31 protein-coding genes and 1 pseudogene (1 of these 32 only partly in view) are annotated in these 48,027 nt (G+C 53.6%); 6 read left to right on the top strand and 26 right to left on the bottom strand.

All coding sequences use genetic code 11. The features are described from left to right. Nucleotides 1-379 precede the first annotated feature (379 nt). The 14 genes and pseudogenes from EGT74_RS26775 to EGT74_RS26715 all read right to left on the bottom strand — a co-directional run bounded on the left by EGT74_RS26775 (nucleotide 380) and on the right by EGT74_RS26715 (nucleotide 19,721). The gene (locus EGT74_RS26775; protein WP_123849676.1) at nucleotides 380-751 is read right to left on the bottom strand and encodes a hypothetical protein; all 372 of its coding nucleotides are present in this window, start codon (nucleotides 749-751) and stop codon (nucleotides 380-382) included. A 10-nt stretch (nucleotides 752-761) separates the two neighbouring features. Beyond that, nucleotides 762-4,646, bottom strand: a complete 3,885-nt coding sequence (locus EGT74_RS26770) for an RHS repeat protein (protein WP_158618316.1) — start codon at nucleotides 4,644-4,646, stop codon at nucleotides 762-764. Between the two features lie 12 nt (nucleotides 4,647-4,658). Next, nucleotides 4,659-5,192, bottom strand: a pseudogene (locus EGT74_RS27425) (DUF6443 domain-containing protein); the annotation flags it as partial. 66 nt (nucleotides 5,193-5,258) lie between these two features. Beyond that, the gene (locus tag EGT74_RS26765) at nucleotides 5,259-5,591 is read right to left on the bottom strand and encodes a hypothetical protein (RefSeq protein ID WP_123849674.1); all 333 of its coding nucleotides are present in this window, start codon (nucleotides 5,589-5,591) and stop codon (nucleotides 5,259-5,261) included. A gap of 24 nt (nucleotides 5,592-5,615) precedes the next feature. Beyond that, nucleotides 5,616-9,404 carry a hypothetical protein gene (locus EGT74_RS26760; protein ID WP_123849673.1) on the bottom strand — a complete coding sequence of 1,263 codons (3,789 nt, stop codon included), beginning with the start codon at nucleotides 9,402-9,404 and terminating at the stop codon, nucleotides 5,616-5,618. Between the two features lie 45 nt (nucleotides 9,405-9,449). Further along, the gene (locus tag EGT74_RS26755) at nucleotides 9,450-10,460 is read right to left on the bottom strand and encodes a hypothetical protein (protein WP_123849672.1); all 1,011 of its coding nucleotides are present in this window, start codon (nucleotides 10,458-10,460) and stop codon (nucleotides 9,450-9,452) included. Further along, nucleotides 10,457-11,587, bottom strand: a complete 1,131-nt coding sequence (locus tag EGT74_RS26750) for a hypothetical protein (RefSeq protein WP_123849671.1) — start codon at nucleotides 11,585-11,587, stop codon at nucleotides 10,457-10,459. Before EGT74_RS26750 ends, EGT74_RS26755 begins: the two co-directional genes overlap by 4 nt. A 14-nt stretch (nucleotides 11,588-11,601) precedes the next feature. Then, the gene (locus tag EGT74_RS26745) at nucleotides 11,602-12,534 is read right to left on the bottom strand and encodes a hypothetical protein (protein WP_123849670.1); all 933 of its coding nucleotides are present in this window, start codon (nucleotides 12,532-12,534) and stop codon (nucleotides 11,602-11,604) included. Between the two features lie 58 nt (nucleotides 12,535-12,592). Next, nucleotides 12,593-14,032 (bottom strand): coiled-coil domain-containing protein, encoded by a 1,440-nt coding sequence (locus EGT74_RS26740; protein WP_123849669.1) that lies wholly within the window; start codon nucleotides 14,030-14,032, stop codon nucleotides 12,593-12,595. Nucleotides 14,033-14,067: 35 nt separating this feature from the next. Next, nucleotides 14,068-14,544: a hypothetical protein gene (locus EGT74_RS26735; RefSeq protein ID WP_123849668.1), complete on the bottom strand. Its 477-nt coding sequence runs from the start codon at nucleotides 14,542-14,544 to the stop codon at nucleotides 14,068-14,070. Between the two features lie 274 nt (nucleotides 14,545-14,818). After that, entirely contained in the window at nucleotides 14,819-15,865 is a 1,047-nt protein-coding gene (locus tag EGT74_RS26730; protein ID WP_123849667.1) for a fatty acid desaturase family protein, read from the bottom strand. Nucleotides 15,866-15,922: 57 nt separating this feature from the next. Continuing rightward, nucleotides 15,923-18,370, bottom strand: a complete 2,448-nt coding sequence (locus tag EGT74_RS26725) for an outer membrane beta-barrel family protein (protein WP_123849666.1) — start codon at nucleotides 18,368-18,370, stop codon at nucleotides 15,923-15,925. Between the two features lie 84 nt (nucleotides 18,371-18,454). After that, nucleotides 18,455-19,120, bottom strand: a complete 666-nt coding sequence (locus tag EGT74_RS26720; protein ID WP_123849665.1) for a DUF1349 domain-containing protein — start codon at nucleotides 19,118-19,120, stop codon at nucleotides 18,455-18,457. A gap of 46 nt (nucleotides 19,121-19,166) precedes the next feature. Then, a complete protein-coding gene (locus EGT74_RS26715) occupies nucleotides 19,167-19,721 on the bottom strand; it encodes a GNAT family N-acetyltransferase (protein ID WP_123849664.1) in 555 nt (184 codons plus the stop codon). A 107-nt stretch (nucleotides 19,722-19,828) separates the two neighbouring features. Between EGT74_RS26715 and EGT74_RS26710 the strand changes: the two genes are divergently transcribed. The 4 genes from EGT74_RS26710 to EGT74_RS26695 all read left to right on the top strand — a co-directional run bounded on the left by EGT74_RS26710 (nucleotide 19,829) and on the right by EGT74_RS26695 (nucleotide 25,995). Continuing rightward, nucleotides 19,829-20,443, top strand: coding sequence for a TetR/AcrR family transcriptional regulator (locus EGT74_RS26710; protein WP_123849663.1), 615 nt, complete (start codon nucleotides 19,829-19,831; stop codon nucleotides 20,441-20,443). Nucleotides 20,444-20,522: 79 nt separating this feature from the next. Further along, nucleotides 20,523-21,875, top strand: a complete 1,353-nt coding sequence (locus EGT74_RS26705; RefSeq protein ID WP_123849662.1) for a TolC family protein — start codon at nucleotides 20,523-20,525, stop codon at nucleotides 21,873-21,875. Between the two features lie 10 nt (nucleotides 21,876-21,885). Then, entirely contained in the window at nucleotides 21,886-22,941 is a 1,056-nt protein-coding gene (locus EGT74_RS26700) for an efflux RND transporter periplasmic adaptor subunit (RefSeq protein WP_123849661.1), read from the top strand. An 18-nt stretch (nucleotides 22,942-22,959) separates the two neighbouring features. Further along, nucleotides 22,960-25,995 carry an efflux RND transporter permease subunit gene (locus EGT74_RS26695; RefSeq protein WP_123849660.1) on the top strand — a complete coding sequence of 1,012 codons (3,036 nt, stop codon included), beginning with the start codon at nucleotides 22,960-22,962 and terminating at the stop codon, nucleotides 25,993-25,995. A gap of 180 nt (nucleotides 25,996-26,175) precedes the next feature. Here EGT74_RS26695 and EGT74_RS26690 read toward each other — a convergent pair whose 3' ends face one another. Beyond that, a complete protein-coding gene (locus tag EGT74_RS26690; protein WP_123849659.1) occupies nucleotides 26,176-27,972 on the bottom strand; it encodes an AMP-dependent synthetase/ligase in 1,797 nt (598 codons plus the stop codon). A gap of 190 nt (nucleotides 27,973-28,162) precedes the next feature. Here EGT74_RS26690 and ggpS point away from each other — a divergent pair, with 190 nt between their 5' ends. Continuing rightward, on the top strand, nucleotides 28,163-30,391 hold the full coding sequence (gene ggpS / locus EGT74_RS26685) for a glucosylglycerol-phosphate synthase (RefSeq protein ID WP_123849658.1): 2,229 nt from the start codon (nucleotides 28,163-28,165) through the stop codon (nucleotides 30,389-30,391). Between the two features lie 15 nt (nucleotides 30,392-30,406). On the opposite strand, the gene EGT74_RS26680 is transcribed toward ggpS, so the two are convergent. From EGT74_RS26680 to EGT74_RS26665, 4 genes are all read right to left on the bottom strand, one after another. Next, nucleotides 30,407-32,698, bottom strand: coding sequence for an outer membrane protein assembly factor BamB family protein (locus tag EGT74_RS26680; protein WP_123849657.1), 2,292 nt, complete (start codon nucleotides 32,696-32,698; stop codon nucleotides 30,407-30,409). Between the two features lie 64 nt (nucleotides 32,699-32,762). Beyond that, on the bottom strand, nucleotides 32,763-34,568 hold the full coding sequence (locus EGT74_RS26675; RefSeq protein WP_123849656.1) for a RagB/SusD family nutrient uptake outer membrane protein: 1,806 nt from the start codon (nucleotides 34,566-34,568) through the stop codon (nucleotides 32,763-32,765). A 21-nt stretch (nucleotides 34,569-34,589) separates the two neighbouring features. Further along, entirely contained in the window at nucleotides 34,590-37,970 is a 3,381-nt protein-coding gene (locus EGT74_RS26670; RefSeq protein ID WP_220392976.1) for a SusC/RagA family TonB-linked outer membrane protein, read from the bottom strand. A gap of 233 nt (nucleotides 37,971-38,203) precedes the next feature. Next, complete coding sequence (locus EGT74_RS26665) at nucleotides 38,204-39,262, bottom strand: FecR family protein (protein ID WP_123849655.1); 1,059 nt, start codon at nucleotides 39,260-39,262, stop codon at nucleotides 38,204-38,206. 129 nt (nucleotides 39,263-39,391) lie between these two features. Here EGT74_RS26665 and EGT74_RS26660 point away from each other — a divergent pair, with 129 nt between their 5' ends. Further along, nucleotides 39,392-39,958, top strand: a complete 567-nt coding sequence (locus EGT74_RS26660) for an RNA polymerase sigma factor (RefSeq protein WP_123849654.1) — start codon at nucleotides 39,392-39,394, stop codon at nucleotides 39,956-39,958. A 154-nt stretch (nucleotides 39,959-40,112) separates the two neighbouring features. On the opposite strand, the gene EGT74_RS26655 is transcribed toward EGT74_RS26660, so the two are convergent. The 7 genes from EGT74_RS26655 to EGT74_RS26625 all read right to left on the bottom strand — a co-directional run. Then, nucleotides 40,113-40,571, bottom strand: coding sequence for a DUF5362 family protein (locus EGT74_RS26655; protein ID WP_123849653.1), 459 nt, complete (start codon nucleotides 40,569-40,571; stop codon nucleotides 40,113-40,115). Nucleotides 40,572-40,699: 128 nt separating this feature from the next. Then, a complete protein-coding gene (locus EGT74_RS26650; RefSeq protein ID WP_123849652.1) occupies nucleotides 40,700-41,329 on the bottom strand; it encodes a response regulator transcription factor in 630 nt (209 codons plus the stop codon). 52 nt (nucleotides 41,330-41,381) lie between these two features. Further along, nucleotides 41,382-44,312, bottom strand: coding sequence for a sensor histidine kinase (locus EGT74_RS26645; protein WP_123849651.1), 2,931 nt, complete (start codon nucleotides 44,310-44,312; stop codon nucleotides 41,382-41,384). A 49-nt stretch (nucleotides 44,313-44,361) separates the two neighbouring features. Continuing rightward, entirely contained in the window at nucleotides 44,362-44,979 is a 618-nt protein-coding gene (locus EGT74_RS26640; RefSeq protein WP_123849650.1) for a hypothetical protein, read from the bottom strand. Between the two features lie 473 nt (nucleotides 44,980-45,452). Next, the gene (locus EGT74_RS26635; protein WP_123849649.1) at nucleotides 45,453-46,832 is read right to left on the bottom strand and encodes a polysaccharide lyase 6 family protein; all 1,380 of its coding nucleotides are present in this window, start codon (nucleotides 46,830-46,832) and stop codon (nucleotides 45,453-45,455) included. Between the two features lie 204 nt (nucleotides 46,833-47,036). Further along, a complete protein-coding gene (locus EGT74_RS26630) occupies nucleotides 47,037-47,234 on the bottom strand; it encodes a hypothetical protein (protein ID WP_123849648.1) in 198 nt (65 codons plus the stop codon). 71 nt (nucleotides 47,235-47,305) lie between these two features. Further along, nucleotides 47,306-48,027 carry the 3' portion of a cellulase family glycosylhydrolase gene (locus EGT74_RS26625; protein ID WP_123849647.1) on the bottom strand. The gene runs 952 nt beyond the window's last position, so the window shows 722 of its 1,674 coding nt (coding positions 953-1,674); its start codon lies off the right edge, out of view; its stop codon occupies nucleotides 47,306-47,308.

The raw sequence follows: 48,027 nt of genomic DNA, 5'->3' as shown, positions 1-48,027 counted from the left end.
CGTGTCACCCTTCTTCAGCCGGCTGGCTGCCTGCTTCTTAAATGCTTCAAAATCGAATTGTTGTTTGTCCATATGGTCAGTTTAAAGTTAAGCAACTTTAAACTGACACACTTTTTGTAATAGTCTCTAGTCTCACGAAGACACCAAAGAGAAAGTATATTTTCTAATCGACAACATTATCCAAAATACCAAGGCTAAAAAAGCTTTTAACTCATAATAACAGCAAAGCCTGCGCAGGCTTTGCTGTTGGTAAAAAATTACTTCTTTTTAAATTTGGACCTATTTGTGTAATATGAAAGCGCGTAAGGCATATGCGTAAAACGACACAGCCCGCGCGATCTGCACGGGCTGTGTCGTTTACTAAATTAGATAAAGTCAGCTAATCTATAGCTTTGACTTCTCTTATGAGAGGTGTTATCCTGAATACGTTTGCTGTCTCAGTACCAACTGACCAATAGTTAATCAAATTAGTAAAAATTTCTTTTTCGGATTTCAATATTACTTTAATCTCATTCCACTTGTTATCTTTGTCTAAATCCTTCTCATTCAAAAAATCATCATAAGAAGCAAGTATAAGAGACATTATTGCATATTTCACTTCTTTAGATAAATCATTTTCTTTATAATACGCAACAAACTCATCAACTCTTCTCTGGTCTGCCATTTCAATATCCCAATCTTGCTCTGTACCTGTAAAAGGCAATGACAGTTCCTTACTAACGTGCTCTACTATTTCTTTTCTTAAAATCATAACACAGTATTCAAGGAATTAATGGATAAGCTGTTTTAACACCGCCACCGCTGGGCACTAGTCGTATGTGCGTAGCAGCCTTAAATGTCCCATCAGGCATAATAACCCTTGCAGGAAAGCCATTTGGCATAGGTAAATTTAAAGCTCCATTAGCAGTTTCACTTACATTATCTAAAATAAATTGGGCAGCTTTTTGATTGTCTAAGAATTGGCCTTGTGCCATACCTGAGCCTTTTGCCCTATTAATTAAAAAGTTGGTCATATCTTCACCGTGAGTTGTGAACGTATGCCCAAAAGTCTTTTTGGTTAATTGTATTCCATTCGAAGCGGCGCTAGCCTCTCCTATTCCAGCTTCCGCCCCTGTCGCAACTCCCGCCTCTGCTCCCGCCGCTCTCGATACTTGACCCTCTGCTATAAGGGGCGACCGACCTGCTTTAAATGGAGAAGCGGTATTTCTCATGTTTCGAACACCTGTAGTAAAAAGACTTCCGGAACCGACTCCCTCCGTCATTACTGCCACTAAAGAAAGTACGGTAGCTTGTCCTACCATTTCAACAGCACCAATATAGGGCTCAGGTCTTTTGGCAGCTTCTCCTAAATCTTGTGCAAACTCTTTCCCACTGTAACTCTTAGAAATTCCCAATGAATTCCAAATCTGGTTCACTATCCCCTGTATACTTACGCTTTCTAGTCCTTCCAACTCAACATGCGCTGTTACTTTGTTCTCGGAAAAGGCGTATGTAGAATTATATACATATTTATCCGACAGTGGGTCAATCTGTATAAATCGCCCTATTTGCGGGTCATGGTTCCTGTATTTGAATCCATACCACTGTAGCTCTAGCTCGTCATCGAACGGTTGTCCCTGGAACTTTTGCTGCTTATTTTCGAGTTGCCCTACGGCTTTGGCGCTAATCCCGGCCATGGTCAACCCAAACGGATAATAATGCGTCTCCTCCAGCACCGGCCCCGGGCTGTTCAAGACAGTCAAATTATCAAAGAACACATCCTGCGGGGTTTCGTTGCTGGTGTAGACATACAGGTAACCGCTGCTCTTCATCACCATCCTGTCCTGCGCCAGTGTCTGCAACTGGTCCGGCTCCGCCTTCACCTGCTTCACCCCGCTGTTATCTTCCACTAAGTTAAACCGATCATCAAACAATGCAAAATTCAGGTAGGCTTTCGGGCGGTTGGCCTGTGCCGGGTCGGCGGGCTCCTTCTCCTTCATCCGCTGGTAACCATCGTTGATGAACTGGTCATTGAACGGGGTACGGCCGGCGCCTTCCGTGGCTACTTCCTTCTGGCTGCTGCCCGGCTGGCCACTGCCGAACGCGCGGATAAGGGAGGCTGCCATGTCGGCTACCGGTACCAGTGATTTATCCTGTTTGGTGCCGATGGATTTATAAAACGCTTTGGCTCCGATGGAGATCGTATCGCCCGCCATCACCCTTAGCACCAGCGATGGCCCTACCCGTTTGTCCGGGTGCTGGCCATTGAGTTTGGCCACCTGCTTGTTCTCTGAACCGGCGGTAGCATCCTGCGGATACCCGGCAGGTTTGACGCTCCGGCTCGATTCGATGTTGCTGAACAGGGCGTTTTCAGTGGCGGAACGTTCCGTTTCCATGCTGGCCAGGTACAACTGCTGCTGGCTGCCCTCCGTCAGCACCATACGGATGTTGCCCAGGTGGTCTTTTACAAAATAGTCGTAAGTATATGTTACCGGCTGATTTGTTGGGTAGTTCAGCCGGATGCGGCCTTCTTCATGGCTGATCAGCCGCAGGCTGTCGCGTTCATACACCAATCCGCCATTGTAGGCCGTGGTGGTGATCTGCGTTTGGCCACCAGTATTGTCCGTGACCGTTTTGCGGTGTTTGATACCAGCGGCATCGTACACATAACGGATAGTGCCTTTGCCGGTGATGGTGATCAGTTCCGGCAGGTTCAGGTGATTATAGGTAATCTGGCTGATGCCTTTGTTGGCATCGGTGATCATGTTGCCGTTGAGGTCGTAGGTGTAATCAATGCCCTGCCCGGGGGTGAGTTCCTTAAAATCTCCCAGCGAGGGGTTGGGATTGGAACCGCTTTCCGTGACAGACTGCAGTTTGTTGCTGAACTTGCCATTCAGCTGGTTCACATAGGCCAGGTCATCGATCTTGCTGCTCGTGTTAGGAGCCGTCTCGCCCCACTGCCGCATCCGCAGGATGTTGCCATTGGCATCGTAGGCGTTCGTCTGCGTTAGACCGTCATCGCCCATCTTGACGTCATAGTTGACCTGGGCACTGGGATTGTAGTTCTGCTCCCAGGCGTTACTGACGGTGAAGTCTCCCTTCAGCAGCCGGTTGGCGGCGTCGTAATCATAGCCATAGGCGTATTTGACATCAGGGGCTTTGGAGCCTCGCCATTTGATGCCGGCGATGTTGCCGTTGAAACGATTGGTGGAAAAGCCATAGTCATAGCTCAACTCCTGGCCGAAGTAATTACCCGTACCACCGTCCACATAGGCTTTGTTGATCGCTTTGAGCCAGCCACGGATGTTATAATCGTAGGTAAGCGTTTCAATATCCGCGCCAGCGCTGCTTTTAAACGTTTTGGTCTTCAACTGACCCAGGGCGTCGTACTGGTTAGTGGCGATTTTGACGATAGCACCATTATCCCCTACCTTTTTGCTCACCGTCAGCAGCCGCCCGCCATGGTCGTATTCCATCATCGTCAACAGCTTGATCTCCGGCGTCTGGGCGGCCGAAGGGTTGCGGTAGATGGCCGAACTGGTCAGCAACTGACCGGTGAAGTTGTAAAGATTGGATACAATGTCTTCCCCACCCGTTGCATTATCGGCCAGCACCTGCCGCACCCGGCCTTTGGCATCGTAGTAGGTCGTAGTGGTCAGCCAGCGGTCATTCGCCCCGTTGCCTTCCAGTAGCCGCACCTTAGTTCCCGTCACCAGCCCATGCGTCTGGCTGCTGATAGGCTGGGCATCGGTGTGGGCGGTGCCACTGTACGGGATACCGCTCAACAAACCGGCCTGTTCGGTCTTTTTGCCGGGATAGCCGTATGTATCGTAATAAGTATACGTTAACGGGAATAGCTGGTTCTGATCAAGGCTCGGCAGCGGATTGGTAGCGTAGATGGTTTCCGTAGTCAAAGTACTGCTGACGTTGAGCTCCGTATCGAACTCCCCGGTATTGCTGTCAAAACCATTAGTAAACTCAATGGATTGGCCCGCCTGGTATAGCGGGCGCCCATCGTGGCTGTTCACTACCAGGTTACCAGGCACCTTAATCTCATGGGTGATCGTTTGCGAGGTAACGGCTCCATTCATGGCCGTTTGCAGCTGATCGCGGGTTTGAGTTGTTGTGTACAGCGCCGTCATTACCGGCCGGTTCAGTTCATCATAGAAAGTGGTCAGCCACTTGCTGTCCGCCCGCAACTTGCCATCCTGGCTGAACACCAGCCGGTCGCGCACATCGTACACCATCTCCACCGGCTCCGCACCCGGCACCTGTTTAACGATCATCCGTTTGCGGCCATCGTACAAATAACGGAAGCAGAGCTCCTTGCGGATATCAGCGTCGGCCAGGCTCCAGCTATTGGCCTCAAGGTATTCCACCGCTTTGGGAGGAATGACAAACCGCAGGTTACCCAGATCGTCATATACGTAGTAAGTAGAAAGCCAACCGGTATGCCCGCCGCTGCCCGCAGTGGCAGTGAGCTGCACTTTCTTCAGTATCACCTGGCCTTCCTTATCCTTAAACTCTACTACCTCATGGTCGTCCTCGTCTTTGGAGATATTTTTATATAACTGTCCTCCCACATAATCTGCCGCATCCGCAACGGGATAATCAGCAGCACCAAACCCTATCCGCCAGATTTTCACTGCATCTCCGGGAGTATTCACAAGGTATTGGGAAGAAACACCCTTCCCACTTCCTGCCCAGCTGTTACCCGGTGAAAGGTCTTTTACAACGCGATTAAGTGGCGAGTTCTCAAACTCGGTGACACCATAGTACACAGACTCACCAGGGAGCTGACCACTTTGGAACCCGGCCTGTTCAACAAATGGCGACAGCTTAAACTGTCCGTCAGAGGAGGTAGAGACATACGGTAGATATTTAAACGCCTCCCGGCCGAAGTCGTCATACACAATCGGCGCGACCTGGTCTTTTTTACCTGCAGGATCCTGAGCCGTAACCGGGGACCCCCCCCGGGTGACAGATTGAAGCGGTCTGCCCAGTCCATCAAGGAACTGAGTTGCTTGTCGGACGTCACCGGCATCAGTGTAACCAGGTACCGCATTCGGGTCGGAAATCGGGCGAGCCGGCTCCCAAGTGCGAATGTAGTTGACCTTGATACCTGAAGGATAGGCTGCCGGCTGGGGCCGGGCAGATGCCGTCGGTAAACCGGGGCCACCTGGCTTGATTTGCCCGATACCCGCCAGGGGCATGCAGCACAAAAAAAACAGTACTGGGTACTTAAAAATGCGGAAATAAGTTCTCATCTATTATTCCGTTTAATTATTGTTAATCAGGCTACGTTTTCTGGAAAGATACAACCGGTACTGCGCATCAGTCAGCACAGCTTTGTATAGCGAATCGCGGCCATTTTCAATCCGCTGAATCTTTACCCTGACAGAATCAGGAGATTTTGACTCGCTACGGGCCTGCGCCTTCTGATGATAAAGTTGCATGTTCAGCCCATAAATCATGTTCCTTTGCTCCGTCCGAAGGTCAAGGGTATCTCTCATTTTATCTGCGATTTTATGAGACAGCTGCTCCGCTGCATTTTGAGCCATTGCTGAAGTACCCAAAAACAGCATCGCAACAAGTATTAAAACATTTTTCATACCTATAGTATTAACTATTTCTTATTAGAAGATAGGGCACTCGCCACCCGATTGCTCCATATAATCAGCAGACCATGACCCATCGCTGAACTCATAATGATATGTACAGTCGTACATTCCGGTCGACGGATTGAATACGGAAGCCGTATAAATTTTAACCCCTGTTTCACAATTACCATTTACGCACTTCATTCCCTGTCCAGAGCAGTTCACGGTATTACAGCCGGGTGGCGGACATGCGGCATGATCCTGCACGGCCACATTTCTCGTTTGGTTATAAGTAACACTGCAAGGATTCAGGTCACGTTGTACCGATATTACATTTCCGGTGTTCACACCGCCAACCTGTTCGCAAAAAACGGATTGTGTCTGCCATTCAGCCGGAGCGGAACATTCGCGGCTCCTGCCGGTTTCCGTCCACCTCATTGTATTGTAAGTTCCACTCAGCGGATTCATGTCTTTTTCTTCCCGCTCCTGCCTGTCGGAGGCATATGCATTGTTAGCCGTGCAAGGTTTACACCTGGTATTACCCGTTGGCTGCCAATCGGGCAAACTGGCATCAGTGGAACATGGATCTTTAGCATTAGCGTAGTTGTAACATATCTGTTTCACGATATTACCCTGCTGATCTTTCACCACACGCAATCTGAAAAACTCGTCGTATTCATAGTAAACCAGCAGATCTTTGGCATCAACCTGGGTATTTACTCCAGTGAGAGGATTGTAGGCAACCGAAGTCATTTCCGCCTTCCGTGGACAGAGACGCAATTCATCCAGCGTCCCGCTTCCTGATACCGTTATGTTAGCCAGGCCTGAAACAACGTGCTGATAGCACCTCCAGGTCTGCCCATTAACAACGACGGCATTCATTTCCCTGGGCCACCCTGACTGCGTTCCTGAAACTGTATATGCTCCGTTTCTGCTCCAGTAAGACACCTTGTATTCTTTTGATGCATCCAGCCCTGAACGGGAAATGGTAAAACCGCTTCCCTCGTAAAAGCGGATGCCGGACACTCCCGCTCCAGAAACAATACCGGCAGGTTGAATATTCTCCCAATAGCCGCTTCCGTCAGTTTCGAACGATGTGTAAGCAACATCGGAAAGTTTGGCATTTTTGACTGTCGCCACCGGATAGTTATTGCCGATTCCCCAGACAAAGGCGTAATTCAACTGACCAGGATATTCCATTCCGGCATATCGCCCCCTGCCATCATACCCCGTCACGAGCAGATTGTCCTTAAAGGCAGGATGCCTTTTCAAAAGCGAAGGATTAAAGGAACCGACTGTAGCTTCACTTAAAAGCTCATCTGTTTCCAATAGAATTGTTTTCCCTTCTTTCAGCAGGTTACCGTTAAATATCCCATAATCCGTCACCAATGACTTTTTCAGAAAAAAAGAAGTTCCTTTTTGTATCCAAAGCTCCGTTGAGATGATATCTTCCTGCCGGTTGGCATTCATCATTGCAGTCCGGTTCGGGAATCCGGTTGTATTATAACTGAATGGATAATACATTCTGGTTTCCAGAGGTTCGCTTTTCCCATTCTGGGTACGCGTTTTGACTGGAACAAAATATTGTGGGTCATATGTATGCTCCGTAATATTTTCAACATAATCAGCCATCCCCGCTGAATATGACCGCGTAATTGTCCGCTTGAGCTCCGAACGTCCGAAGCAAATAACATACGTTCTTACAGCAAACAAATTCATTGTAGAAGTCCCAAGCTCATCGAAATGAATCAGGCCCGCAATCAGGTTACGGGAATTCTGATCGATATCCAGCGGGCATTCAATATGAATATCGTACTCGTTTTCCGTAGTATTAATCAGTGAATTATTGCTATCAAACACCGAATCTTTCTTCTGTAGACCCTGCGCCCACTCAATATCCTGACGCTGTAAAAACGGAAAAGATTGTTCACTTATCATATTAGGCGGCGTAGCAATAAACTCATGAACGGAATATCCGTTATTCAGACCGTTCTGGTTTTTATCGACGGTCACACGAGTATAGACAACAGGGCTACCATTAAAATAAGAAAGGGTCTGACTGGGAGCTGCCGTCTCACTCATCTGGTACTCATAAAATGGAACATCGCCCTCATCTTCACGGTAATTCATATACCGGCTCGCCCAATACCAGGTATGCATCGGCTTTTTATGAAGAACACCGGAAGACGTTCCATCGTGCTTTCTGTAGGTATAATTAGCGATATTCAACTTACCGGTTACCGGCTCAAAGTCCTCCGTCCGTTTTACTCTTAAACCACCTACCATTCTATAAGAACCTTCATTAAACCCATCGTTTAATTCGTACACGAACCTGGTATTTCCTCCTGTAGGGTAAAAAATCTTATCCAATATCCACGCCTGTGCATGTTGCTCCGAAGGCACCGCATCTCCACCGTAAAAAATCGGTGTGGTATAGTCGCTTCCAGGTACATGTGGGGGATACATAGGAACACTTTGTCCATTATTGTAATATCCCCACCAATCTGTCTTTTTAGAGTTCCTTACCGGTAAGGCAAAAGAATTATATTCGAAAGTGTAGGGCGCCAGTGATTTACCGGCACTTTTTTCAGTTACGGACCGTAGTCTCAGCCGTTTGTACCCATCATTCGGAGAAGGGGTAATCGATGGAACGCATCCCGTGTAATTACACACAGGCGTTTCAAAATGATCGTAGTTCAATGCGAAGCTCTTTTCAAGCAATTGATTCTTGATCCTGATTTCCGTGAGCGCATAGTCTCCCGCATAATCCAGCCTTGCAAACCCATAATTAAACAGAATTCTGGTACTATCAGGGAAACTGATTGATTTTATCTTTTTACTATCGTACATATAAATTTCCCTTCGAGCTTCCACAAAATTGGTTCCGCTCAATATATCATGGCTTTGTGTCCGCGTAATATCCGACCGGTAAGAATCGGAAAATGCCCCTTCATACATCAGGCCAGTCGATGTGGTATAATAGTCCAGGGAAATTTCATCGAGCCCGTCGGCTGAAATAATTTTCGAAACATACCAGGAACTTACATAAGCAGGATCAGCGAACCCGCCCGCAATGGAATTCACCGCATGAGAAACTTCCTTTTGATCGAAGATATATTTAATCCCTTTTTCATCTATTATGATAAACCGGTCTATTTTTGTGAAATTTATGCCCGGCACTGGTTCAAAGGAAACTTTGATGTTGCTCTGGGTGAGTAGTTGGATGGAGCTATTTTTCCGGAAAAAGAACTTTCCAGTCGTACCACCAACATTAAACGTGAAAATATCGCATTCACCATCCCTTTCATTTTCCGCAACCTCTTTTACAACTCCGTAATCGCTGGAATTTCCCAGGCAAATGCCCTCTGAAATAGGCGTTCCACTCCCGGGATATGAATTCAGTCTCGCATTTGCGCCTGTATTAAGATATGGCAAAACGGACGTGTTAATATACCCATACGGATCATCGTCCGGGCGCCCCCTCATTGTACGCGAAACCACTCCACCAGCGTTGAGCGCCCACCCCAGGCCAACATTCGAGGCCATATCTTCAACTTTATGCCCTCCCGCATGGTACGACAACGAAATTCCCATCGCAAGCCTCTTTTGCTGATCCTGGTAATTAAAAAATGGTATTGATATCGAAGGGATTCCTGTGCTTAACGATACAGGCACGTCTCCGAACTTACCTAACGCAGACGCATTCGGCGAAGGAGCAACAGGTATCTTCCTTAATTCCTGCGCAAGCCCCTGCTCCGTAACCTGCGAATAAGCAGGTTGGGAAAAAAGTATTACAAAAATGCTCAGATATAATATTCTTCTCATGGTGCAACAGTTCTAATGTTTTTTATCAGGACAATCAGAAAACAGTTATTTTCTCCCGTTCGTGCGCTCCAATGAAAGGAGCCGCTCCTTCACCACTCGCATCTCCTTCTCCTGCTGAATAATATACAGCGTCAGCTCCTCCACCTTCTGCAACAGCCTCCTGTTCATCTCCCCAAGGTCCACCCCGTTTTCCGCCACCTCCTTCTCCGAAGGAATCTCCGGTAAATGACGGTGCTCCGTGATGAACCGCTCCACCTCCATCAGCGACGGAAGTTTGTAGCTGTCAGCAAATACAAAGTCCGCCCAGCCTTCCTGAAGCACTTTCACACGCATCGCTTTTATGGTCCCCTTTACCGACAGTTTCTCATCCGGGTTGGCGGTGCCGATGCCCACGTTCCCGTTGAACCGGATACGCATATGCTCCTTCAGCTCCGAAGCCTGCATCCCGTTGGATGTGCTGAAAGCCAGATCCATCGCCTGCACCAGGGCATTGTTGGGCAAATGGGTATTGATACGCTCCGCCCGAATCCGTGAGCCGATCTGGTCACCGGCAACATCGCGCCAGGTATAAAAATCAATATTGTAACCACCGGGGCTGCCCCACAGCGGCACCACCGTATTGCCCGCATCGTGCGGCACGCCCAAACGGATGGAGGTGTTATCCGCAGCCCATCCTGCCACATGTAGCTTGGCGGCCGGGTACCGCACCCCCAGGCCCATGAACCCGGTGGTACGGAGAATGCTCAGGTATTCGCCGAGATAATTACCCGCTCCCCCATAGCCGAAAATCGAAAAGTTGCTGCCTTCGTTACCGTTCCCGGATTCCACGGTATTCATACCTATCCCCCACCTGGCGTTACCGTCCGACTGGTGCATCATGTAATGCGCATTCCCGCTGGAGCCGGTGGCCTGGATGGTGACGAACGAATTAGCCTTCCCCTGCCCGGCGATGTTGAAGTTGCCTGGAGATTGAACCGTCGTCTGATTATTGATGTATTGCGCGTTGGTGGCCCCACACACCATCAGTGCGGCTGTCAGTATTGAAAATGTTTTCATTTGGCGTCCAGTTTATTGACCCTTTGTTCCAGGGCCGCCAGTTTTTTATTCAGTTCGATGATATACAGCGCCTGTTCTTCCACTTTCTTCAGCAGCTTAGCATTCATCTCCTCCACATCCAGCCCGGTCTTCTTCATTTCCGCTTCAGAAGGAATATCCGGCAGATGCCGGTGCGTCATCACAAAACGCTCGAGCTCTTCGAGGGAGCGCAGCGCATATCCCGGCTGGAAAACATAATCGGGCCAGGCGGATTGCAGTTTTACTTTTACCCTTTCGGCGAGAATGCTTCCGCCCACCGCGAGCCGGTGCCCATGCGATTGTGTGGTGCCGATGGCCACATTGCCCCCGTATGGGTTCAATTGCAGGTTGACGGGGTTTCCGATCACGTTGTTATACGACTGGATCACCGGCTGGTCCTGCAGATTATATCCAATGCCGAGCGTAATCGCCGGGTTGGCGACGTCTATTCTCGCCGCGCTGTTCTGGTTCATGGCAGCGATATCGTTCGTATAACCACCTCCTGCGATGTGGAACTTGGCAGCGGGTTTCGTGCCCACGCCCACGCTTCCCTGGAAAAAGTTCGGCCCTCCGCTCCTGAAGTAAGCGGTGCCCTGATTGGAAATGCCTTCCCTGTTTACGTACGGCAATATTTCCGTAAGATAATTATGAACAGTGCCGGCCGGTTCCGTGTAGGGAAGCGGATTGGCGACGTTGTCGTATACCAGCGGCGCTACAGGGCCGTTGGCATAATATGTATAAGTCGTAGCGCCACGCAGCCAGATGATAATACCGATGCCGCCGGCCACTGTTGCGTCATGCCAACCGGCGACGAACTGATTGGATGGTCCGTAGCTGTAGGAATAAATCTCCGCATTGACGAAGTTCGAGCCGTTTCCCCAGCCAGTCATATGAAACCGGAAACGGGCGATCATGGAGCCCCACCATTCACCGTTTACATGCACGTCCGCCCGCCCGATCTCGAGCTCGGTGGCGCGGCTCTGCAAGAACAGATTATCGGCAAATAATACGGGATAGAACTTATCCCCGTCTCCCGCTACATTTAAAGTAGTTTGTGATTTCGCTGCCAATGTGCAGGCCATCAGTGCGATCAGTATTAATATTCTCATGTCGGGTACGATTGTTACTTTTTATCAGACATCTTCTCTGCCAATTGTCCCACCAACGCTTTCATTTCCTTCATCTCCTTTTCCTGCCGGATAATATACAGCGTGAGCTCCTCCACCTTCCGCAGCAGCCTCGCATTCATATCCGCCATATCGATCCCGGCAGACAGTACCTCCTTCTCCGAAGGCACGTCCGGCAAATGCTGGTGTTTCATAATGAAACTTTCGAGGTCGTCCAGCGAACGCAATACGTACCCGGGGCGGAATACATAATCCGGCCAGCCGGTTGCGGTGACCTTTACCTTCTGCGCGGTGATCTCGCCGGCCACAGCCAGTTTCGACTGCGGGTTGGCGGTACCGATGCCTACAAATCCGTTCTCGGCCACTTTCAGTCCCAGCACAGCGCCGTTGGCGAGGTAAGGGTTCCCCACGTACAGGCTCCAGTCAGTGGTCATGGGCATGAACTTGTTCACCGTCTGGTCGTTGCCGGTATTGTTCATCTCCGTCCAGGCATAGTTGTAGTTGATGGATCTGATTTTGACGTTCACAATAATGGGTGCAGAAATACCCAGCACTGCCACGGCACGTACCCTGAAGCGCACATTGCCGTACTCGGAATTACAGTCTATGGTAAATGCGTGACTATTTGCATTCCAGGTATAAGGGCTGCTGCTGATGCGGCCCGCTTCGCGCCAGACATTCGGATTGGCATGGGAAACGATCACCAAGTGCGTGGCCGCGGTCGCAAGATTGCCGCGTGTATACGACACCGATATCTCGTAATTCCCGCTGGCGCCGGCATCCATGGGTGTCGCGCCTACGAATTCCACATAGTCGCCTACCGCATAGTTGGCGGGGAATGTGATGCTTTTCAGGTAAATGCCGGTATCGAAGGCATAAAGAGTGGTATGGGCCAGTACGGCGACAAACAAAAGAACGATTCTATACATAGGTAGATTTAAAACTGCATTACATACGGTCACAAACACACTTCACAGGTATCCCGAACTAGAAATTATACCCCACCCTGAACTTGATGGGATCGGTTTTGGGTATCTGCTGATTGGCAAGGAAATCGTACAAGAGTATCATATTCCCTTTCAGCTTGTTATTGATCTTGTATTTTTTGCTAATCCCCAGCAACGCGCTGCGCGTCCAGCCGGTATCGTGCAGCAGGGGGATGCTGGTATTGAAGGCGGAGTTGTAATTGTACTCGAAGCCGCCGTTCACGAAAAACGTTCCCTTCAGCTTGTAGTCGCCGAAAGAACGGAAACCCACGCCCTGGTGTGAAAACCGGATGTTATCGAAGCCGGTGCCCATGCCCAGTTTGTAAGAGGCGCCTACACCCACGATACCGTTTTTGCTGAACTTATAGCCTACCTGGCCGGCGAAGTCGCCGGTAGTGGGGAAGTATTGGTTGGAGCGCTGGAACTGCACATTGGTGCCGTACTCCAGCCGTTGCAGGAAACTTTTGGTCTTTAATTCCTTCGGCTTGAAATCCGGCATGTCCGCCGCATTGTCGAGGTCGGGGAAGTTTTTCTTCAGTTCGTCGAACTGCGAGCGCGCCGCTTCCATTTGCTGGCTGATGGCCTGCCGGGCGTTGGGGCCGCCGCTGCCGATGCGCTGCTGGATCAACTGCTCCACCTGCGCACGGGTTTGCAGGCCTTCGAGGCTCTGCTCGAGGTTCTCCCCGGAACCGCCGGCCCGCAGGTTAAACAGGCTGGCCAGCTGGGAATTGCGGGCGATGAAGTCCTTGTATGCGGGCACCTTCTGCAGCAGCTCCATGGCCTTGGCTTCGGCCTTCTTCGTGTCCCTGAACGCCTCCTTGTATTCATTGAGCTGCTGGGCGTAGTAATAGGCTTCCTTGTTGATCTTTTTCAGGTCTTTGGTAAGGCCCTCATAATTGGCCAGCTGCGATTTGAGCAGCTGACGGCGCTCGCGGATATAATTTTTGATCTGCTCGGCCTGCTGCAATTTTGCCTGCAGCTCCTTCACGCTTTTCATGGAATTGCCCAGCTTGTCCTGCACCCCTTTGGCCTTACCCAACAGTTCCTTCGACTCCTTCAGGAATCCCAGCGAATTCTGCAGCGTATCCAGATAACCGAAATACTGACCGCCGGCCAGTTTCTCGAGTCTGGCGGTTTTGCTTTTGAGTTTGGCCTTGAGGCTGCCGAGGGAATCGATCGATCTGGTGAAGATGTTCTTTGCGGCTAGACTGTCGATTTTAGCGAGTTTTTGCTGCATGGCCTGCTCCTGCTTCATCAGCCGGCTCAACGCCTTTTGGGTGCGCTTGTCGATCTGCTTTTCGAACTGCCTGCTCTTGGCGGATACCTGGCTCAGGTACTTCTGCGGTACTTCCTGTACCCGGTTGACACGCGCCAATACGCTGTCCTGCGCGGCAAGGGGCACGGAAAATAATAAAAGGATGGTCAGGAGGCGGGTTACCATAACTAATAGATATAGGTGAAAACAATGTTAATGGCTTATGCTTCTTTCTTCTTCTTGTCTTTGGATTTCAGCTTTTTGATCACTTTCTCTTCATTCATGATATCAAGATACATTAATCCGTTGATATGATGCAAGGTACATGATAAATAATAAGTGTACCGGTCGCCGATGATATAGTCCATCGTCACCGTGTCCTTGGCCAGCCGGAGCTTTTTATGCGGCTCGCCGAACAGCTCCACGAGATCGGATTCGGTGCAGGCATTTTTGATGGGCAGGTGCAGTGCTTCCAGTACCTTGCCGGTTATCCCCTGCTCGTCTTTGGTAAAATCGAGGGAAATGGATTTGGTGTCTTCCGGCTCGCTGATGAGGCGGAGAAAGGTGTTGAAGCCCGACAGTTCGCCGATCCACTGCTCCCCCATAAAATCATAATTCTCCACCTCGCGGTAGTCAGGACCGGCATAGAAATCACTGAGCCGGATGTTATGGAAGTCCTGGTACGCTATAATATCCATACAAAAACAGGTTTAAAGATATGTGGTTGAAACCGGATCACGGTAATCCATGTCGCTTTCGAAAAGCCTTTGCATAGCAGGGGAAAAATGAGGGATTCGAGTTGCATAGGTTGAACCGGAAGACGTTTTCCGCGGCATAAATATATAGCTATTTACGACATTTAAAAAAAAGAGGGCGCGATAACATATATTGATTTTTATTATATCTTTTACTGTACCATGGGTTTGCGAGTGCGCTTTCAGGATATTACGAACAAAGTAGTCACCCGCTGACCTACGCCGCAATCTTCCGCGTTCTCCCTTTCAGGAACGCCACTACTTCTTCGTCGGACGAATATTTATCGCCGATGTTCACGAAATGCCGCGCCAGCAGGTCGTAGCGTTTGCCCATGAGGTAAGCCCACACGTGCAGGAAGTGAATGCCGTCGAATACGATGGCGTCGTTGTGGATGTATTCGTCGATGGTGCTGCGGAAATAATGGGGATGCTCGGTCCAGTGCATATTGGGTTTTACGTGATGGCTGATGTGATAGCCGTCGTTCCAGCACTTGTGGTTGTATTTGGTATTGATGCAGGTAATGCTGTTCTTATAAGGGTTGCCGGGGTCTTCGGCGGACACGAAGGCATGCTGCGCCCAGTTGCCCACCATCATGATGATGCGGGAAATCACGAAAGGAATAATGAACACCACCAGCGTGGCCGGCCAGTTGACGAAACTCATCCCCACGCAGAACGCCACGAACAACAACTCCCCTCGCACAGACCGCACCAGCAGTTTCTTCCGCTTTTTCCGCACGAAATAACCGGCCAGGTGATAGATACCGGCAAACAGGAAACTGCCCAGGTATGCGCCGAAACCGCGCAGCGAATCGCGCTGGAAACCCATGGTGCTGCTTTCGTCTTCGGGCAGGTTATTTTCCGGGTGGTGCATGCCGATATGATGGCTGTAGTACGTTTCCGGCGTTTGCCCGAACAGCGGCCCGATCACCCAGGGCAGGTAGTGGTTCATGAAATCGTACTCCTTCCGGAAAAAAGCGCGGTGGCTGGTGCAATGCAGCATCAGTCCGAAAGGACCCTTGAAGATGAAGTTGTTGAAAATGAGATAAGCGGCGGCCACGATTCCCCATAACCAGCCGGTAATGAAAGGCATGTACAGCAGCACGGCGAGCGTGCAAAGGATCAACGTGATCCGGATGGTCAGGTATACAAAAGGAAGATCTCTTTTATCGCGGATAAAAGATCCGAAGAACCGGTCGCTGGCAGAGATGGTTTCCGGTTGCTGATAAACCGGGTCCGAGATGGTACTGCTTAATGGAATCATAAAAAACAGGATACTTGGCTCTCTTCAAGATAACCCAAATATCCTGTTCTTCCAAAATCAGAATCCGTCGCCGCCCATGTCGCCGCCTTCGCCGCCCTCTCCTTTCTTGCGTTTGAAGAGATTGGTGTCCATCTTGCCGAAACGCCAGCTCAGGTTCACGCGGAACTCACGGGATACGCGCTTGCGGTAACGCTCGGACTGGGAGAAGGTGGTATTGGTCCAGCTAAGATCGCGGTCGGTATTAAAAATATCGTTGAGACCTGCGGACACGGAGAAGTTCTTCTTTTTGAAGAAGTCTTTCTTCAGCGCCACGTCTACCTGGTATTCGGGTGCTTCTTCGCCCTGCGGGTTGATCACGCGCGATTCGTATTCACCGGTTACCTGCAAGGTGGTACTCCACGGCAGTTTCGTATTGCTGTTGATTTTCCCGAACCATACAAATCCTTTGTTGCTGAGGCCTTCCGCCTCGATGCTGGTTTGCGCCATGTTCAGGTTGGTGGTGATGTCCCAGCCCTTGGTGAGCTGGTTGCGGATGGTCAGCTCCGCGCCATAGGAGTTCCGCTGGCGGGCGTTGATGGGATAGCTCAGCACCACCTGCCTTTCCTGCCCGTCGAGCACCAGCGTGGTGTCTACGTTGAAATTGGTGATGGCGTTATTGGTGTTGCGGAAATAAACGGACGCGAGGATGTTGTGTTTCCGGTCGAAGTCTTTCAGGTAAGACAGTTCGAAAGAGTTGGTAAACTCCGGTTTCAGGGCGGGATTACCCCTCCTCGCCGAGTTCGCATTGTATTCGATATTGGGCAGCAGGTCGCGGAACCAGGGGCGCTGGATGCGGCGGCTGTAGTTCAGCTGTACCTCATGGTCGCCTTTGAACTTCCGGGTCAGGAACAGACTCGGAAACAGGCTGATGGGATAGTCGATGCTGTACGACGCGCCTTTGACATTCCGCATCTCCCCGCTGTAAAACGACTGCTCGGCCCGCAGCCCGGCCTGGAAGCCATACTGGCCGAAAGCGCCGGTATAGCTGGCGTATGCCGCGTTGATCTGCTCGGTGTAATGATAGTCGTTCGACAAAGCGGAGTCGTACACGAACTGCCCGGAGGGAAAGTCTTTCCCGAACGTGTTCAGCACATTGTTGAACGTCCGTGCAGTGGTGCGGAGGCCGATTTCCAGTTTCGATTTCTCGTTGAAGGGGTTCACAAAATCCACCTGCCCGGTGTAATACGTGGTGTTGCCTTTCCCGTTGCCGTAGCGCAGCTCAGGCTGGTTGGGCGAATTGCTGATATTGCCCTGCATATCGTAATACTGCAGGTTATAGTCGTTGTTGTTTTTGTTGTTGGCCCTGTTGTAGGTGAAATCCGCCGTCAGTTCGCGGCCTTCTCTGGCGAAGGTGCGTTTGTAACCGACCTGCGTGGTGTAGTTGCGGAAACCGTGTTTGCTGTCGTTCCGCCCCTTCCCGTAGCGCACGCGGCTCTGGTGAATGTCGAGGTCGTAGGTGGTCTGGCTGTTCAGGTTGTTGAAGTCGCCGCCCACCAGGCCCTGTGAAATGGTGACGGTGTTGCGGTTGTCGATGAACCAGTCGAAGCCGATGCGGCCGCTCTGGAACTTCCGTCCGAACTCCCCTTCCTGGTACTGGTCGAGGTAAGTGGTGGTATCGTTGCCAAGGTTCTTGCGGAACAGGTGCTGGTCCATCGGGGAACGCCGGTCGCGCAGGTTGTAGTTGGCGAAGAAGTTGATTTTACCCTGGCGGATGTTCAGATCCAGCCCGGCGTTGGTGCTGCCCGTAGTGGAAATGCCCGCGCTCACCAGCCCGTTGATACCGGCGCGGCGGTTCTTTTTCAGCACGATGTTCAGGATGCCGCTCATGCCTTCCGCATCGTATTTGGCGGAGGGATTGGTCACCACTTCGATGTTGGCGATGGCGTCTGCCGGGATCTGATCGAGCGTCAGCGTGCTGGGGCGGCCGTCGATGAAGATGGTGGGACTGCCGTTGCGCACGCTCACGTTGCCGTCGATGTCTACGTTCACGGAAGGCACCTGCCGCAGCACATCGGTAGCGGTGCCGCCGATGCTGGCCAGGTTCTTATCCACGTTAAACACCCGCTTATCTATTTCCATGGTGAAGGCGGGTTTCTCACCCACCACTTCCACCGTTTTCAGGTCGCGCGCCGTGGTTTTGAGTTTGATATTCCCCACGTCCAGCGAACGTTTCACGCTCACCGGCCGGTACTGGGTTTCATAGCCGATAAAAAATATTTTGAGAATGTAGTTCCCGGGTTTGATGCCCCGGAGGTCGAAGTCGCCGTTGCCTTTCGACAACATGCCCGTGATCACGGATGAATCTGCTGCATTGAGCAGCGCTACAGAAGCATATTCTACCGGTTTTCCGCTTTGTTCGTCCAATAACTTTCCAAGAATCTCGGCCTGGCTTTCCCCCTGCTGCGCCCAAACGGAAGCGCCCGTACACAGCATGGCCCCTAACATTAAAATGACAAATTTCCTCATGTTGACTTGTACACAATATTTACTATGCGGCCAAAATAAGGAAATTGATCATGACAGTTTTATTTATTGGATGGGTGGTAAATGTTATTCGCCTGTGAAAAAATCTTTAAATGCAACACCGCGGTAACGGACGTCGGACACCTGCAATGAAAGCCGGTCTCCTTTGGGCGATTGGGCATAAAAACCGATGCGCATCTGCTGTGGCTGTTTGAAAGAAAACGTACGCAGCAGCTTCCAGGTGCGGCCGTCGGTGGAATAATAAAAACAGTAGACTTTACCGGAACGGGCGAGTTTCAAATGCACGTCGGCCGTGGGGATGGCCTGGTGATAGCTGTCGTCGGTAATGCGGTTGTCCACCACGGATGAGCCGATGAAAATGCTGCCGTTGTCGAGTTTTTCCACGATCACTTTCGCCCAGTTCGATGAATCGCTGTAAATCAGGATGGCGCCCGCATCGTAGACGTTTTTAAATTCGGGCCGCAGGCGGGCGGAGAAAATGAAATCCCTGTCAGGCGTAAACAGCAGCTTGGGCACGTTGTTCACGTAAAAACTCCCGTCGATGGAAGCATACAGGTCGGTGCCCTTCCCTGCCGTCATGGTAAAGGCATTATCCGATTGCACGGTGAAAGTGGCCGGTCGGGTCTGCCATTGCAGCGTGTGCGGGATGGCTTTGAGCCGCAGGGAATCGCCGGCCGACACGCTGAGCGCGGCCAGGCAAAGGGTCATCAGGGAGAGGAAATGTTTTTTCATACTGAGAAGACGGTTGTGCAGAAAAAAAGTACTATAGCCGTAGCCGTTATAATGTCTTGACGAGGTGCAGGTAATGGCCGCCGCTGAAAGTCACCACTGCTTCCACTACATACCCGAGGCGCTCGTACAGCCGCTGCGCATCGGGGTTTTCATCGCTCACCAGCAGCCCCGTGCGGGTATGCCCTTCGGTCCGCGCCCGGTCTTCCGCCGCATAAATCAGTTGCCGCCCGATGCCTTTGCCCTGGCTGGCGGGCGACACGGCGATACTGTCGAGGTAAAACTCCCCCGGCCCCGTTTCATCACCCGGCTGATAGCTGTGTCCCAGCTGCGCCTCGATGTGTGCGAACACCGGCGCACGCAGTTCGGCCAGCCGGCCGCCGTCGTACCCTACAATGATGCCGCCGATGCCTTTGTCGTCTTCATACACCAGCGTGTTCTCGTAACTGTACTGGTTGCCCGGCGTCCGGAAAAAGTGCCCGAACAAGGGCCCCAGCACCGCCTCCTCGCTGGTGCCGGCCAGTCTGCAGGCTACTTCATGCATGGCCTGGAATAAAATCGGGACCACCGCCGCTTCGTCGGCGGGCTTCGCTTCTCTGATCATAACCCGAAGATAAAGAATACTTTACGCAGGCAGCAGACCTGCCTCTTGAAATAAATTTGGAATTACTGAACGCCGTTCATTATATTTGCATCGTAAACTTTCTAATAATGGGCATTACCGACAGGAAAGAACGGGAGAAACTGGAAATGCGGCGACTCATCATTGAAGCAGCGATGCGCATGTTCGTGGACGAAGGGTATGAAAAAACCTCCATCCGGGCCATCGCCGATAAGATCGAGTATAGTCCGGGTACGATCTATCTCTACTATAAAGACAAAGACGAACTGCTCTACGAAGTGCAGCGCGAGGCTTTCGGCCAATTGCGCGACGCACTGGCGGAAAGGGCCGTGAGCAAGGATCCCTGGAAGCGGCTCACACAGGTGATGCACACCTACGTGGAATTCGGGCTGGCGCATCCTGACCTGTACGACCTGATGTTCATCATCCGCGCGCCCATGAAAACGGCGGAAGAAAAAGGCGACTGGAAAAACGGCGATGCCTGCTTCGCGTTCCTGCTCCAGGCGATGACGGAATGCATCGAAAAGAAGCTCATCCGGTACACCGATCCGCGCGTGGGCTCACTGTCCCTCTGGTCGCTCGGCCACGGCCTCGTTTCACTGGAAGTGCGGTGCAGGCTCAAGGTGCTGGAAGCAACGGAAAGCGACATGGCGCGCATCATCAAATCCTCCATCGACGAGCATATGCGGCTGATGAAGGCATAACGGCAAACACAATTACACATAAAAAAGAGAAGCTCAACACTTCTCTATTTTTCAGCCCTTACACTAAACAGTGTTCATTATGTTACCAAGACTCATTTACCTACTGTCGTTTATGAATCTGCTGGCGTTCAGCAGTACGGCGCAAACCCGCCTTGATGGCTACATTGCAGACGCCGTGCGACATAACCAGGCCATCACGCGGCAAAACTTCCAGCTGGAAAAAAGCATGTACGCCCTGCAGGAAGCCAAAGCGTTCTTCATGCCGCAGGCCTCGGTGCTGGCCAATTACACCAAATCAGGCGGCGGCCGCACCATCGACCTGCCGCTCGGCGACCTGATGAACCCGGTGTACAGCACCCTCAACGAACTGACGGCCAGCCAGAAGTTCCCGCAGTTGTCCAACGAATCGATTCTCCTCAACCCGGATAATTTCTACGACGCCAAGGTGCGGGCTTCCCTCCCGCTCATCAATACCGAAATATGGTACGCGAAGAAGATCCGGCAGGAAGACATCACGCGGCAGCAGGCCATCCTCAACGTGTACAAGCGCCAGCTGGTGAAAGACGTGAAAACGGCGTACTACCAGTATTTCCAGGCGGTGCGGGCGGTGGAAGTGTACAACAGCGCATTGAAACTGGTGCAGGAAAACATCCGCGTCAACCAGAGCATGCTGAAAAACGGCATCCGCAACAGCACTTCGCTCACCCGTGCGCAGACGGAGCTGCAACAGGTGGAAACAGCCATCGCGCAGGCAAAGAACCAGCAGCAGAATGCCAGGGCTTATTTCAATTTCCTGTTGAACCGGCCGTTGACGGACAGCATCCAGCTCGACAGTACCATCGCCACCCTGCCGGCCGCCATCCCGGCCACCGGCACGCAGCAGCGGGAAGAGCTGCGGCAGTTCGAAACCACCAAACGCATGGCGCTGCTCGCGGAGAAAAAGGAACAGGCGTTGTTCACCCCGAAGGTGAGCACCTTCCTCGATCTCGGTAGCCAGGGCTTCAACTGGAAAGTCGACAATAAATCGCGGTACTACCTCTGGGGCGTGAACCTGCAATGGGACCTCTTCACCGGCGGCCAGCGGAAACAGCGCATCAAACAGGCGCGCGCCGACGCCTCCATCGCACAAACGGCGTACGACGAAACGGCCCGCAGCCTTGAACTGGAGCTGAACAATGCGGCCAACAACTACAACACGGCCAGCGCCAATTTCAACATCGCGCAAACGCAGCTGCAGCTCTCCGAGAAATATTTTTCCGACCAGATGAAAGTGTACAGGGAAGGCCAGCTGCTGTACATCGAACTGCTCGACGCGCAGAACCAGCTCACCCAATCGCGCCTCCAGCTGCTGCAGGCATGGGCCCGCGTACAGGTATCGGCCGCTGAAATAGAGCGCGCACAGGCATCCTATCCATTACCAAACATTCAATAAACACCGCTATATGCAACCACGAATCCTCTCCCTGCTATTCGCCGCCGCCGTGATTTTCCAGGCATGCGGCAGCGGTAATGCCGCATCGGAAATTCCTGCGCAAACCGCCATCCCCGTTAAACTGCTTCCGCTCACGGCTTCCGCCGGCGCGGCCGCTATACCCGTTTCCGGGACGTTCACGACCGACGACGAAGTGCTGCTCTCATTCAAAACAGGCGGCATCATCCAGCGCATCATGGTCAGGGAAGGCGACGCCATCCGCGCCGGGCAAACGGTAGCCGTGCTCAATCCCGTGGAAATCGACGCGCAGGTGCAGCAGGCGAAACTGGCTTTCGAGAAAGCCACCCGCGATCATCAGCGGGCGCAGAACCTGTACAACGACAGTGTGGCCACGCTCGAACAATTGCAGAACGCCGGCACCGCCATGGAAATGGCGCGGCAGCAATTGCAGGCGGCGCAGTTCAACCGCAATCACAGCGTGATCACCGCGCCCCGTAACGGTTTCGTACTGCGCAAACTCGCCGCGGAAGGCCAGCTGGTGCAGCCCGGCACGCCCGTGCTGGAAACCAACGGCGCACAGTCCGGCAACTGGCTCCTCCGCACCAGCGTCAGCAATAAGGAATGGGCGGCCATCCGCATCAACGACGCGGCTACCGTGGAAGTGGAGTCCGTTCCCGGCAAAACCTTCACGGGCACGGTATCCCGCCGCTCCGAAGGCATCGACCCGGCTACAGGGGCCTTCCAGATCGACATCCGCTTCAGCGGCGAAAAGCCGGCCAGCATCGCCTTCGGTATGTTCGGCAAAGCGGTGGTGCAAACCAGCGAAAAGGCTCAAACGGGCAGCGGCTGGGCCATCCCGTACGATGCCCTGCTCGACGGAGACGGCAGCTCGGGGTATGTGTTCATCACCAACGACGGCAAAACGGCGCAGAAAGTGAAAGTGACCGTGGCCGGTATGGAGAAAGACCAGGTGCTGATCAGCCAGGGCCTCGAAAACGCCCGCCAGCTCATCATTGCAGGCAGCGCTTACCTGAAAGACAGCAGCGCCATCCGCATTATTCAATAACCGCCAACGCTACCGACTATGAAGATTTCTGAATATGCCGTCAAGAATTACCAGTTCACCCTCGTGATCTTCGTGATGATCATCGCGCTCGGCATCACCACCATTCTGAACATGCCGCGCTCGGAAGACCCGGAAATGCACTCTCCCACGTACACCGTGGTGGTGGTGTACCCCGGCACCAGCCCGAAAGACATGGAGGAACTGATCGTAGACCCGCTGGAAAAAGAAATACACGGCCTCGAAAATGTGCTGCGCATCCGCACCAGCATCAAGGACGGGCTGGCGGTGCTGCGCGTGGACTATAAATACAGCAGCAACGTAGACGACAAGTACCAGGAGATGGTGCGGGTGGTCAACAACAAACGGCGCGAACTGCCCGAGAACATCGACGTGGAGGTGCTCAAACTGCAGCCCTCCGATGTGAACATCATGCAGATCGCGCTCATCTCGGAAAACGCGCCGCGCGACAAACTCAAGTTTTACGCCGAAAGGCTGCAGGACGAACTGGAAAAGCTCACCCCGCTGAAGAAGGTGGAGATCTTCGGCTTGCCCGACCAGCAGGTGCGCGCCGAGCTCGACCTCGAAAAAATGGCGCAGATGAACCTGCCCGTCAACAATGTGATCAGCAGCCTGCAGAATGAAACCCTTTCCATTCCGGGCGGCGCCGTCGAAGCCGGTAACCGCACGTTCAATATCAAAACCAGCGGCAACTTCCACTCGATGGACGAGATCCGCAACACCATCGTGTACACCGGCGGCGGGCGCAACGTGTACCTGAAAGACATCGCCAAAGTGTATTACGGTTATGCCGATGAAACCTACCAGACCCGCCTCAACGGCTACCGCAGCGTGTTTGTAGCCGCGGCGCAGAAAGAGGGCGAGAACATCAGCAAAACCCAGCAGCTGTACAAACCCGTGCTGGCGGAATTCAAAAAATCACTGCCCGCCAATATCGACATGGTGGAACATTTCGACCAGGCCGAAAACGTGAACCGCCGCCTCGGCAGCCTCGGCACGGACTTCCTGATCGCCATCGGCCTTGTGGCCATTACGCTGCTGCCGCTGGGCTTCCGGCAGGCCCTGATCGTGATGATCTCCATCCCGCTGTCGCTCGCCATCGGCATCGTACTGTTGCAGCTCACCGGCTACAACCTCAACCAGCTCAGCATCGTGGGCCTGGTAGTGGCGCTGGGCCTGCTGGTAGACGACAGTATCGTGGTGGTGGAAAACATCGAACGCTGGATACTCGAAGGCCACAGCGCCCTCGAAGCCACGCTGAAAGCCACCAAACAGATCGGGCTGGCGGTAGTGGGCTGCACCGTCACGCTCATCATCGCCTTTATGCCGCTGGTGTTCATGCCCGAAGGCGCGGGCGATTTTATCAGAGGGTTGCCCATGGCGGTGATTTTCTGCGTGCTGGCGTCGATGGTGGTGTCGTTGACCATCATCCCCTTCCTCACCAGCAAACTGCTCAAACCGCACACCGGCCACCCGGACGGGAACATCTTCATGCGTGCGCTGAAAAAGCTCATCCACGGCAGTTACGCCCGCCTGCTCGACAAGGCGCTGCAGCGCCCCATGCTGACGCTCGTGGCCACCGTGATCATTTTCGCGGGCTCGATATTCGTGTTCCAGCTGATCGGGTTCAGCCTGTTCCCCGCTTCGGAAAAGCCGCAGTTCCTGATCAACATCACCACCCCGCCGCAGTCGAACCTCGGCTATACCAACCGCATCACCAAAGAGATCGAACAGTACCTGCAGCATGAAAAAGCAGTGCAGTACTATGCGTCCAATGTCGGCAAAGGCAACCCGCGCATTTATTACAACGTGGTGCAGGAAAACGAGCGGAGCGACTTCGCGCAGATCTTCGTACAGCTGCATGCAGACACGGATCAGAAAACGAAAGCGGCCGTGATGGAAAAGTTCCGCACGGCCTGGACGCCTTATCCCGGCGCCAAAGTGGAAGTCAAGAATTTCGAACAAGGCCCACCGGTGCTGGCGCCTGTGGAAGTGCGGCTGTTCGGCGACAACCTCGACTCGCTCCGGAGCCTGGCCGCGCATGTAGAAAAAATGCTGCACGAAACGCCGGGCACCATGTACATCGATAACCCGGTAGACCTGCTGAAAAGCGACATCCGTGTGGCCATCCAGCCAGACAAAGCGCAGCAGCTGGGCGTTCCGTTCGTGCAGGTGGACCGTACCGTACGCCTCGCCGTAGCGGGACTTTCCCTGGGCAAATACACGGACCATAACAGCAACGACTACGACATCCTGCTCACCCGCGCCCGCGACGGCCGCCCTTCGCTCGATGTATTCAGCAACCTGTATGTCAACAACGTACAGGGCAAAGCCATCCCCTTGTCACAGGTGGCGGAGCTGAAAATGGAAACCTCTCCCGTGAACATCAACCACCAGGAAAAACGGCGGGTCGTATCCGTACAAGCATTCGTGCAGCAGGGTTTCCTCGTCAGCCGTGTGATCAGCGACGTCACTTCCAGGATGGACGCCATGCAGCTCCCGCCCGGCTACAGTTACGAGATGGGCGGCGAGGTGGAAAGCGCCAAACAATCGTTCGGCGGTTTCCAGTCGATCATCCTGGTGACGGTGTTCCTCTTTGTTGCCGTGCTGATACTGGAGTTCAAAACCTTCAAAAGCACGCTCATCATCCTGTCGGTTATCCCGCTGGGGATCGTGGGCGCGGCGGTAGCGTTGTGGATGACGGGCAATACCCTGTCTTTCGTGGCCATCATCGGCCTCATCGCGCTGGCCGGCATCGAGGTGAAGAATACCATCCTGCTGGTGGATTTCACGAACCAGCTGCGGGCGCAGGGCAGGTCGCTCGACGAGGCGATCCGCGAAGCCGGCGAGGTGCGTTTCCTGCCCATCGTGCTGACGTCTTTAACCGCCATCGGCGGCCTCATCCCGATCGCGGCATCCAGCAACCCGCTGATTTCGCCGCTGGCGATCGTGCTCATCGGCGGGCTGATCAGTTCCACGTTGCTGTCGCGGCTGGTAACGCCGGTAGTGTACAAACTCATTCCGCCGAAAGTATAAACCGGCGCCAACGTTCAGCAGCATGGGAGATGCCGGGATATTCACCTTTTAATCTGCCTGGCAGGCACGGCCATCGTACCGGAAGAGAGCGGCATATCGCCATCTCCAATGAAGCCGGCACCAATAAAAAGCCCCGGAACGATTGTCCGGGGCTTTTTTTACAAGTACATATAGCTTGCGTCAGGCCGCATAAATTTTCTCCACTACGTCTTTATACTTCTCCATGATGGCTTTCCGGCGGAGGCTGAGTTTGGGAGTCATTTCCCCGGTTTCCACGCCCCACTCCTTCGGCATCAGGGCAAACTTCTTGATCTGCTCCACGTGGTTGAAGTTTTCGTTGTAGCGGTCGATCACCTTCTGGTACATGGCCAGCACGTCCGGGTTGCGAACGGCTTCCTCGTTGGTGGTGAAGTCGATATTATTCTGTTTCATCCATCTTTTGAGCATGTTGAACGACGGTACGATCAATGCCGCCACGAACTTTCGTTCCGAACCGACCACCATGATCTGTTCGACGAAGGGGCTTTCCTTGCTTTTGTTTTCGATGGGCTGCGGGGCCACGTATTTGCCGCCGCTGGTTTTGAAGAGTTCTTTTTTGCGGTCGGTGATCTTCAGGAATTTCCCGTCGATGAACGTACCGATATCGCCGGTATGCAGCCAGCCGTCGATCACCGTTTCGGCGGTGAGGTCGGGCCGTTTGTAATAACCTTTCATCACCGAAGGCCCTTTCACGCATATTTCGCCTTCTTCGGTCAGTTTTACCTCCTGTCCCACGATGGGCGGGCCCGTGGTGCCAAAACGCACGCCGTCGGGCGTAAAACGCCTGTTTACGCTGATGACGGGGCTGTTTTCGGTGGGGCCGTATCCCTCATACACGGGTATCTGCGCGGCGTTGAAGATGCGCAGCAGGTTTTCCTGGCAGGCGGCGCCGCCGGTGACGATGAACTGCACTCTTCCGCCCAGCGCTTCGCGCCATTTGGAGAAGATGAGCTTGTTGGCGAGTTTCAGCTGGGTGTTGTACCACCAGCCGCCGTCCCTGACATTGTCGTACCGTTTGCCGAGCCCTACGGCCCAGAAAAACAGCGCACGTTTGGCGCCCGTCAGTTCGTTGCCGGCGCTCATGATCTTTTCGTACACTTTTTCGAGCAGGCGCGGTACGGTGGTGAACCCGTCGGGTTTTACCTCTTTCAGGTTATCGCCGATTTTATCGAGGCTTTCCGCGTAGTAGGCGCCGATGCCGCTGAACAGGTAGATGTAGGTGCACATCTTTTCGAAGATGTGGTTCAGCGGCAGGAAGCTCAGCACTTTCTGTTCGGGCGCGTCGGGGAACGGGAAACTTTCCTTGGAATTGAATACGTTGCTGACGATGTTTTTATGTGTGAGCATCACGCCTTTCGGTGTGCCCGTGGTACCCGAGGTGTAGATGATGGTGGCCAGGTGTTCTTCGCTGATCGTGGGGCGGATGGCCTCCACTTTCTGCAGCAGCTCATCGGTGGCCATGTCCGTAATTTTGCTCCAGTGTTCCGCGCCGGGGATTTCCTCGAACGTGTAGATCTGTTTCAGCGTGGGCACTTTACCCTGGAGGTCGCGGATCTTCTGCAGCAATTCCGCACTGCTGACGAAGATGTATTTAACAGCCGCGTCGTTGAGGATGAATTCGATCTCCATCGGGTTGGTAGTGGGATAAAGCGGCACCAGCACTGCGCCCGTCTGCTGTACGGCAAGGTCGGTAAACACCCACTCCGGCCGGTTGTTACTGATGATGGCTATTTTGTCCGCCCCTTCGGCGGTGAAATCGTTGCCGCCCACGCCGAGGGCCAGCAGGCCCGCACTGAAGCGGTTCACGATCTGCTGCACCTGGGCTGTGCCCCAGGGCCGCCAGATGCCATCTACTTTGGAAACAAGCATATCGGGTTTAGGGAACCTTTCCAGCTGGTATGCGACCGCGTCGAATAATCGTTTTGGCTTTTCTGTCATATAACGACAATATAATAAAAATCCCGGTAATTTCATATATGTGCCGCATCGTCACCCATATCGCCAAATTGTCACCGGAAGCCCCTTCGTTTTTCAGTACCTTTGCATCGCTGTTCAAACCCGAATCCCCCGGCACCTGCCAACGGTTTCTAACCTATATTCTTTTATTCTTTCACCAAAATTACCATGCATGATTCTAGCAACAGACCTGGACGGAACATTTTTAGGCGGTACGCACCAACACAAAGAGCACCTGTACAACATCATCCGCGAAAACGATGATTTCCGGCTGATATTCGTCACCGGCCGCGGGGTGGAGAGTATTCTCCCGCTGTTGAGCGATCCCGTGATTCCCAGGCCTGATTACATCATCTGCGATGTGGGCGCCACGGTGCTCGACGGGGCGACCCTCCAGCCGGTGCAGCCCATCCAGAACAATATCGAAAACAAATGGCCGGGCAAAGCGGTCATCATGGAACAGATGGAGCACATCGGCGGCTTGCGCCTCCAGACAGTGCCGCAACAGCGGCGGTGCTCGTTTTTTTTCGACGACGAAAACATCAAATCCCAAATAAACGAACTCGAAAAAACCCTCGGCTGCGACATCATCCTGTCCGCCAACAAATTCCTAGACGTATTGCCGCGCTCCGTCAACAAAGGCAGCACGCTGCAGCACCTCGTGAAATTATTACAGATACCGGAAACGGATGTGCTCGTAGCCGGCGATACGCTCAACGACCTTTCGCTGTACGGCCGCGGCTTCAAAGGCGTGGTAGTGGGCGAAGCGGAACACGCGCTCACCACGGCCACCCGTGACCTGGACGACGTGCTGCTGTCGGACACCGCCGGCGCAGGCGGCATCCTTGAAGCGCTGGAACACTTCAGCGACTTCCGGCCCTATTTCAGGGAAAAAACGCCCGCAACGGCGCCCAACATCTCTTCACAGCTCGTGATGCTGTACCACCGCTTCCCTTTTGAAACGGTGGAAGTGAACGGCAAAAAGATCCGCCGCTCCCCCAAAAGCCCGAACGGCATCCTGCCCACGCTCACCAACTTTTTCAAAACGCAGCGCCCCGGCTTGTGGGTGGCCTGGCAGGAAAAACAGGAAGACGAAGAACAGGCGGAGAACTTCCACATCGACCGGGAGCAATACCCCAACCTGATGGCCAGCCCCGTGCTGATGGAAAAAGAAGACATCGACATCTTTTACAAACTCTTTTCCAAGGAAGCTTTCTGGCCCGCGATTTTTTCCTTCACCGAAAAAGCGCAGTTCAACCACGAACATTGGGAACATTACCTGAAGATCAACCGCCGCTTCGCCGAAAAAGCCGCCGCGGAAGCGGAACTGAATGCGATGGTCTGGATACACGATTACAACCTCTGGATGGTGCCGGGTTACCTGCGCATGCTGCGCCCCGACCTGAAAATCGGCTTCTTCCATCATACCGCTTTCCCCGCCGCGAACACATTCAACATCATTCCCTGGCGCGCGGAAATCATCGGCAGCCTGCTGCAATGCGACTACGTGAGTTTTCACATCCCCCGTTACGTGGAGAATTTCGTGGACGTGGTGAAAAGCCACATGCCCGTTAAAATCACGGAACAGATGAACTGCGCGCCGCGCTTCCTCACCTACAGCTGCGCCATGGGCACCGGCACCATGACCCGCGAGATCGACACCGGCCGCCGGAAAATAAGGCTGGGCGCCAATCCCGTGGGCGTGCATGTGGATTACATCAAAGAACTGACGGAGAAACCCTCCACCCGGCAACTCATCACGGAACTGAAAAAACAGACCAACGGTAAAAAGACCATTCTCAGCATAGAGCGCCTCGACTATGTAAAAGGCCCGCTCGAAAAAATCAAAGCCTTCCACCAGTTCCTGGAAGAACATCCCAACCTGCACGGCAAGATCGAACTGATCAACATCTGCACCCCTCCTGCCAGCGGGATGAAAATATACGAGCAGGTACAGCAGGAGCTGGAACAGCTGATCGGCAAGATCAACGGCCAGTATTCGCGGATCGACTGGGTGCCCATCCACTTCTTTTTCCGTTCGTTTTCGTTCGAGGAAGTGCTGGCCTATTACGCCATTTCGGACATCGCCTGGATCACCCCGCTCCGCGACGGGCTCAACCTCGTGGCGAAGGAATATGTTGCGGTGCAGGGCCTCAATCCCGAATCGGACGGGGCTTTGGTGCTGTCTGAATTCGCAGGGGCGTCGGTGGAACTGCCCACGGCCATCCTCACCAACCCGTACGACAATGCGTCCATGAAAGAAAGCCTCCTACGGGCTATTTCCATGAATAAACAGGAACGGCAGATCAGGATGAAGCGGCTGTACCAGAACGTCAGCCACTTCAACATTGAATACTGGGCCAATGAATTTATGATCGAATTAAAAAATGCCGGGGAATAACCCGGCATTTTGCTTTTATAGTTTGAAGAAGTAGACGTTCCCCGCAAAGTCGCTCAGCAGCGTCAGCTGCCCCTCCCGCGCCACCGGCGCAAAAATGGGGCAACCAACATCCTCCTGCTGCAACACCTTCCCGGTCTGCGCATCCAGCACATAGAGGCGCCCGTCGAGCGCTGCAGCGTACAGGCGGCCATTCACGAACAACGGCGTGCTTTCTATGGTAGCCGATGAAGGTTTGGAATAAGGCGCGGAATAGAAGATCGCTTCGCCCGGTTTGAAGCGCCAGGCTTCATTGTGCGTTGTACGGTCGAAGGCGACGAGCCCTTCCGCCGCGCCGCTCACGATGATGTGCTGCGGCGTTACCACCGGCGCGGCCATCGTTTTGATGCCGTCGCTCACGGGGATGCTGTCTTTCGTACGGCCGGTCTGCGGATCGAGGAAGTGGATGAACTCCGTGCCGCACACGATCAGCTCACCGTCCGCGAACACGGGCGTGCTGCTCCTGAAACGGATGCCCGCGTTGTTTTTCTTCCACAGCAGTTTGCCGGTCGAGGCCTCGTGCATGAACAGGGCGTTCCAGTTGGAAGAAACGGCCAGCAGGTTGCCCTGCTGCACGATGGTGGCCGGCGTGCCTTCTCCCCCGGCCCAGCCGGTATTCGTCCATTTTACGGAACCGTCTTTGATGGACAGCGCCTGCAGGTATTTGCCGGCGCCGGTGTAATAGCTATCACCGTCCACAATCCCCCCGGAGCAATATTCCGGCAGGGAATTGAGGCCGCCCTGATGCTCCCATTTCAGCCGGCCTGTTTTCGCATCCACCGCATAGGTATATCCTTCCGCATCCGTGCCCAGCACCGTGCCGTTAGCGTACGAGAGCATATTCTTCACGGAGTTGCGGGTACGGAACTGCCATTTCACTTTCCCGTTGAAGTCCATGGCGGAGATGCCGCAATGCCGGTTCAATTCATCATCGATGGTAGCGATGAATACCAGGTTATCGCCGGATACCGGCGCACTGCGCCAGATATTGCCTTTCAGGTTACCGGAGGCAACAAGACGGGTGTTACCGATGGTATCGCGGGTGAAGAGGATTTCTCCGTTGTTCAGCAGGGCTTCGGTGGCGGCGGTATGCGCCTTTGCGTGCAACTGCCCGCCCCGCCAGTTCCAGTCGGACTGGGGTGTCAGCGACAGTACCTGCAATGCATTCCCTTTCTGGTCGAACGTCCGGACGGTCACGGATTTCACCGGGCTCGCCGTGTGGTAGGCGTTCACGGTGACGTCGCGGCCGGCGGCGTACAACATCGCCAGCTTGCGGTGCGCGTAGGTATAACGGCGTCGGATATCCGTAATGCCGCTGCCGTCTGTTGAGAACACATCAAAATTACAGGCCGAATTGTCGATACCGCCGCCTGCCGCCGGTGCGGCGCAAATGGAACGAACGCCGTTCTGCCCGTGCATGCGGGAGAAGTTGATATGCCAGTGCCCGTAAATCCAGGCTTTGAGGCGGTGCTCGTTCAGCACCAGGTCTTTGAAACGGAACGTGCTGTCGTAGGTGAGCAGGTCATGATTGAAGATCACGACCGGTTTGGCGGGATCGGCCTTCGCCAGGTCGTTCTTCAGCCATTGATACACATCCTCGTCCGTATAAGAAGGTTTGTAATCGCCACTTCGCATGGGCGTTACGATGTAGTGCACCTTTCCCGATTCGAAAGAATAAAACACGGGCCCGAACAGGGACTCATACAATTCCTCTCCGTACGCGCCTTTCACGAGGTCGTGATTGCCGATGGCGTAATACACGGGCAGGTCCATGGTTTGGGTGTTGACCTGCGCAGCGTGGAAGTTCATGCCTTTTTCGTAGCAGATGTCGCCCGTATGTATCAGGAAGTCCGCCTTTTCGTTGCGGGCGTATTGTTTCACGTCGGTCACCCAGTTATCGAACTGCGCCGTTTCGGTGTCGGTGATGCGCAGGAAGGTGCCGTTCTGCTGCACCGGCTGCAAGCCGAAATTGTAAGCTTCCGTTTTCGGGGAAAGCGGCATGTAGAACGCTTTGGTGGTGCGGTAACCTGCGGGCGTCGTGATAAAAACGAACCGGTTGCGGGCATGGCCGGGCAGGGTAAAAGCGCCGTCGCTGTCCGTCACGAGCACGTTCAACCCGTCGGATACACGCACGCCGGCGATACCTTTTTCCCGGGGCTCGCGGAGGCCGTTCTTATTGTCGTCGGAAAACACATAGCCGCTGTATTGCGCTGCAGCGGCCTGTACACTGCATATGCCTGCGAGTAGCAGCAGGCGGGATAGTCTGATCATAGCGCGTAAAGATAAGAATGCCGGCTGGTCGGCCGGCACTCCTGCTGTTAAAAAATGATGTTCTTTACCAACCGAAAATCTGTTTCAGCTGGCTGTTGAGGATCAGTTGATCCTGGGGAACGGGGCGATAGTAATACTTCGGCTCCTGGAACACCCTGGGCTGATCGCGGTCGCGGGTAAAAAGAATTTTACCGGAGGTACCATTCTGGAGATAAAAATTATTGTCCTTACCATTTTCATCTTTCAGGTAGAATTTCGACAGCCCTTTCTTCACATCCTCGGGCAGGCCGGCGATGGGCGATTCGTCTTTCGGCGAAGCCAGGATGGCGATGTCCGGCTTACCGTCGCCGCTCACATCGATGGCGCCCAGCGCGGCCACATACATACCGCCCTGCGCATCCTGCAAGCGCATGCCTGCTTTCCAGCGCATCAGGTCGTCGTACCGCAGTCCTTCGCAGGCCAGCTCCACTCTCCGCTCACGGCGGATTTCGAGCAACAGGCCTTTGTTAGGACCGGTTACCGCGGGGTATTCCAGCGCCAGCACGTTATCGGGATTGGCATTGGCCGCCGCCGCATCCAGCGCGGGCATTTGCACGCGGGTGCGCAGCAGTTTGATGGTTTTATCGAGATCGGCCTGCGTGATGGTGCCCAGCTCTGCTTTCGCTTCGGCATATGCGAGCAGCACCTCTGCATAGCGGAATACGGGCAAACCGGTGTAGTTAGCTACCCAGCCCTGGCGCTGCGCCGGGCTGCGGGGATAGAACTTCACCTGGTCGAGACCGCCCAGGTTCGGTTTGGCGATATACGGCTTGCCGTCCTGGTTGGGTGAAAAGCCCGGAGGGGCTACCGTTTCAGCGAGACGCGGATCGCGGTCGGTAAACATGTCGATGAACCCTTTCTTGTCATAACCGGCCTGTGCGGTAAACGGCGTGCCGTCTTTCATCAGGTAGGTGGTAGCCAGGCTGTTGCTGAGCGACCAGGTCCAACCCAATACCGTATGCGTATTGTTGCCCACGCCGAGCGCCTGCTGATAGTCGGCCCACTGGATCATTTCCTTGTTGCCGGCCAGTGAGCTGCTGGAGAACAGTACCCGGTAATCGGCGGCACCGGCGCCGGTGTTGTGAATAACGAAGCGGCCGCTTTTCATGATTTCGTCTGCCGCCCACACCGCTTTCTCGAGGAAGCGGGTATGATCGTTGGCGAGGTTCAGTTCGCCGTGATATTTCCGGTAGGTGCCTTCATACAGCCCGAACCGCGTCATCAGCGCGAGCGCCACCCATTTCGACACGCGGGTGCGGTTGCCTTCGTCGGGCTTGATGTTCTCCACGGCAAAGGTCAGGTCGTTGAGGATGGAGTCGGCGATCAGCGCGCGCGGGTCGCGGGCTTTGTAGAGTTGTTCGTTGTCGGTGGCGAGTGCGGTGTTATACCAGGGCACGTCCGAATAACGGGCCATTTTGCCGAGATAGAACCAGGCGCGGAAAAAGCGGGCGATACCGATGTAATGTTTGATGGCGGTCGCGTCGCCGGTGGTTTTATGCACGTTGTCGAGCATAAAATTGATGCGGCGCAGTTTGGCCCATTCATCCCTGTTCCAGCCGCCGGCATTGTTCGGCGTAACGGAACCGCGCACCAGGGCGTCTACTTCCCCTCCGCCGCTGTAGCTGCTGATGTTGTCAGAATTGATATCGTCGGTGCCGTATTGCAGCTGGCCGTATAAGGTGTTCGTGTATGTTTCCAGGTCCTGCGGGGTGTTGAAGAAAGTTTCCTGCGTCACTTCCGTTTTCGGGAACCTGTCGAGAAAATCTTTTTTGCAGGACACTGTTGCCGCTGCGAGCATCCCTAAACCTATATAGAAGCTGATGTTTTTCATGCTGTTTGTTTTGCGTCAGATTTAGAAATTGAGATTCAGACCACCGGAATATGTTTTCTGGAAAGGATATACGCTACCGCCCAAACCTTCCGGATCGAGATTCGCCTTCAAATGCGAGCGGGTAAAAATGTTCTCCGCACTGAAGTAGAAACGCAGCCTTTCGATATGCGCCTTGCGGGTAAGCGCAGATGGCAGTGTGTAGCCGACGGTCAGGTTCTTCAGGCGCAGGTAAGCGGCATTCTGCAGATAGCGTGTTTGCGGCGCACCCAGCTCGGAAGCATCTTCAGCGATATAAGACTTCAGGCGGGGGAAATAGGCGTTGCGTTGTTCGGGCGTCCAGCTGTCGAGGTTATGCACCTGCACGTTCGTCCACGGTTGTGCGAATACACCCCAGAAGTAGTGGTTGCTGGGGTTCGGATACCAGTCGCGTTTGCCCACACCCTGGAAGAATACCCGGAGGTCAAAACCTTTCCAGTCGGCAGAGAGGTCGAGGCTGTAAGGCAGGCGGATGCTGCTGTTGCCGATAATACGGCTGTCTCCCGGATCATCTACCGTACGTTTGCCGTAATTGATCTTTTTATCGCCGTTGAGATCTTTAAATTTCAGGTCACCTACATAGAATTTGTAGTTCTGGTCATCTGAACCTACATCGGTCTGGTCGGGAGAATTTTTCAGCTCATCTTCTGTCTGAAAGAACCCATCGTTTTCCAGGCCCCAGATCTCTCCAAAACGTTTACCCACGTAATGGTCGCTCAGCAAACGGCCTGGATTGTCGAACTTCATCACTTCCGCGTAGCTGTCAGACAGGATGAACCTTACACCATAGTTGAACGGAGAGCCGCCCAGGGTGAATTCATCGTTCCATTTCATGCTCAGTTCCCATCCTTTTACCCGGATGTCTGCTGCATTGGTATTGGGCTCATTGGCGCCGAATACGGCGGGCAGCGTTTTGCTTTTCGTCAGCAGGTCTTCCACGGTGCGGGTGTAAATATCACCGTCGATGCTGAGCCTGTTGTTGAGCCAGCTCATGTTCACCCCGAAGTTCAAAGTCCTGATCTTTTCCCAGGTGAGCGAGCTGGATACAGGCGCGGGCTGTGTTACACCGATCGGCCTTGCCCCGTCGAGGATCTGCCCGATCTGACCGGAGCCCATGGTGGGAATGTATCCGTATGAATTGACGGTCGCCTGGTTGCCCAGGGAGCCGTAAGACGCGCGGAACTTCAGTACGTCGAGATGCAGGGGATGCGCCAGCGGCTTGAAGAACTCCTCGTTGGTCAACACCCAGGCAGCGGAAGCCGAAGGGAAGAAGCCCCAGCGGTCGTGGGACGGGAAGCGGGAGGTACCGTCGTAGCGGCCGTTGAACTCCAGTATGTACTTGTCGTTGTAAATGTAATTGAGGCGGTAAAAGAGACCACGCACTGCCCAGTCGTCGATCCTGGAGGTAGTGGTCACCGTTCCGGTGGCCAGCTGCGGGCTGGGGAGCGAGTTACTGATCAGGCCCTGACGGGTGGTGCTGAAGCGGTTGAAATAATAGTATTCCTGGTTGAAACCGGCCAGCGCCTGCACAAAATGGCGTTTGGCAAAGGTCTTATGAAAATCGGTATATACGTTGTAAACGTTGTAACGGTAGGCGTCGGCCGCGTTGTTGGCGAACGACGGATTGGCGCCGGTATATTTGATCGGCTGGTTCGGCCCGTTGTTGTAGGGCACGGGTACGCCGAATCCGTTCACCACGTTGTTGTACCGGCGGAAGGTAGCGTCGGCCTTGATGTCCCATACGCCTTTGAGGATGCCTACCTCACCATTGGCGGTCAGCACGAACTCATTGAGGACGCTTTTGTTGCGCCCGCCATCCTGCAAACGCCCGAACAGGCTGGCTCCGTCCGAGGTCCAGGAACCGTCGGGGTTGCGCAGTACGGACAATGCCGGTGTGCGGTTCACGTTATGGAAAAAGTCGCCGTCAATAAACCCGGGAGAATCATAGTCGCCGCTGGTGAAGGTGGTGTTGGTGCCCAGTTTAACGCGGTCGTTGAACTCGTAGGTGCCTTTCGCACGAAGGTTATAGCGTTTGTATACGTCGTTGCCGTACTTCAGCTGGCCATTATTCTGGAAATATTCGCCAGACAGGTAGTAGGCCAGTTTCTTGTCTTTCTTTGAAATGCTGAAGCTGGTATTGCTTGAGGGCGCGGTTTTGGTATAGGCTTCATGCAACCAGTCCGTGGTGCCGTAATAGGCCCATGCGTTCGGGTTGTTGGGATCTACGATAACAGCCGGCAGCGAAGGATCAGCAGACCGTTTTTTTGCGTATTCCCGCACGGCATCCGGGAACAGGTTGTACAGCGGCGTCGCAGCGCGGTGCTTATAATCCATCGTGAGGTAAGGGTCTGTTACGATTTCCGGCACTTTCCCCAGTGTACGCAATGCGTAATTGGTGCTTACGGAAACGGAGAGACGGTCGTTGACGCCGGATTTGGTCGTGATCAGCACCACCCCGAATGCGGCGCGGGCACCGTAAATAGCGGCGGAAGCGGCGTCTTTCAGCACGGTGATGCTCTCCACGTCCGCCGGGTTGAGCCGTGCCAGTTCATCAGGCGTGGCCGGGATATTATCGACGAGAATAAAAGGCGCCGTGTTTGAGCCGGGCAGGCCGGTTGCGCCACGGATGTTGAAGGATGGCGTGGAAGTTACCCGGCCGTTGGAAAGGCCGATGTTGAGGTTCGGCAACAGACCCTGCAAACCGGTAGCGATGTTGTTGATGGGCCGGCTTTCCAACGCTTTACCGGAAATCGCGTCCACAGCGCCGCTCAGATTGATCTTTTTCTGCACGCCATAACCTACCACTACGATCTCCGTAAGGCCGCTTGCACCGCCCTTCAGCACAATATCGAGCGCTTTGCCGGCGTCTTTCACAGATACCTCCTGTGATTCGTGACCGATGTAGGAAAAAACCAGTGTGGCGTTTTCCGGCGCCTCTATGCTGAACTCGCCTTTGGAGTCGGTTTGCGCGCCCCTGGTGGTCCCTTTAACCATCACCGTAACGCCGATCAGTGGCTGGCCTTCCGAGTCCGTCACCTTGCCCTTGACGGGTTTGGTCTGCAGCACTTCGCCCGCAGGCATAATCACCACCAGTTTGCCCGACAGTACTTTATACGACAGTTCCGTGCCTGCCAGCGTTTCGTCGAGAATGCTTAAAACAGGCGCGTTTTTTACGTTGATGTTGATCGTCTTATCCGGAATGGTCACATTACGGTACAGGAAAGTATAATCGCTTTTTTTACTTACCAGGCTGAGGAGCTTCTTGATGTTGATGTTGCTGTATTCCAGACTCAGTCTTTCCTGCGAATATCCCGTGGCGCTCACCTGGAGGCAGGCAGTCAGCATCAGGACTGAAATTATCTTCATACGCAGTATTATTTTATGTATGCGCTTTTCAGATATGGAAAAAATGCATGACCAGTTTTTTTTCATACTTTTGGATTGTAGGGTTGAATAAAGTAGCCATCCCTTGTTACGAGACAGGAGGCAATTTTTTTGACCTTTACAGAAGGGAGGTGTTGGCGCACTTCCCTTTTTTTGGCCGCAGTGCGTAGTGTGGCAAATTCGTTACATAGGCAGCGATTTAAAGACGTGAATAATTACCAGAGTTCAACTGTTTTTCTGTTTTCATCAATGCTGTATTTGAACTGCAGGGTATACTGCAGTGCTTCCAGTACTTCCGGGAGCGATTTTGAATCGAAGGTGCCGGTAAAGATCTCGGCTTTGAGTTGTTCGTTTTTAATGGTGATTTTTACGTCGTACCAGCGTTCCAGCTCATTCACGAGCTGTTCGAAGGTGACATTTTCCAGTTCGAGGCGGCCGGTGAGCCAGCCGGGCTCCATAACGGCGGCGCGCATTTCATCCGGCGCGGCGCTTTTCAATACCGGCGGCGGCGGTGGCGTGTTCCCCCTGATTTCCACGGCAGGCAGGCTGACGATGAAACGTTCGCTGGGCCTGAGCTGCATCCGGGTTTTGCGCCCGTTTTCCTCATAGGCTACTTCCACCCTGCCGCTGATCAGGAATGTTTCCACACGGTTGTCTTCCGGGTAGGCTTTCAGGTTGAAGGTGGTGCCGAGCACCCGTACGTCTACCTTGCCCGTTTTAATGATAAAAGGATGTTGTTCGTCCGCTTTCACTTTAAAGAAACCTTCCCCTTCCAGGCGCACTTCCCTTTTGCCGCTCGCGAGAGCGGCCTCATCGTACACCAGCTTGCTCCCCGCGTTGAGCGTCACGGTCGTACCGTCGGGCAGCTGTACTTCCTGTTGCTTCGGGCCGAAGCGGGTTTCCACCACTACCTGCTCCAGGCTGTTTTTCCCGCGCAGGGCCCAAACGGCGGCCACACCCGCCAGTAATACCACCGAAGCGGCGGCCATCCAGGGCCAGCGGGGTTTCAGACGGCGCACCGGTACGGCGGCCGCCTCTTCATCAAAGAGCCGCTGGATGCGCGCGGCGCCCCTGTTTTTCCGCTCCAGTTCGTCCGCCGTCGGCGGGTCGGTGGGTTTGGGCAGGGGCGACAATTCCGTGACCATACTGAAGGCGTATTGTAATTCAGGGTGTTCGGCCAACAGGGCGTCCAGTTCTTCCAGTTCCTCCGCACTTGCCTCTTCCGCCAGCTTCCTGGACATCAGGGTATATATCTTTTCGTGCTGTTCGTTCATTAAAATGAGTCCGTTTACATCAGAAGGACGAGGGCTGGTCCAAAAATCCCCCAAAGCGTCCCAAATATTTTTTTATATCGGTATTTTGTTAACTTTAGCGTAATCTACGTATGATAAATTGCGGCTTGTATGACAGACCTCGCAGCTTTGTTCAAAAAAATGACTTCTGAAAACGATCAGCATGCCTTCAGGGAGTTCTATGATCATTTTTTCGTAACGCTGTTCCGGTTTACCTGTTCACTCATCAAAAACAGGGAGATAGCCGAAGAAATTACGCACGATGTATTTGTACAGTGCTGGCAGAAAAGACATGAGCTGGGCAACATCCGCAACCCGGAAGTATACCTTTTTGTATCCGCGCGCAACCGCGTGGTAGATCACAGCCGCAGACTCTCCGCCGCTCCCAGCCTGCCGCTTGGCGACAAGGAAGAAATGATGCAACTCTCCCCAGACCCGGAGCAGCTGCTGATCACCGCAGAAATGATGGGAAAAATGGAAGAAGCCATCGGCGAACTGCCGCCGAAATGCCGCGAAGTATTCGTGCTCGTTAAACAGTACGGCCTGCGGTATAAGGAAGTGGCCGCCATTCTCAACCTCTCCGTAAAAACCGTGGAAAACCAGCTGGCCATAGCCATCCGCAAACTCACCATGGCCGTTAGTTTCAGGCTGGAAATGCCCTTGACGAAAAAAGCCTGAAGTTTACGCTTACCAGCAACAATGCCGGCTGATACGCCGGCACTGCAACTTATTTCTTAAAGATTATGATTGATCGGCAACTGTATGCATGACGCTGCGTCCATGTTTCGCATCACCGTGTGTGCGGGAGTTTTCGCTGCATCATCCTGAAATTTTACGCCAGGGTGGTTGCCGCTACTATTGCGAATATGAACGCCAGTATGGAGAATGCGATGATAATGATCGTCAGGATGCCCATGAATTTGAACATGGATTTCAGGTTGGCGAAAGAACTGTTGAGCACACCCTGATCGGTGGAGCGCAAGGCTTCCTGCATGCGGCCTGCAAACCTGTACAGGTATAAACAGGGGAACAGGTAAAGTACGGCCATGCCGATGTACAGCGCCGTTCCCATGCCGCTGCTGTAGAATGTCGCGGCACCGGTCCCACCCATCGCCTCCATCTGGCTGCTGATGGTAGACGACATCGCAGCCAGCATCAGGCCGCCCAGGAGCATAAACCCGCAGCCGACAAAACCGACGATGGCCAGGAATTTTCCCCATTTTGCCGCTTCCGATAAAAGACTGCCCGATTCGGGGTCGATTTGAAGGTCCAATAAGTTGTTAGTTTCCATGATTGATTGATTTGAAACTAAATTATTCTTTTTTATAATACCTTGTATACGAAGCGCCCAAAACCGGGCAAAAAAAGGGCTGTCCTGGAAAGAACAGCCCCACAATTAGGGATAGGATACAAATGCGTTTAGCTTCCGTTTTTATATTTTCCAGTGATCAGGGCATGGCGGTTGTTTACCTCCAGTTTCTGATAAATGTTTTTAATGTGCGTTTTGACGGTTTCGAGGGAGATGTTGAGGCGGATAGCCACTTCCTTGTTGGTGAGCCCTTCTTCGATGGCCTGTAATGTCTGCGACTCGCGCGGGGTCAGCTTTTCCACCAGATTATCCGCGCTGCGCGGGTTAAAATACGCCACCACCTTACGGGCAATGCCCGGCGACATCGGCGAGCCGCCTTCCATCAACGTGATCACAGCCTCCTTGATCTTTAACAGCGGTGTCTGTTTGTGCAGGTAACCAGTGGCGCCGGCGCAGAGGGCTTGGAATATTTTCTCCGGTTCTTCGTATACGGTGAGCATCATCACCTGGCAGCGGGGCGCTCTTTTTTTGATCAGCGGCACGCCCTTGATACCGGAAAGGCCGGGCAGGCCGATGTCCGACAATACCAGGTCGAGCTGCACGCCCGCAGGCCACTGCTCCATGAACCGTTCCACGCTGGGAGCGGCTACGATGCAACTGAAACCCGCCTGGTCGTTAAAGAACTCCATGAGCGTGTTCCGGATATCGTTGTCGTCTTCTATCAAACCCAGGTTGATCATGCTTGCAAATATGGACTGTTCGGGTTAAAAAATATATCCCCTGTTGGGGGGACTATGCCGGCACCTGCAGGTGCAGTACGAATTGTTCTCCTTCCCTGCGGGCGGTGAGGCTGCCTTTCATGCGTGCCGCGCGGGCCTGCATCTGTTCGATGCCGCGGCCGCCCTGGTAATGTTTCATCTTGCCGTTCTCACCGAGGCAGCCGTTCGTGACGCGCATGCGCACGCTTTTATCGAAAGCCAGTTCCACCTTCAAGCAGGGCTCGCTACTGTAGCGGGCCGCGTTGCTGATGGCTTCCTTGAATATCAGGAAGAAGTTCTGCCGTACCGCCTGGCTCAGCCGGCGGCCGGCGTATTCGCCCTGCAATTCAAAAGTGCATTTGATATCGAGATCGTTCTGCAGGTTGCTGAGGTAATCACGCATGCGCGCCACCAGGTCTTCCGCCGTATCGAACCGCGCGTCGATGGACCATACCATGTCGCTCATGGTGCTGAGGGCGTGTTTGCTGGAATCCGCGATTTTCCGGAGCGCCGTTTTGTCGCTGTGCCGCATGCTGAGATGGTCGGCCTGGAAATAAATTCGCGTCAGCGAGCTGCCCACTTCATCGTGCAGGTCGCCTGCGATTTTAGTGCGGAGGCGTTGTTCGCGGAGCAACTGCTGCATGCGGTAACGGAATAGCAGCCATGCACCCAGCAGCAGCGCCAGTATGACGGCAACTTTGAACCAGACCGTTTCATACCAGTTGGGCCGTACCACCAGCGGCACCGTTAGCAGTGTGGTGAAGTCGTTGCCGCTGTTAAGCTTCGCCGCCAACTGCACCATGTATTTGCCCGGCGCCATGCCGGCAAAGCTGAGCTCCCGTTGCCGGCCGATTTCCAGCCAGGGGGCTTTTTCGCGGGTGCGGTAATAATACACCTGGTCGGCCGCGGCATCCACCCCGCCGAAACGCAGGGAGAAATACTGCACACCGGCGGGCACCACCAGCCGGTCTTCCGTATGATAAGGCAGGGAATAATCGTGTTGCGGCCCGCTGCGGCTGACCGTGCTGAAACTGGTCAGGTGCATGGGAACGGGATGATCGCGCTGCGTAAAGGCGGCCAGATCAGCCATCGTAAACGTGGTGAGACCGTTGATAGTACCGAGGTACACCCTGCCGCCGCTCACATGCGCCGCAGAGTGGTTGAATTCGTTCGACGGCAGGTTTTGCAGGCGTGTGAAATTTTTCGCCGTACGGTTGGTTATATCTACGATGCTGAGCCCCTGGTTGGTGCCGGCCACCGCTTTTTGCCCATATTGCACGAGGCAATACACGGAGTTGCCCGCCAGGCCGCTTTGTGTGTTCAGCGTGGTTTTCAACCGGCCGTTCTCATCCAGCACAAGGATGCCCTTGCCGTTGGTGGCGGCCCATAGCTCCTTCCCCACATGCTGCGTGACATACAGCGGCTCTTCGATCAGCCGCCGCAATTGTTTTTTCCCGGGATGATAAGCATACAAACCGTTGCCGGTAGAGAAATACAGTTGCTGATCCACCCGCAGGATATGATATACCTTCGCACGTCGCAATTCTTCCCAGCCGCTCACGTCGCGGATGTACGCCGTGGCGCCGGTGAAAGGGTTCATCCGGAATACGCCGTTATATCCTCCCACCCACACCAGCGAGTCGCTCTCCCGGCAGAGGCTGATCAGAAATAAATCGCGCATCCTGTCTTCCCGCGGCGTATGCAGCGTGTCTCCCCGGATGGCTTCAAACCTGTTTTCCTTAACGTAATACCATTGCAGGCCCAATCCTTCCGTGGCCAGCAATATCCTGTTGTTGTCCCATAACAGGCTGGCATAAACGAAGTGAGGGCCGAGTATCTTTTTTTCGCCGGTGGTTTCATCGAAGCTGATAAACCCGTTGCTATAGGTGCCGGTATACAGCAGGCCGTTGGGATGGCGCAACATGCTGCGCACGCTGTTGGGCGCGGACTCCGATACGGGGTTGATGAGCAGGCTGGTAAAAGGGGTTTGCACCCGCTGCAATTCCGCGATGTTTTTACTGAAACAGATATAGATCTTGTTGCCTGCCGTCTGGATGTCGCCCGCCCGCAGCGTCGAAAAATTCACATCCACGCCTTTCATCCTTTCGCCGGATTCCCTGGTAAAAGGATTGTAGCTGAACAACCCGCGCTTGTTGATAAAAATGCCGATTTCACCGCCGGGCATGGGGAAGAGCAGCATCCGTTTGTTCAGGTTCGCGGTATCGTTGAAAGGAACGGGTAACTTTTTGCGTTCGCGGGTACGGAGGTTATACTCCACCATGTTTTTTGCGGGATCCTGGAAAATCACCTGTTGCGGGCCGTAAAAATACACAGGCCCACTGACGTCGAATCCCAGCCCGGGATCGTACACCTGCCCTTTCGAATCGATGCGCAGCAGTTTGTGGTCGCTGTGCACCCAGAACACCCCGGGCTCCGTTTCCTGGAGGAAATTGACCGCTGCCCGCGTCGGGTTGAAGGGAAAGGCTTTCCCAAGGTCCGCCAGCAGTTCCAGCCGGTTGTTGCCGTAACGGAAAAAGCGGCCTTCATTGGAAGCCAGGTAAATGCCGCCGTCGCGGCTTTCGCAGATCCGCGTGATGTTGGCGGTGCCGCCGTTAGCCAGCGGAACGACGGCTGTTTTCCAGCTGCGAAGGTCGAAACAGGTCACCCCGTTGTTGGCGCCTATCCACAGGCGGTCTTTCGAATCTGCGAACAAAACATTGATGAAGTTGCTGCCGATGGCGGGTTTACTGACCTGGTGAAAGGTCAGCAGCTGGTTCCCGTCGTAACGGTGCAGGCCGTTGCCGGAGCTGAACCAAAGCATGCCGGCGCGGTCTACCGCGGTGGTGTTGATGGTAGCGTCGCGCATGATCTCCGGCAGATCGATATAACGGAAACGGTAACCGTCGCCCGCGGTGAGCAGTACGGGCAAACAACATAAGAAACAAACGAGCCTGGATAATTTCATTCGTCCGGTAATTCTTGCATAACCTGCTTGTAAATATAGTCAGGCAGTGTTACAATATACGGATAACCGCTTCCATTTTTTCCTTCATGCCTGTGAACACGCGCAGCAGCTCACTGTGGTCGATTTCCAGGGGCGGGCGTTTATACCGGGGGAATTGTTCCTGATCGTTGAGGCGGGGCCAGAAAATATGCTGGTAATAATACCCGATCAGCGATTCTATGATGCGGTTTTCACGGAAAGCGGCGAGGTGGGCGGTATCGTGCAGGGAATTGGCGTAGTCGCCGAAGAGATCGATAAAATTGGATAGTCCGTCGAGGGCATCGAGGCTGAGTTTTTTGCTGCGGATCTGCCGGGCGATGCGGTCTACGCTGTAGGTATTACAGGTCTCCGGCTGCAGGTCTCCCACGGCGTCCAGCCAGCGCTGCAATTTCGGCGGCGCCTGCAATTCGGGCAGATGTTCCCGGACGCGGCCTGCGAGTTCTTCCAGGGCCGTTACGGCGAATATTTCGTGGTTGTTGAAAGTGAGCAGCTTATCTCCCCCCTTGTTGTCGGTGTACCAGACAAAATACAGGGGCACACCGAAAGCCGCGGAATCGTATGCGACAATCCAGGTATCGTGCTCTCCGCAGATCGATTCGAACCGTGTTTGAATATATTGTTCTGGCATAATCAGGGCGAAACCATGCTTTTATAGAACATAAATATATAATATTTTTAAATTATTTGTACAAAGGTAGGTGTTTTTTTTCTCAGGACACCAAACCAAACAGGGCAAGCGATAACAGGATTCTCAACCAAGGGTGTAAACCTATAACAAGACCAGCGCATCTTGCAGGTGTAAAGCCCGGCTGGTGTTATTGACGGCCCTGTAAGGTTTTATCTGTATCACGCGACAGGACTGTAAACCAAATCCTGTATTTTTTGGCTTCACCCTGTAAAGCTTTTCCTTTATAACACGATTGGTCCGTGTAAAGCCAAACCAGGAATTATTTTGAATGATGCAAACCTATATCAGGATTTATGATCACCGGTGTAAACCTATAGCAGGACTAGACCCAGCCAGCAGGTACAGTTGCGGCATGTAAAAGGGCCGATAAATGCAAACATATACAGGCTGTTACCGGTGGGCCCGGTATTGCTTTACCGCCCGGCGGCCTGGCCCACCAGGGCGGGGTCCAGGATTTGTGCGGTTCTTTTCGCGGAGGAGAGCTGATCGGCACCGGCATCCAGCGGCGCTTTGCGGGGCTGGCCATCCATGTCCGTTTTGATGGCGGGATAGGCTGTTTTTACAGAGCCTTTGGCCGGGCTGCCCGCCTGCAGGTGAAAGGTGCCGGTATTGTCTTTGGCGAGTTTTGGATCTGTGGAAGTATAGCCGGATGCGGGCATGTCCCCGTTTTTATCGACTTTATGCAACAGGTTGGCCGTCCAGACAATATCCTTGTTCGGGCCGGCGAGTTCCGCTGCCGGCGCCTCACTGTTCTGCACGATGTTATGCGCCAGGGTGATGGCGGTGGCTCCCATCCCGTTATTGCGGCCGCCCTGGAGGATATTCTGCGGATTGTTCACCAGCGTATTGAAGGCGATCAACACCCTGTCGGGCCGGTCGTGGCAGGTGAGTTTGGCTCCGTCCGCCACTTCGCCGTCGCCGTTCCCTATGTTGATGGCCGGTTTGCAGTTTTCGAAATAGTTGCTGTGAATAAGATGATCGTCGCCGAAGATGCGGATGCCCGGTGTGTTCACGAAATAGTTGCCGTACACCTCGCAGCGGTTGCCATGGCGGAGCGTAAACTGCGCCGGGCAGTTGCGGATGGTATTGTAACGCAGCACCACGGCAGAAGCTTTGACGGATATCATCTCGTTTTCGCCCGCGCATTGTTCAAAAAGGTTGTATTCCACGATGCTGTTGCTCGACGACATGCTGAAGCCGCTGAGGCCGAATTGCAGGGTTTCTATTCCGTTTCCTTTCTGCGGCTGCTGGTCGAAGAAGTAGTTGTGGTGTATCCACAGCCGCTCGGCGATCTGCGCGTTTTCTCCGCGGATAGCGAGGAAACGGCCCATGGCGTTCTTATGCTGGAACGTGTTATAATCTATTTCGTGATCGCTGCCGGCGATGTAGAGATTTTCCCCATCACCCGGCGTTTCGAACACGTTGCGCGTCCAGCGGCAAAAAGTGGTGCCCGGCGCGGTTTTGGCGCGGCCGGCTTTATGGGTGAACCTGAATCCTTTGATGACGATATGCGCGGCCGGTTTTATGATACTGAAACCGCCGCTGCCGTTGATCTCGGCGCCGTTCACCGTTTGTGCCGCAATGGTAATGGGCTTCGCTTTTGTGCCCTGCCTGTCGATCACAATATCCGCCGCTGCGGTGTACACCCCATTGGCCAGTAAGATCACATCGCCCGGCGCCGCTTTGCCGATGGCGGTTTGCAGTTCCGCCAGCGAACGGACGGTAATATCATGCGCGCGGAGCTGTAATGAGGCCAGCATCGCAATGGCCAGCACGAAGAAAGAATGTTTCATACGGGAATCGTGTTATCACGCAAACGTTTGCGCGGTTACAATATTAGCAGATTTCCGGGGAGACAGGTGATATTTTTTTCGCAGGGACTGTTGGTTTTCAAACGGGGAAATTCCGGGAAAAAGTTGTACCTTAGAAAGTGAAGCCCGGATGCTACGAACACCCGGGCGAAGGTCTAGAAGAATAAATCCCATAGCGCCTTCAGCTTATTGGCCAAACTCACCAGCTTGGCAAGACCATCCAGGAAAGCATTGAATCTGGATGGTTTTTTCTTTTCTTTTATGGCAGCATCCGGCTGTTTTAGCAGCCGCCTCCCGCTTAAAAAAGGCGACCTTTCCACATACAGATCCTTCATGGCAGATCCCTGACTGGCGAACGCAGGAATCGCTGATTTCGTAGCTCATTAAAATAAATTTACAGTAAATACTTCGTGAAAATTCCGATCTGATAAAGTATCGGAATTACTGATATTTTATCAGTTTTCAAACCTGATTTCGCGGAATTTATACCCTCCGGAGACTGCCTTTACGCGAAGTTTTTGTACGCCTCTTTTCAGCGGCACCTCTTTCACTTCCACCCACTGCCACTGCCCCACCGGCACCGTTGCCGCTTTTACCGCGCCGTTCGTTTCAACGCTGACTTTCCCGGGCAGGCTATCTGCCGCCACCTCCAGCCGGATGGTGTATTTTCCCTGTTTACGCACGTTGAGCGTGTATTGCAGCCATTCACCGTTTTCAATATCCGTTATGAAAAGACCATCGTCGCTTCTGATATCAACGCCGTCGTTACGGTACGCGCCGCCCCGGTTGCCGCCGGTATGTTTGGGATCGGACACGCGGTAGTTGGCCGTGTCCGTATCATAATACGCATAACCATTGCTCCCGAGGTCGTAATCCACCGCACGGATGGCTGCGCCCGGTGCAATGAGATTCGGTTTGAACGGAAGCGTACCCGGGTCGGAAGGCTGACGCAGCATGGCATCCAGCACATCGCGGTGCACCACGTTATTGCGGAAGTTCGTGGCCCGGGCCAGCGCCATTACGCCCCGGTAAGCAGTTTCTGCGGAAGGTTTCGGCGCGCTCTTTTCGTTCCAGTATGCGAGCACCTGCTGGTAATCGGGATTGGAAGGGATTTCCAGCGGGTTGCTGACGCCGATCTTTTTCAACGGCCACCAGGCCCAGCCAATGTTGTGCGACT

Source organism: Chitinophaga lutea (genome assembly GCF_003813775.1).
GTDB lineage: Bacteria > Bacteroidota > Bacteroidia > Chitinophagales > Chitinophagaceae > Chitinophaga > Chitinophaga lutea.
Note: the sequence above shows the minus strand (reverse complement) of the source record. Positions and strands in the feature narration are given on the sequence as shown.

What these genes read in the sequence shown, in the direction of transcription:
- EGT74_RS26775 (WP_123849676.1), bottom strand. Translation starts at nt 751, where the DNA reads ATGATTTTAAGAAAAGAAATAGTAGAGCACGTTAGTAAGGAACTGTCA.
- EGT74_RS26765 (WP_123849674.1), bottom strand. Translation starts at nt 5,591, where the DNA reads ATGAAAAATGTTTTAATACTTGTTGCGATGCTGTTTTTGGGTACTTCA.
- EGT74_RS26760 (WP_123849673.1), bottom strand. Translation starts at nt 9,404, where the DNA reads ATGAGAAGAATATTATATCTGAGCATTTTTGTAATACTTTTTTCCCAA.
- EGT74_RS26755 (WP_123849672.1), bottom strand. Translation starts at nt 10,460, where the DNA reads ATGAAAACATTTTCAATACTGACAGCCGCACTGATGGTGTGTGGGGCC.
- EGT74_RS26750 (WP_123849671.1), bottom strand. Translation starts at nt 11,587, where the DNA reads ATGAGAATATTAATACTGATCGCACTGATGGCCTGCACATTGGCAGCG.
- EGT74_RS26745 (WP_123849670.1), bottom strand. Translation starts at nt 12,534, where the DNA reads ATGTATAGAATCGTTCTTTTGTTTGTCGCCGTACTGGCCCATACCACT.
- EGT74_RS26740 (WP_123849669.1), bottom strand. Translation starts at nt 14,032, where the DNA reads ATGGTAACCCGCCTCCTGACCATCCTTTTATTATTTTCCGTGCCCCTT.
- EGT74_RS26735 (WP_123849668.1), bottom strand. Translation starts at nt 14,544, where the DNA reads ATGGATATTATAGCGTACCAGGACTTCCATAACATCCGGCTCAGTGAT.
- EGT74_RS26730 (WP_123849667.1), bottom strand. Translation starts at nt 15,865, where the DNA reads ATGATTCCATTAAGCAGTACCATCTCGGACCCGGTTTATCAGCAACCG.
- EGT74_RS26725 (WP_123849666.1), bottom strand. Translation starts at nt 18,370, where the DNA reads ATGAGGAAATTTGTCATTTTAATGTTAGGGGCCATGCTGTGTACGGGC.
- EGT74_RS26720 (WP_123849665.1), bottom strand. Translation starts at nt 19,120, where the DNA reads ATGAAAAAACATTTCCTCTCCCTGATGACCCTTTGCCTGGCCGCGCTC.
- EGT74_RS26715 (WP_123849664.1), bottom strand. Translation starts at nt 19,721, where the DNA reads ATGATCAGAGAAGCGAAGCCCGCCGACGAAGCGGCGGTGGTCCCGATT.
- EGT74_RS26710 (WP_123849663.1), top strand. Translation starts at nt 19,829, where the DNA reads ATGGGCATTACCGACAGGAAAGAACGGGAGAAACTGGAAATGCGGCGA.
- EGT74_RS26705 (WP_123849662.1), top strand. Translation starts at nt 20,523, where the DNA reads ATGTTACCAAGACTCATTTACCTACTGTCGTTTATGAATCTGCTGGCG.
- EGT74_RS26700 (WP_123849661.1), top strand. Translation starts at nt 21,886, where the DNA reads ATGCAACCACGAATCCTCTCCCTGCTATTCGCCGCCGCCGTGATTTTC.
- EGT74_RS26695 (WP_123849660.1), top strand. Translation starts at nt 22,960, where the DNA reads ATGAAGATTTCTGAATATGCCGTCAAGAATTACCAGTTCACCCTCGTG.
- EGT74_RS26690 (WP_123849659.1), bottom strand. Translation starts at nt 27,972, where the DNA reads ATGACAGAAAAGCCAAAACGATTATTCGACGCGGTCGCATACCAGCTG.
- ggpS (WP_123849658.1), top strand. Translation starts at nt 28,163, where the DNA reads ATGATTCTAGCAACAGACCTGGACGGAACATTTTTAGGCGGTACGCAC.
- EGT74_RS26680 (WP_123849657.1), bottom strand. Translation starts at nt 32,698, where the DNA reads ATGATCAGACTATCCCGCCTGCTGCTACTCGCAGGCATATGCAGTGTA.
- EGT74_RS26675 (WP_123849656.1), bottom strand. Translation starts at nt 34,568, where the DNA reads ATGAAAAACATCAGCTTCTATATAGGTTTAGGGATGCTCGCAGCGGCA.
- EGT74_RS26670 (WP_220392976.1), bottom strand. Translation starts at nt 37,970, where the DNA reads ATGAAGATAATTTCAGTCCTGATGCTGACTGCCTGCCTCCAGGTGAGC.
- EGT74_RS26665 (WP_123849655.1), bottom strand. Translation starts at nt 39,262, where the DNA reads ATGAACGAACAGCACGAAAAGATATATACCCTGATGTCCAGGAAGCTG.
- EGT74_RS26660 (WP_123849654.1), top strand. Translation starts at nt 39,392, where the DNA reads ATGACAGACCTCGCAGCTTTGTTCAAAAAAATGACTTCTGAAAACGAT.
- EGT74_RS26655 (WP_123849653.1), bottom strand. Translation starts at nt 40,571, where the DNA reads ATGGAAACTAACAACTTATTGGACCTTCAAATCGACCCCGAATCGGGC.
- EGT74_RS26650 (WP_123849652.1), bottom strand. Translation starts at nt 41,329, where the DNA reads ATGATCAACCTGGGTTTGATAGAAGACGACAACGATATCCGGAACACG.
- EGT74_RS26645 (WP_123849651.1), bottom strand. Translation starts at nt 44,312, where the DNA reads ATGAAATTATCCAGGCTCGTTTGTTTCTTATGTTGTTTGCCCGTACTG.
- EGT74_RS26640 (WP_123849650.1), bottom strand. Translation starts at nt 44,979, where the DNA reads ATGCCAGAACAATATATTCAAACACGGTTCGAATCGATCTGCGGAGAG.
- EGT74_RS26635 (WP_123849649.1), bottom strand. Translation starts at nt 46,832, where the DNA reads ATGAAACATTCTTTCTTCGTGCTGGCCATTGCGATGCTGGCCTCATTA.
- EGT74_RS26630 (WP_123849648.1), bottom strand. Translation starts at nt 47,234, where the DNA reads ATGAGCTACGAAATCAGCGATTCCTGCGTTCGCCAGTCAGGGATCTGC.